Source organism: Microbulbifer sp. HZ11, assembly GCF_000708675.1.
Classification (GTDB): domain Bacteria; phylum Pseudomonadota; class Gammaproteobacteria; order Pseudomonadales; family Cellvibrionaceae; genus Microbulbifer.
Genome location: NZ_JELR01000002.1, coordinates 344874 through 402544, shown reverse-complemented (window position 1 = coordinate 402544; position 57671 = coordinate 344874). Strand labels below are relative to the sequence as shown.

Here is a 57671-nt window from a genome sequence, read left to right as displayed (position 1 = left end):
GACCCTGCGCGATCAGGTGCCCGCCAATACCACCTACGTTGCCGGTTCGACCACGCTGAACGGTGTTGCTCTGGACGATATCGATGGCAGCACGCCACTGGCGCAGACCCTGATCATCCAGTCTCCGGGTGCGGAAGTCGGTCAGCTGATGGCCGATCCGGCGGCGTCTGGCGCCCAGGCGGCGTTGATTACCTTTGATGTCACCATCAATGACGTCAACGATGGCACGGTGATTTCCAACCAGGGCTTTGCCAATGGTGCCGGTGCGGGCGTCGATGCGGGTGGCGAAAATACGCCGTTAGACGAGAAGCCGTCCGACGACCCCACCACCGAAGTGGCCGACGATCCGACCATCGATATCGTCGGTAATGTGCCGCTGATCCGCGCACAGAAAACCGTGGAGCTGGTGGTGGATAACATGACCGCCGGTATCGTCGACCCGGAAGACGTGCTGCGCTACACCATTACCGTCAGCAACATGGGCGGTAAGGATGCCACCGAGGCGCGCTTTGTGGATCTGGTGCCGGAACACACGACCTACGTTGCCGGCAGTACCATGCTGAATGGTGTTTCCGTCGCGGATGATGGGGAAGATTCACCGCTGAGTTCCGGTATCGCGATCAGTACGGACGACCTGACTCCACCGCTGCCAGCGGAAGGTGAAGGTGTTCTGACCACCGCACAGACTGCAACCATCGTGTTTGATGTCATGGTCAATGCCGATACCGAACGCGGCACCGTCATCAGCAACCAGGGCAACGTTTACAGTCTCGAACTGCCGCTGACCCTGACCGATGCGGACGGCAATAGCAGTAACGGTGCCCAGCCCACTGAAGTGGTTGTTGGCGACGCCCAGCAGCTTTCCATTACCAAGGAAGTGGCGGTCGTTGGCGGTGGCGCAGCCGAGTCCGGCAAGGTGCTCGAGTACATCGTGCGGGTTACCAATATCAGTGCCGTGCCTGCGAGCCTCGTCACCATCTATGACGATCTGTTGGTGGCCGGTGAGGGTGTGCTCACATACGTGGAAGACTCCGCACGCCTGAACGGCCAGCCCGATGGCGTAATGGTAGATGGTCCGCTGATCACCGTGGACTACAGCACCAATTACGGAGACCTGCAGCCTCAGGAAACCATCACCCTGCGCTTTGAAGCCAAGCTGGGTGAAAACCTGGCCATGGGGTACCCGGTCGTGAACACCGCGCAGGTGAAGTGGAACGATCCCGCAATGTATAACGAAGCCACCGTGTCGATCGATATCGGTGGTACCCCGGGGATTGCGAACCTTTCCGGTTATCTCTGGCACGATGTCAACTTTAGTGAAACGGCGGATGCGGAAGAGCAGCTGCTGGTGAACTGGAGTGTGGAGCTGTACTTCAACAACGCTCTGCTGGAAACCGTGCAGAGTGATGACAAGGGGTACTTTGTCTTCGATGGCCTGGTGCCGAATATGGACGGCGCGGACATGGCCGGTGCCAGCTATGAGTTGCGCTATCTTGCCCCCAATGCAGGGGATAACACGGCGTCACTGGGTACCGCCAGCTCCGATTACACCAACGGCCCGCAGCAGATTCAGAATATCTATGTGGAGTCCGGGGCCAACCCGCAGAACCTGAATCTACCGATTACGCCGAACGGTGTTGTATACGACTCGGTACTGCGTGCACCGGTAAATGGCGCCCGCGTCCGACTGCTCGGTGCATCCAGTGGACAACCGTTGCCGGATAGCTGTTTTGAGGATCCCAAGCAGCAGAATCAGGTCACCCTCACCGGTGGTTTCTACAAGTTCGATGTGAACTTCAGCAGTGCTGCCTGTGCGGTGAATGCGGACTACCTGATCGAAGTGGATGTGCCCAACGAGGACTACGTGTCTGGCCCGTCCCAGATCATTCCGCCGCAGACCGGCTTGGGTACCGGTAGTTTCGATGTAGGGGCCTGTATCGGCAGCGCGGCCGACGTGATTCCGGGTACGCCGGACCACTGTGAAGTGCAATTGTCAGTGACGCCGCCATCGATCGATGCCGACGCGCGCAGCAGTGAAACGGACTACTACCTGCGGCTGAATCTGGATGACGCCAATCAGCCCGGTAGCAGCCAGCTGTTCAACAACCACATCGCACTGGATCCGCAGCTGGAAGGTGCCCTGGCACTGACTAAAACCGCGGCCATGTTGAATGTAACGCGCAGCCAGCTGGTGCCCTACACCATTACCTTCAACAACTCGCTGCCGGTACCGCTGACCGACCTGCAACTGGTGGATTACTTCCCCGCAGGCTTCAAGTACGTTGCCGGCTCTGCAAATCTGGATGGTTTGCCGGTGGAGCCGCAGGTACACGGACTGCAGTTGCAGTGGCCGCATCTGCGCGCCGAGCCGGAGCAGACACACACCATGAAACTGTTGCTGGTGGTGGGCTCCGGTGTGGGCGAAGGGGAGTACGTCAACCGTGCACGGATGTTTAACGAGCTGTCCGGTCAGCAGGCGTCGGGTGAAGCGTCGGCTACTGTGCGTGTGGTTCCGGACCCGACCTTTGACTGTACCGATGTCATCGGCAAGGTCTTTGATGACAAGAACCTGAACGGTTATCAGGATCAGGGTGAGGGCGGTGTGCCCGGTGCCCGGGTGGTGACCGCCAATGGTCTCAAGGCGACTGCCGACGCCCACGGGCGTTTCCACATTACCTGTGCGGCTGTACCGAACCCGGATCGCGGCTCCAACTTTGTGCTGAAGCTGGACGATCGCAGCCTGCCAAGCGGTTACCGCTTGACCACGGAAAACCCACGGGTTCAGCGTGCCACTCGAGGCAAGATGCTGGAGTTCAACTTCGGTACCAGCCTGCACCGTGTGGTGCGCCTGGATCTGGCGGAAGCGGTGTTCGAGCCCGGTTCTACCGAGCTGCGTCCGCAGTGGCAGTCCCGCACCGAGCTGTTGCTGGAGCGGCTGGAAGAAGCACCGTCGCTGTTGCGCCTGTCGTATCTTGCGGAAAATGAAGATCCGGCACTGGTGGAAGCGCGACTGGAAACCATCAAGGCGCGTATTGCCGAAGATTGGGCAGCACTGGACTGCTGCTATCCGTTGAATATCGAAACCGAAATTTTCTGGCGCCGTGGTGCGCCGCCCGAGCGCGGCAATGTGCTGGACGGGTTCAAACGCAGTATTAACCGCATGATCGGAAGTGAAGATCAGGGAGGTGCCCGGTGATGTTCCGTCCTTCGCAGAAAAAAATGGCGGTCATCGTTGCCGCACTGGTAAGCACCGTCGCCTACGCGCAAGAAGAAACCCAGGCGGACAGCGCCTGGTGGCACTTGATTCCGGGGCTCTCGCCGGAAGTGGAAAGCGCCGGTGAATACACGGAGAAACCGCTCGGTAGCAATACGGAAACTACCCTGATCCCGGCCGTAGGGCAGTTGTGGGTACAGGATGCGGAAACTTTTATTGCGCCGGAAGAAGCGGTTGTGGAAAACAACATTCTGCCCCCGCTCCTGTTCCGTGCAGTGGAAGATGAGGTTGATCCCGAGCTCGTGGAACAGCTGCGCGAGAAACTCGCAGAGCTGGAATCGGCCCATGAAATGCAGCTGATCGTCGTCGGGCACACCGATAGCGGCCCGCTGAATGACGATGAGCTGGCCGAATACGCGGATAAAACGGCATTTACCCAGGCCCGTGCACAGTTGATTGCGGATTATCTGCAAACCGCGCTGGAGTTGCCCGATGAGGCCATCGTGGTGGAGGGGCGTGGAGACAGCGAGCCCCTGTCGGAGAACATCACCGAAAAAGGTCGTGAGCTGAATCGGCGGGTGGAGCTGGCGGTGCGCTATTTTGAACTGGATGAGGAAGCGCGAGATGCGCAGCGTCGCGCCGAGGCCCTGCAACTCAATCGCGTCCAGGTCTGTCGCCAGGAAACCGTGTGTAAGCTGCGCTATACCGCGGGCTCCGACCAGCGGGCGCGCCTGAAAAACCTGGTTTCCCCATTGCGGTTGCAGCCGGGGCAGGCGGATTTACCGATGGCGTTTGTGCGGCGTATTCAGGAAGTGCGTAATACCCTGCAGGACAAGCCAAATCTCACCATTCATTTTGTCGGTCACACCGACGGCGGTGCACTGCCGGAAGGGCCGGCGGAACTGTACGACGACCAGATGGCACTGTCCCGCGCGGAAGCACGTCGGGTGGCGCTGGCCGTGGCGGATCAGTTGAATCTGCCAGGCTATATGGTGACCAGCAGTGGCAAGGGTTCGTCGCAGCCGATTGCAGCCAACGACACCGCTAAGGGGCGCTCACTGAATCACCGTGTGGAAGTGGAGTTCTGGTACGACGACCTGCTGGAGACTGCCGCCGACGGTGTGCAGGCCTGTCCGGAAGCAGCGGATGCGGAAACCATCACCATCGAACATGAATCCCCCACCGGTGAAGTGCCGCCGATTTTTCTGAATAGTGGTGAGCCGCAGATTACCAGCGCACAACTGGCGCAGATGCAGCGCCTGATGGACGAAGTGGCGGGCAAGCAAAATGTGCGCCTGAGTTTTGTCGGCTACAGCGACAACGAGCGTATGGAGCGCCGTGAGGCCATGGTCTATGGCGACGACGTAGGGCTGTCATCTGCGCGTGCGAAAAAAACCATGCAGCTGGTACAGGAAAAGCTCGGCCTCGAAGACGATCAGGTAGAGTTTGAGGGCCGCGGTTACGTGGAATCCAAAGACGTGGTACAGACCGGCTTTATCCACATGGACGGCGCCCGCGTGGAAGTGCAGGTGCTGTATGACGAGCTGGCGATTCTGGCGGAGCAGGACCGGCTGGAAATCGAGCGCCTGCAGCAGGAAGCGGTTGCCCACAACCCCTACGCGTTGAACCTGATGCGGATTACTGTGGACGGCGCGCCAGAGTACGACCCGCACAAAAATTCCGCCGACCTGCAGCGTTGTACCGATGTGGCACTGGACAATGCCAATATCCAGTTCCGCTTCGATAACCAGACCATGCAGCCCCGGCTGAATGTCACTGCCTTCCCGAATACCATCCGTTTCGCGGATGACCCGGAAACCGAGCTGGTGGAAAGCCGGGTCGCGTTCAAGCGCTACACCAATTACCCGTCGTTTATTACCCGCGCAGAAGTGCGGATTTTCGAGGAGGCGCAATCCCTGCGCGACGAGCCGCTGGCTGTTGTCACCCTTGACCAGAATGGCGAGGGCGACTGGCAGGCAGACTTTGACAGCTTCCAGGCGCCACTGAAAAAACTGAAATATGTATTGCGAGTGTACGACTGGAAACAGCGCTTCGACGAAACCCGCCCACAATCCCTGTGGCTTGTGGATAACTTCGAGCCGCAATTACAGGAAACCACTACGGAGCAGGAGCTGCTGGTGGGCTACGGCGAAAACCGCCTGTCCGAGCAGAATATCCCGGTAAATGGCAACGCAGTGCTGGTGAACGGCGCGGATATTCCGACCAATCACAGCGTGTGGCTGGCGGGGCGCGAGATTCCGGTTAGTAGTAATGGCGAGTTTGTTGCCGAGGAAATTTTCGCCAAGGGTCTGCATACGGTAGAAGTGGCGGTGCTGGATGAGCAGGGCAACGGGGAGCTCTTCCTGCGGGACCTGGAATTCAACCGCGACGACTGGTTCACCGTGGGCATTGCGGATCTCACCATCGCCCATGACGACACCAATGGTCCGGCCGCACTGGTGACCGGCGATCAGACCCACTACGACAACTCCGCAAGTTACGACGGTCGCCTGGCGTTTTATACCAGCGGCAGCTTCGGTGACGGCTGGCGCCTTTCCGCCAGTGCGGATACCGATGAAGGGCCGATCGACGAGCTGTTTACCAACTTTATGGAAAAGACGCCGGATGCCCTGTTCCGCCGTCTCGACAGTGATCTGTACTACCCGACTTTTGGCGATGACTCCACGGTGGTGGAAGATGCGCCCACTTCCGGCAAGTTCTATATCAAGCTGGAAAACTACGACGACTACGGCCTATGGGGTAACTTCAAGGCATCTTATACCGATAATGAGCTGGCGCAGATCGACCGCGCCCTCTACGGGGCCAATTTCCACTTCGAAACCGATGACGTTACTGACTTTGGCGACAAGCGTTTTGAAGTTGATGCATTCAGTGCGGAACCCGGCACTATCGCTGGCCGCGACGAGTTCCGCGGCACCGGTGGCTCCCTCTATTACCTGCGCCACCAGGATATTCTCACCGGCTCTGAGCGCCTGCGTGTGGAAGTGCGGGACAAAAACTCCGGCCTGGTGCTGGGGGTGAAAAACCTGACTCCGGTGATTGATTACGATGTGGACTACATACAGGGCCGCGTGCTGCTGAACCGTCCGCTGTCGGCGATCGCCAACGACAACCTGATCGTTCAGGATGGCTCTTATAACGGTAACCCTCAGTATCTGGTGGCCCGCTATGAATACACTCCGGGCTTTGACGATCTGGATACCCTCGCGGTGGGCGGCCGCGCCCAGTACTGGGCCGGTGATCATGTGCGCATCGGCGTTAGCGCCAGTCAGCAGGACGAGGAAGACAATGAGTCGTCCCTGCATGGTGTCGATCTGACACTGCGTAAAACCGCCGGTACCTGGGTGAAGGTGGAAGTGGCGGAGAGTCAGGGCAATACGCTGGAAAGCCTTTCTTCTCTCGATGGTGGTTACAGTTTCAACCAGGGCGGTTTTGAACAGATAGGCCCCATCGATCCACAGGCCAAGGCCGGTGCAAACAAGGTCGAGGCTGCCGTCCAGATGGGCGACTTCTTTGACGGTGTGCGCGGTTCCATGTCTGTTTACGCCCAGCAGCGGGATGCGGGCTTTTCTGGACCGGGCCAGCTGGCCACCCACGAAACCGAACAGTTTGGTGCAACCATCAACCTGCCCATTGGCGAGCGCTTTGATGTGGGCCTTAAGACCGACACCAAGGAACAGCAGCAGGGGCTGCAGACAGAAGCCACCGATGTGGAGCTGGGGTATCGCCTGAGTGATCGCTGGAGGATTGCGGCGGCGGCGCGGGCCGATTCTCGCGAAGACCTTTCACCGGTTGTACCTCTTACCCAGAAACAGGGTAAACGTACCGATGTGGCAATCCAGGCCGGTTACGACTCCGGCGCAAACTGGAACGCTTTTGGTTTCGTGCAGCGCACCGCGGAAGTGTCCGGCAACCGCGATGAAAACAACCGCATCGGTTTTGGCGGCGCTTACCGTGTCAGCGACCGCCTGACGGTGGACAGTGAACTGTCTGGTGGCGATACCGGCACCGCTGCGCGCCTGGGAACAGACTTCCTGGTTACCGACCGTACCAATCTCTATCTGAACTACACCCTGGATAACGAGCGCACCGATACCGGTGTGCGCGCGCGCAAGGGCAACCTGAACAGTGGTTTCCGCAGCCGCTTCTCCGATACCACCAGTATCTACGGTGAAGAGCGCTACACCCACGGTGATGTTTCCACCGGTCTTACCCACGCTCTTGGGGTGGATCTGGCGCCCAGTGACAAATGGCATTACGGCACCAGTCTGGAGGCGGGTACCCTTGAAGATCCGCGCACCGGTGCGGAAACCGAGCGCCGTGCCATGGGTGCAAGCATGGGCTTTAACGATGGTGAGCTGCGAGTGGCGAGCGCGGTGGAATACCGCGTGGATAACATGCAGACCCTGAACGGAGCGGGTACCGAGGATGATCCGCAAAGTGTGCTGGAAAACGAGCGCAAGACCTGGCTGCTGAAAAACACTCTCAGCTACCAGATGAGCCCGGACTGGCGTTTAGTAGGCAAGCTCAACTATTCCGACAGCAAGAGTTCCGCGGGCCAGTTTTACGACGGTAAATTTACCGAAGGTGTGATGGGTTATGCCTACCGCCCGGTGGATAACGACCGCTGGAACACCCTGTTGAAATACACCTATTTCTACAATGTCCCGACCAATGATCAGGTACTGGTAACGTCAAGCAGCAACAGCAGCGCCATCGAATTCGTGCAGAAGAGTCATATCTTCTCCGTGGATACCAACTACGACCTCACCCAGCGCTGGACTGTCGGTGCCAAGTACGCCTACCGCCTGGGGCAATTGAGTATGGAGCGGGAAGATCCCGAGTTCTTCGATAGTACTGCCCATCTCTATGTAGTGCGCGCGGACTGGCACTTCGTCAATCACTGGGACCTGCTGATCGAAGGCCGCCTGCTCGACCTGCCGGAAGCCGGCGACAGCCGCAGCGGCGCACTGCTCGCACTCTACCGGCAAATGGGGCGTAACTTCAAGGCGGGTATCGGCTACAACTTTACCGACTTCTCCGACGATCTGACCGATCTGGATTACGACAGCCAGGGTGTGTTTATCAATATGGTTGGTAAGTTCTAAAGTCTCGTTACCGGCGAGTAACCCCCATCCTGGGTGATGGGGGAACAGGAATGAATGTAAGGGGGTCACTTGGCTTCAGCCATGATTCCCTTGGCAGGTTCTGTGCTGGTGGTAGTGATAGTGGTAACGGTTGTTCGTTGCTTTCGCTGAGCCTGCGTTTTCAACCGCCGCTTCTGCCACCAAAGGTACAGGCCGGTGCCAAACAACAGTGCCGGCACCAGGCCTGCCAACAACACCAGCCAGCGCCCGACTATCCCCAGGGCATCCCCATTGTGCAGAGGGAACTGCCAACGCAGGATTTTATTACCGAGTGGGATCTCGGTAACCTTCTGAGTCAATAGCACTTCGCCGGTGTACTGGTCCAGCCGTGCAAAGCTGGCTCCGTAATTGGTCCAGGCTTCGCCTTCTGCACGGAAGGTCACGCCGTAGCTGTCTTCACTATTGCGCGGCAGATAAATCCGTTTCAGAACACCACCGGGGAAAACCTCTTCACCAATGGTTACCGCCATATCCGGCGAAATCGGTGTGCCAGATATTACCCGTGAACCGGGCAGGGCGGGGCGGGGCTCCACTTTGAACAGGCTGCCGACAACCGCTTCTACTTGCGTCGGAAATACCAGCGTCACACCGGAGAAGCTGATCATTAACAGCAGCGGTAAAAAATAAATGCCGAAGACCTTGTGGATGTCAAAGTAAAACCGGAATCGATTCCCTGTGCGCGAAATGGAAAAAGCCCGCTTCCAGTCTCGAGTTCCGCTGTGCCTCAGTTTTGGCCACCACAATACGACACCGGAAATACAGAACACCATCAGTAGCAGGCCCATAAAACCCACCACAGTTTTGCCATTTTTTCCCGCGAGCAGCGTGTAGTGCAGGCGGTACAGCCAGGTCATGGTGTATTCCGTGGTGCCCCAGCCGCGCACAGCCAGCACTTCGGCGTCGGTGGGTGACACGCTGACTTCGATAGGGCCGGGTGCGCCTTCCGGTGTGGGGAAGCGTACAACGTGGGGGCTGCCTGGCTGGCGCTGGGTCATCAGGCGGGTGGGCTCGGGATTTCCGGGAACCGCGGCTTGCGCGGCTGCCAGTATTTCTGAATAACTGGCGGGGCGATCACTCGGGTTGAAGGTTACCGTTTGCGGTGCAAGTGTTTCATCCAGCGCGTGGTCGAACACCAGCAGACTGCCGGTGAGGCCGATCAATGACAGCAGTAGGCCCAGGGTGAGACCGGCGTATTTGTGCAGGACGAAATATGTTTTGCGCATGGAATGACGTATTTATGGATTCGCCAGCCAGCGGGCTCCTACGGAGTATCTTCCAATCGGAGCCTGCTTGCAGGCGAGCACTCGTTATTTATTAGAATACCTTGGAGTAAGACAGGTTCACACTGCGCCCAATCCCCTTGAAGTTGCGGATGTCATTACCCGCGGTCTGGGAGTAGTAGGTGAAGTAGTCTTGATTGGTCAGGTTTTGGATACCCAATGCGAGTTCACCGCCCATCGCCTGCAGCTGTGCGCTGGCATCAATGATGGTATAGCCGTCAAATTCACGGGTGACGTCACCTGCTGAGTTTTCGAAATCACGGTCCAGCAGCCAATTTGCTTGGATTCGCGTACTCAACACCTCGCTCCAGTTACGTGCCCAGCTCAGGTTAAAGCGGTTGGGAGCGATATTGCGGCCATCCAGATCTGTATCCACCTTGCCATCGTCATTGGAGTCGTATCGGCCTTTGGTGTAGGCATAGCGGGCCTCCAGGGTGTCGGTGTCAGTGGCGTACCACTGGCCGCGCAGTTCAAAACCGTCGATATCGGTCTTTTCCCGTTGCACGCTGTAGATGCCATCGTCGCCAAGCGCCAGGCGCTGGCCAATATCGGAATCGGATGAGTAGTAGGCGAGCTGGGCTGCGAATGCCTCACTGGTAAACTCCAGCCCCAGTTCCTGGTTCTCAGTGAGAATTGGCTGCATGTCCAGGAAGCTTTCGACCGCAAGGCCCGGTTCATTGATGCCGCGTAGAACCCGCCCCACATCCGGCATGGAAAATCCCTCTGAATAGTTTGCGTAAACTCGCAGGCCGTCGGTGAATGCATAGGTCGCGCCGATATTTCCGAGTGTTTCGCTGAATTCGGGTTTGCCACCTTTGACGAACTGGCTGCCGTAAGACGCGAGGGTTGTGAAATCATCAACCTGTAATTCGGAGATCTCATGGCGTACGCCGGCGGTAACCGTCAGCTGGTCGATACCGCTGAATTCCGCCTGAGCATAGGGCGCGATATTTTTATACTGGGTGGGCGGAACCCAGGCTCGACTGGTCAGAATCAGTTGCTGCCAGGTTTCGTCTTCCAGTAGGTCCACACCGTAGGCGAGGCTTACCGGGGCGCCGGCGATCTGGTCCTTGATCAGTGTCAGCTTGAGACCGCGTTTTTCTGAGTTGTTCTGGGATTGGTCGTACAGATCAGGACCGTAGGTGTCTTCATCCTGAAACGTGCCGCTGTTGGTCGCGCCATAGGTTCCGGCAAAATCCTGCGAAAATACCTGGGCGCGCAGCTTCTGCCCGAAGAAATCTTCGTTACTGTATTGCAGGTTTATCGTGGTGACCTCGTTGGAGGGGGACTTTCCTGGTACTTCACCTTTTACCGCCGTGGTGGGAATACCGGCGTCAATATCGCCGTCCACGCTTAGCCAGTTGTTGTTCCCCTCCACCAGAAAGTGGTTGATGGTCAGCTGCACGCGTTGGCTATCCCAGCTGTAACCAGCCTTGATAAACGCATTGCTGGTTTCACTGTCCATAGTGTCGCCCTGGGTATTGTCGAAGCCGACAATCTCCCCATTGGCATCGTAGCTGATACCGGAATTGCGGTAGGTCATGCTGGCCAACACGTCTACATCGCTTAACTTGCCGGAAAGGCTGTAGCTGCCGTTGTAGCCCAGAGTGTCGTTCAACTCATCGGTCTGAAAAGCAGACTCCACCCGCACACTCTGTTGAAACTCGTCGCTCGGGGTGCGGGTAATCAGGTTGATGATACCGCCGGAGGCGCCCATGCCGTGGATGGCGTTGGCACCGTGAATCACTTCCACCCGCTCCAGAACCAGTGGATCAATGGTGTGACCATCGCGACCGCCGTCACGCAGAGGGTTGGACTGCGGTACACCGTCGATCAGGTAGAGTGGTTTGCGGCCGCGCAGGCTCTCGCCTGAACTGGTCATCTTCTGGCGGCTGGGGGAAAAGCTCGGAATCAGGTTGCCGAGAATGGTCGACAGGTCGCTGGTGGCGGCCATCTGATTGGTCAGTTCCTGCTGGTCGATCAGGGTGACGGTATTGGGAATGGCGCTTAAGGGTTTTTCCGTACGACTTGCGGTAACCACTACTTCTTCTTTGATCTGGGAGTTGCTTTCCGCGGCAATGGAAAGCGTACTGGTGGCGGCAATGGCCAGAGCAAGGGTGGTACGAGTCCCGCGCATGCTGAGCTCCTTGAGAAAACTGGATGTGTTATTGGGCGAATTTATTGGACGATTTTGCCGGATGATGCGGCGAATTGTTGCGGGCAGGGGCCGAAGGTTTAACCGCCATGCGGTGAGGGTTAGCCCTCACGCGGATGTCTTGCGTATCTGTGCCTGCCTATTTATTGAATGGCGGCGATCATAAGTAAAATGAGAATGTTTATCAATGTTGTTTCCTGACTGCGGCACGGGGAGCGATACGTAATGTTGAAGCACTGGGAGTGATAAAACTGCCTATATATAAGAGGCGAGGTGACGTTATTCCCGTCCCGAGATCTAGGGGTGTGATTAAATGCCAAAAGTGACTTGACTCCCCGGGGGGCGATCAATAGAATGCGCAGCCTCTTGAGCGGTTGGGGCAACCCATCGCGAGGGGCCGGTCTCTACCAGGATCCGGTCTCTGGGAAGTGTCGGTGCGGGGTGGAGCAGCCTGGTAGCTCGTCGGGCTCATAACCCGAAGGTCGTAGGTTCAAATCCTGCCCCCGCTACCAATTTCCATCTTATACTTCTGATGTGTAGATGGTTGTTAACTCCCAAGATGTTGTTGCGGGGTGGAGCAGCCTGGTAGCTCGTCGGGCTCATAACCCGAAGGTCGTAGGTTCAAATCCTGCCCCCGCTACCAATTTCCGGTACCATTGGTTCTTAGCTAGATGCCCGACTCGGGCTCGCTTTTCACCTCTGGCGGCATGGCCGGCGAAGGTCTAGGGTTCAAATCCTGCCCCCGCTACCAAATTTTGCGAAAACATTTCAGGTTGTTTTCGTGCAGTAAAAGCCCCTGTTAGGGGCTTTTTCGTATCTGCGGCAAACGTGGTTTGCCATCCGAATGGGCCGGGAGTCGGCGCCGCGGTTTCTCATTCGGACCGTGGGGTTGGCTTCGCTGCCCATTTTTTGTTCTCTGCGATCGGCGCAACCGGTTGCGCATCCGCCCCGAAGAGGGGCCACAGGTGATATGGCAAGCAAACGCGAACTGTTGGAAGAGCTCCTGGCTCCGGTGGTCGAGTCACTGGATTGTGAACTGTGGGGCATTGATTATCAGACCCATGGTCGCAATGCCCTGCTGCGGATCTACATCGACTCGGAAAGGGGCATCTCTGTGGACGACTGTGAGAAAGTCAGTCGCCAGGTGAGCGCAGTCATGGATGTGGAAGATCCTATAAGCAGCAAATACACCCTGGAGGTTTCGTCTCCGGGTATGGATCGTCCGCTGTACAAACTGGAACAGTATCAGCGCTATATCGGTGCCCAGGTAGAGCTGCGTTTGCGCATGCCACTGGATGGCCAGCGCAAGTGGCGCGGCCTGCTGGCAGGTGTGGAAGGCGATGAAATCGTTTTGCGTATCGACAGCGAAAATGAGTACCTGCTGCCCATCGACAGTATCGAGAAGGCCAATATTATCCCGCAGTTTGATAACGAAAAGTAAGCACGGCTGCAAAAGTACAGTTTCAGATTTTCCGGCCCGAAATGGGTCGATCATATTAGGGCAATGCGAAAGTAGCCGGTGGGAGTGGTGTTACAGACCCCACCAGAGCATTGATTAGTCAGCACGTAGCGTTTTTAAAGAGGCAGCTGCATGAACAAAGAAATCTTGCTGGTAGCCGAGGCGGTTTCCAACGAGAAAGGCGTTGACCGGGATATTATTTTCCAGGCAATTGAGGTGGCCCTTGCGACTGCCACCAAGAAGCGCTACGACGAAGACTCCACCATTGAGGTGATCATCGATCGCCGTACTGGTGACTATGAAACTTTCCGCAGCTGGGAAGTGGTCGACGATGACACCCTCGCCGAGTTGGGCACCCAGTTCACCCTGGAGGAAGCCCACGAGAAAGATCCCGAGCTGAAAGCCGGTGATGTTTATCGCGAACAGGTAGAAAACGTCGAGTTCGGCCGTATCGCCGCGCAGACTGCCAAACAGGTCATCGTACAGAAGGTACGTGAAGCCGAGCGCGCCAAAATCGTTGACGAATACCGCGATCGCGTGGGTGAGCTGGTGAGCGGGACCGTGAAAAAGGTCACCCGCGACTTTATTGCCGTGGATCTGGGCAACAACGCCGAAGCACGCCTGCCGCGGGACCAGCTGGTTGGCCGTGAAATTTTCCGACTCAACGACCGCGTCCGCGCCATCCTGTTGGAAATCCAACCGGAAGCACGCGGTCCGCAGTTGATGCTGAGCCGTTCCTGCCCGGAAATGCTGATCGAGCTGTTCCGCATCGAGGTGCCGGAGATCTCCGAGCAGGTGATTGAAATCAAGGGCGCAGCGCGGGATCCCGGGCTGCGCGCCAAGATTGCCGTCAACACCAACGATGGACGTATCGATCCGGTCGGTGCCTGCGTGGGTATGCGCGGTGCGCGTGTTCAGGCAGTATCCAACGAGCTGTCTGGTGAGCGTGTGGATATCGTGCTGTGGGACGACAACCCGGCCCAGTTCGTCATCAATGCGATGGCGCCAGCAGAAATTGAATCCATTGTGGTGGACGAAGACGCCGGCTCCATGGATGTCGCGGTTGCCGAAGAAAATCTGGCCATGGCCATTGGTCGAAGCGGTCAGAACGTACGTCTCGCGTCCGAGTTGACCCAGTGGCAAATCAACGTGATGAGCGTTGACGAGTGGCAGGCGAAGCAGGAAGCGGAGTCCGGCAGTATCATGGAAACCTTCATGGCACGCCTGGATATCGATGAAGACGTTGCGGGCGTTCTGGTCGAAGAAGGATTCACCACCCTTGAAGAAGTGGCCTATGTGCCGATCGAGGAGATGCTGGGTATCGAAGGCTTCGATGAGGAAATCGCCGAAGAATTACGCGCTCGCGCCAAGGATGCACTGCTGACCCAGGCGCTGGCTTCCGAGGAAGAACTGGAAGCGTCCGAGCCCCAGGAAGACCTGCTGAGCATGGAAGGTATGGATCGTCAGCTGGCGTTCCTGCTCGCCAGTCGCGGTGTCTCCTCCATGGAGGACCTGGCGGAACAGGCGGTCGACGACCTGCTTGATATCGAAGGCATGGACCAGGAACGTGCCGCTGCACTCATCATGAAAGCGCGCGAGCCCTGGTTCGCCGACGACAGTGATCAAGAGGCTTAATGCCAAGGTGCCGGGCTGTTGCCCGGCACTGCGCGTGGTGTACAGCACCCGCGCCCACCAATTGCCTGCCGTGCAGGCCAAGGGTGGAGCGGTAAAATGAACTAATACCGCTCCGCTGCAAAGTGACTTTTTAGGAGAGAGAATGGCCGAAGTAACAGTTAGCGAACTCGCCAAATCGGTTGGTGCCACCGAAGAGCGTCTGCTCAAGCAGATGCAGGAGGCGGGTTTGCCCCACACTTCAGCGGATGCAAAGGTATCTGCGGAAGAAAAGCAGGTCCTGCTCAATTTTCTGAAAAGCAGCCACGGCAGCAGTAAAGGGGAAGAGGGCGCCGCTCCTCGCAAAATCACCCTCAAGCGCAAAACCACCACGACCTTGAAAACCGGCTCTGGCACAGGCCGCAAGACCGTGAACGTGGAAGTGCGAAAGAAGCGCACTTACGTTAAGCGCGCCGAAGCGGAAGGCGAGCAGGCCGAAGCCGAAGTCGATACATCCGCACTGAAAAAGGCGGAAGAAGAGCTGGCAGCTGCAGAAAAGGCGGCCGCCGATCGCGCCCGCGCCGAGCAGGAAGCTGCCGAAGCGGAAGCTAAGGCGCGCGCCGAAGCGGAAGCCAAAGCTCAGCAGGAAGCGGAAGCGGCTGCCAAAGCAGAAGCTGAAGCCAAGGCTGCCGAAGCTGAAAAAGTGAATGCGAAAAAGACTGCTGAAGCCAAGCCTGCAGAAAAAGTCGAATCGAAGCCTGAACCCAAAGCCGAACCGAAGCCCGCCCCTGCACCTATTCGTTCCAGCTATGTCGACGATATTGAGGCGATGCGTATCGCTGCCATGGAGCGCCGCAAGAAAGAGGCGGAGCGCGAAGCCGCTGAGCTGGAAGAGAAGAAAGCCCGCGTAGAAGCCGAGCGCAAGCGTGTCGAAGATGACAAGAAAGAGCGCGCGGAAAAGGCCAAGCAGAAAGCGGCGACAGAGGATTCCGCTGTCAAACCGTCCCTGCGTCGCAAACAAGAGGCGGTTGTCGACGATCGCGATGACGATGAACCGCGCAAGAAGCGTAGCCGTCGCGGTAAGTCCGGCCCGAAAAAAACCAGCAAAACATCCCTGTACGATGCCGCGCTGGAAGCTTTCGAAACGGAAGAAGAGAAACGCAGTACCCGATCTCTGTCTCGTCCTACGCTGAAAGTGAAGAACACACACGGCTTCAAGAAGCCGACAGGAAAGCAAGTGTACGAAGTGCAACTGGGTGAGACGATCACCGTCGGCGATCTTGCCAGGCAGTTGAATATCAAAGCCGGCGAGCTGATCAAGCGCCTGATGAAAATGGGCGAGATGGTCACCATTAACCAGAGCCTGGATCGCGATACCGCCACCCTGATCGTTGAAGAGATGGGGCACAAGGTGGTTCTGCGCTCCGAGAATGAGCTGGAAGAAAAACTCGTTGCCCTGACCGCCGATATCGAAGGTGAAGAAGTTTCCCGTTCGCCAGTGGTTACCGTTATGGGCCACGTAGACCACGGTAAAACGTCTTTGCTGGACTACATTCGCGAAACCAAGGTTGCCTCCGGTGAAGCCGGTGGTATTACCCAGCACATTGGTGCCTACCGGGTAAAAACCAGCCAGGGCGAAATCGCCTTCCTCGATACCCCGGGACATGCCGCGTTTACCGCCATGCGCGCCCGCGGTGCCCAGGCGACCGATGTGGTTATCCTGGTGGTGGCAGCGGACGACGGTGTCATGCCGCAGACCGAAGAAGCCATTGCGCACTCCAAAGCCGCAGGCGTTCCCATGGTTGTTGCCATCAACAAGTGCGACAAGGAAGCCGCGGATCCCGATCGCGTCAAGAACGAGCTGGCCGCCAAAGACGTTATCCCGGAAGACTGGGGTGGTGACACGCAATTTATCGAGGTCTCTGCCCACACTGGTCAGGGTATTGACGAGCTGTTGGAAGCCGTCTCCCTGCAGTCCGAAATGCTGGAGCTGAAAGCCAAAATCGGTGTGCCGGCCAGTGGTGTTGTGATCGAAGCGCGCCTGGAAAAAGGTCGCGGTGTTGTCGCCACTCTGCTGGTACAGAGCGGTGAGTTGAAGCGCGGTGATATCGTGCTGGCCGGGCAGAGCTACGGCCGCGTACGTGCCATGACCAACGAACTGGGCAAGTCCGTGAAGGAAGCCGGCCCATCCACTCCGGTGGAATTGCTGGGTCTGGACTCGACGCCGAATGCTGGTGATGAGTTCCTCGTGGTTGCGGATGAGCGTAAGGCTCGTGAAGTGGCCGAGCAGCGCGCCGACAAAGAGCGCATCGAACGTATGCAGCGCCAGCAGGCGGCCAAGCTGGAGAACATGTTTGCGAACATGGAAGCTGGCGAGAAGAAAGTTTTGCCGGTTATCGTAAAAGCCGACGTGCGCGGTTCCCTGGAGGCTATCCAGGCCGCTCTTGCGGAGATCGGCAACGAAGAAGTTTCCGTCAACGTGGTTTCCAGTGGTGTGGGCGGTATCGCCGAAAACGATATCAACCTGGCTCTGACCTCTGGCGCCATCGTGATTGGTTTCAACACTCGCGCCGATGTGGCCGCGCGCAAGCTGGCGGAAACCGAAAGCGTAGAAATCCGTTACTACAGCGTGATCTACAACCTGTTGGACGAAGTGAAGCAGGCCCTGTCTGGCATGCTGGATCCGGAAGAGCGCGAAGAAATCGTCGGTATCGCCGAAGTGCGTGACGTATTCCGCTCTCCGAAGCTGGGTGCTATTGCTGGCTGTATGGTCACCGAGGGTACCGTCTACCGCAACAAGCCGATCCGTGTACTGCGTGACAACGTCGTGATCTACGAAGGAGAACTGGAATCCCTGCGTCGCTTCAAAGATGACGTGCAGGAAGTCCGCAACGGTATGGAGTGTGGTATCGGCGTTAAAGACTACAATGACGTCAAGCCGGGCGACCAGATCGAAGTGTTCGACATCGTTAAGGTAGCTCGCGAGCTGTAATTGACCGTCACACTGACGAAGATAGATCGTCACCCCGGCGAATATATTTCGTCATCCCGGCGAAGGCTGGGATCCAGGGGGAAATGAACCGTCGCCCCGGTACAGCCCGGGGTTCAGTTAACCACCGTGGTTTTCTGGGTTCCGGCTTGCGCCGGAACGACGTTGTTTCAGCCATTTTCATAGGTAATCAATGGCCAAAGAATTCCACCGTGCTGACCGGGTAGCCGACGCCATGCGTCGCGAACTGGCCCGTCTGATCCAGCACGAAGTGCGCGACCCGCGGGTTGGCATGGTCAATGTCAACGACGTGGAGGTAAGCCGAGACCTCACCACTGCCAAGGTGTTCGTCACCCTGGTGGGCGAGGATGATCGCAGCAAGATCGATATTTCCATGGAGGCGCTGAACAAGGCGGCAGGGTTCCTGCGCACTCAGCTCGCCAAGGAAATCCAGATCCGTACCATTCCCCGTCTACAATTCCGTTACGACGAAACCTCCGTGCGTGGTCAGCACTTGTCCGCGTTGATTGACAAGGCAGTGAAGTCGGACCAGAAAAAATCTGACGACGACTCAGATAGCAACTCGGAAGAACAGAACGACTGATGGGCCGCCGACCAAAATGGGGCCGGCAGATTGACGGTGTGCTGTTGTTGAACAAGCCCGCCGGGATTTCTGCTAACGACGCCCTGCAAAGAGCCAAACGCCTGTTCTTCGCCAACCGCGCCGGCCACACCGGTGCGCTGGACCCATTGGCGACCGGCGTGCTGCCGATCTGTTTCGGTGAAGCGACCAAATTCTCCCAGTACCTGCTGGATGCGGACAAGCGTTACCGCAGCACCTTCTGTTTTGGCATGACCACCGAGACCGGCGACGCGGATGGTGACGTGGTTGCCACCAGTGACGCCTCAGGCCTTACGGAGCAACAGGTTTCTGATGCCATGGCCGCATTCCGCGGAACCATCAGTCAGGTTCCGTCCATGTATTCTGCCCTCAAGCACAATGGCCAGCCTTTATACAAGCTGGCGCGCCAGGGCATCGAAGTGGAGCGCGAGGCGCGCCAGGTCGAGATCTTTTCCTACGAGCTGGTGAGTTTTACCCCGGGCTCCGCATCACCGGACAAGCTGCCGCGGGTGGTGGTCGAGGTGCACTGCTCCAAGGGCACTTATGTACGCAGCCTGGCGGAAGACCTCGGCAAGGCACTGGGTGTAGGCGCCTTCGTCGAGAAGTTGCACCGCATCGCCGCCGGCCCCTACCACGAAGACGACTCGGTCACCCTGGATGCGCTGACCGAAGAGCGCGGAGAAGGCCGCGCCGAAGAGCTGGATCACCACCTGCTTCCGGCGGATTCTCCCGCCTCCGGCTTACCCAAAATGATCCTTTCTGACGACACGGGTTACTATCTGCGTCAGGGTCAGCCGGTAATGGATCTGCAGGTCTATCGTTTGGGCGACGAAGGTGATATGGTGCGCCTCTTCCTGGAAAGTGGTGAATTTCTAGGCGTTGGAGAGATTACTGATGACGGACGGGTCGCCCCGCGCCGCCTGGTAAAGTAGCACTCCTTACCGTCGTCATACCGGCGCAGGCCGGTATCCAGTGGATTCCGCACCGGATCTAGTCCGGTATGACAAAAATGTCCGGAATGACGGTGGGAAGGTACTGTGAGCGGGTAACCCGCAATCGCAACTAGCTGGTCTGTAAACATGCACGGGCCAGCCGAATTTTCAAAGCATGTTACGAACGAGGTAATTCGTTATGGCACTGTCTGCAAATGAAAAAGCAGCCATCCTGAAAGAGCACGGCCAGGCTGAAGGCGACACCGGTTCCCCGGAAGTCCAGGTAGCCCTGCTGACTGCCAACATCAACAAGCTTCAGGGTCACTTTGCTTCTCACAAGCAAGACCACCACTCCCGTCGTGGTCTGATCCGTATGGTAAACCAGCGTCGTAAGCTGCTGGACTACCTGAAGCGCAAGGATCTGAACCGTTACGCTCAGCTGATCGCCAAGCTCGGCCTGCGTCGCTAAGACCCTGAGAATGCCCGCCTTCTGGCGGGCATTCTTCTATTTGGTGTACCGCAAGGTTCGCCACCGGCGGATGCGCTACGCTTATCCGCCCTACGGCACAGTGTTATTTTGTGGCTGTAGGGGGGATAAGCGCAGCGCATCCACCACTTTGTAGGGGCTGTTGGAATGGGCCAGCAGCCGTAAGGAAACAGGAAAGATACTAGTGAATCCAGTAACCAAAACATTCCAGTACGGAAAAGATCAGGTCACCATCGAGACCGGCCGTATCGCCCGCCAGGCCACTGGCGCAGCGCTGGTCACCATGGGTGAAACCGTTGTGTTGTGTACCGTAGTCGGTGCCAAGGAAGCCAAGCCGGATCAGAGCTTCTTCCCGCTGTCCGTACACTATCAAGAGAAGGCCTACGCGGCTGGCAAGATTCCCGGTGGCTTCTTCAAGCGTGAAGGCCGCCCGTCTGAGAAAGAAACTCTGACTTCCCGTCTGATCGACCGTCCGATCCGCCCGCTGTTCCCGAACGGCTTTATGAACGAAGTACAGGTAATGATCACCGTACTGTCCGCGGAAAAAGACGTAGATCCGGATATCGCCGGCATGATCGGTACCTCTGCCGCACTGTCCGTATCCGGTATTCCTTTCGCTGGCCCGATCGGTGCCGCGCGTGTGGGTTACACCGAAAAAGACGGCTACCTGCTGAACCCGGGCTACGCGGCTCTGAAAGAGTCCGAACTGGACATGGTGGTAGCCGGTACCAAAGACGCCGTTCTGATGGTGGAATCCGAAGCCGCTGAGCTGCCGGAAGACATTATGCTGGGTGCGGTACTGTTCGCCCACCAGGAAATGCAGGCGGTTGTTAAGGTCTGTGAAGAGCTGAAAGCCGAAGCGGGCAAGCCCACCTGGGACTGGCAGCCGGAGCCGGAAAACGAAGAGCTGAAATCCGCACTGGAAGCCCAGTTCGGTGAGAAAGTAGCCGAAGCCTACAAGATCACCGATAAGCAGCAGCGCACTGCACGCCTCGCGGAGCTGCGCAACGAAGCTGCTGAAGCTCTGTCGTCTGACGAGCTGGATGAAGGCACCGTCAAGAGCTACTTCGGCAAGCTGGAGAAGAAAACCGTACGCGGCGCCGTGGTGCGCGGTGAGCCCCGTATCGACGGTCGCGACACCAAAACCGTACGTCCTATCTCCGTGGAAGTGGGCGTATTGCCGAAGAGCCACGGCTCTGCGCTATTCACCCGCGGTGAAACCCAGGCACTGGTGGTTTCCACTCTGGGTGCCACCCGCGATGCACAGATCATCGATGCCCTGGAAGGCGAGCGTAAAGACTACTTTATGCTGCACTACAACTTCCCTCCCTACTCTGTAGGTGAAGCGGGTCGTGTCGGCGCGACCGGCCGTCGCGAAATCGGCCACGGCCGTCTGGCACGCCGCGGTATCGCTGCCGTTCTGCCGAATCCGGAAGAATTCCCCTACACCCTGCGTGTGGTTTCCGAAATCACCGAATCCAACGGTTCCAGCTCCATGGCTTCCGTGTGTGGTTCCAGTCTGGCACTGATGGACGCGGGTGTACCGCTGAAAGCGCCGGTTGCCGGTATCGCCATGGGCCTGGTGAAGGAAGACGAAGGCTTTGCGGTTCTGACCGACATCCTGGGTGATGAAGACCATCTGGGCGACATGGACTTCAAGGTAGCCGGTACAGCTTCTGGTGTTACTGCACTGCAGATGGACATCAAGATCGAAGGCATCACCGAAGAGATCATGGAAACGGCCCTGGAACAGGCACTGCATGCGCGTCTGCACATCCTGGCGGAAATGAACAAGGTGATCGGCGAGTCCCGCTCGGTTGTGAACGAAAACGCCCCGCGTTACGCCACCCTGAAGATCCATCCGGACAAGATCCGCGACGTGATCGGTAAAGGCGGTGCGACCATCCGCTCCATCACCGAAGAAACTGGTGCTTCCATCGACATCGAAGACGATGGGTCCGTGAAGGTATTCGGTGAAGACGGCCAGAGCCTGGAAGCGGCAGTTACCCGCATCGAGGAAATCACCGCGGAAGCCGAGATCGGCGCTATCTACGAAGGTAAGGTTGTACGTATCGTCGACTTCGGCGCGTTCGTTAACTTCCTGCCGGGTAAAGACGGTCTGGTACACATTTCCCAGATCGCCGAAGAGCGCGTCAACGCGGTGACCGACTATCTGAGCGAAGGCCAGATGGTCAAAGTAAAGGTACTGGACGTAGACCAGCGCGGCCGCATCAAGCTGTCCATCAAGGAAGCCAAAGCCGAAGAAGCCGAGCAGGCGGATGAGGCCACTGGCGAGGAGTAATTCCTCCCGGTTTGGCACGCTTGCTTGCAAGCGACGGAAAACGGTGGCTATATGCCACCGTTTTTTCATTCGGGCCATCCTTGGCCCTCACCCTTCGGGCAGCCTTCGGCTGTGCAAAACGGCTTTCCTGCCGTTTTGTTTGAATGAACTTTATAAGCAGGGATTCCGGGGGAAGTTCAGTGGAAGTGTTATTGATTTACCTGTTGGTGGGGATGGGTGCAGGTACCATAGCCGGTCTGTTCGGAGTGGGCGGCGGTCTGATCATCGTGCCTGCTTTGGTCTTGGTATTTACCGCCCAGGGCATCGCGCCGGAAATCCTCACCCATATGGCCGTGGGGACTTCGCTTGCCACCATCATCATTACCTCAATCAGCTCGGTGCGTACCCATCATGGCAAACGTGCGGTGGACTGGAAGATCTTTATTGCCATGGCACCGGGAATTCTGCTGGGCTCCTGGGTGGGCGGTGTTACCGCCGACTGGTTGAGCGGTGCCTGGTTACAGCTGCTGATCGGACTTTTTGCTGTCGGCATCGCGCTCAAGATGTGGCTCGATGGCCTGCGTAAGGGATCGCTGCCGAGCAACGGCGAAAAGGTGCCTGGCAAAGTGGGCTTGTCGATTGCCGGCGGCTTTATCGGCTGGGTTTCCGCAATTTTCGGGATTGGTGGGGGCTCACTGACGGTGCCCTTCCTGTCCCGCTGCCATGTGGTGATGCAGCGCGCGGTGGCGACCTCGGCGGCTTGTGGTCTGCCGATCGCCATTGCCGGTGCACTCAGTTTTGCGGTACAGGGCTGGAATAATTCACAATTGCCGGAATGGAGCAGTGGTTATATCTACTGGCCTGCGTTTCTGGGGATTGTATTGGCGAGTACCTGGTTTGCCCGCTTCGGCGCCCTGCTGGCTCACAAGCTCTCGCCGCAGTTACTGAAGAACTGTTTCGCAGGGCTGCTGTTCATCATCGGTGCGCGGTTTATCTGGCTGAACTATGCGGTAGTCGCCAGCTGATTGGTTCGACTGGCAAATCAATAAAAAAGGCCGCTGCGGGAAACCGCAGCGGCCTTTTTACTTCGGGCTAAGCCGAGAATTAAACAGTCTTCGCTGGCGCCTCGGCCGGCTCAACCGCTTCGATATGATCCTCACCCTGGCCTTCCCAGGATTTGGACTTCAGGCTGATCAGCGCGATCACGGCACCGATACCAATGCTGAAGATGGCGATCTGCAGGTACAGATTTGGCAGCTCGGATACATTGTTCGGATCGAAGTTACCCGCCAGCAGGCCGGCAATGATGTTGCCGATGGAGTAGGTGAGTACGAACACACCCATCATCTGGCCGGCAAAGCGACGCGGTGACAGTTTGCTCACTGCACTCAGGGCTACAGGGCTCAGGCACAGTTCGCCTACGGTGTGCAGGAAGTAAGTGGTTACCAGCCACATCGGCGCGACTTTTAGGCCTGCCGCGGCTTGCTGGGCGGCGAAGAACATCACGATAAAGCCGGTGGCCATGATGATCAGGCCGATGGCGCACTTCATGCCATAGGATGGCGAGATCATGCGCTTGCCCAGGTTGATCCACAGGGCGGCGAAGAAAGGAGACAGAATGATGATGAACATCGGGTTCACATTCTGGAACCAGGATGCCGGAATCTCGAAGGAGCCGATCATGCGGTCGGTAAAGTCACGACCAAACAGGTTCAGGGAGGAGCCCGCCTGTTCGAACCCGGACCAGAAGCAGGCGGACGCCACACACACCAGGAACAGGGCCCACATGCGCTTCTTCTCGGCCTGGGACAGTTTGCCGCCAAAATAGATGTAGGCGTAGTAGGCGAAGAAGATGACGGTAAAGGCAATGGCCACGTACTTGGCTACGGCAACCGGGTCAAAAGCGATCACGCCGCTCATGGTCAGGGCGGTAATCACCACCACGGTACCAACGATCGCCCAGATGGTGCTCCAGGCTTTCTTTTCGCCCGCTGGTGTCATCGGGTGCTCCGGCTTCAGACTGGCATCGCCCAGGTTACCGATGGTCTTGCGGTACTGAACCAGGCCAATTGCCATACCTACAGCAGCGGCACCGAAGCCCCAGTGCCAGCCGACTTTCTCACCGAAGTAGCCACAGATCATGTAGCCCAGCACGGAGCCAATATTGATACCCATGTAATACAGGGCATAGCCACTGTCGCGACGCACATCGTCGTCGGCGTAGAGGTGGCCAACCAGTGCGCTGATATTGGGCTTGAGCAGGCCAGTACCGGTGGCAACCAGAATCAGGCCAATAAAGAAGGTGTGTTCGCTGGGAATGGCGAGCACGATATGGCCGCACATGATGATAATGCCGCCGTACCAGACGGTGCGCTGCCCGCCGAGCAGGCGGTCCGCAATCCAGCCACCGGGGAGACCCAGAAAGTACACCGCACCGGTGTAGAGACCGTAGATCGCGGTAGCGGCGACAACGGTGAAGGCAAGGCCTTCCTGCTGCAGGCTGGCGGTCATGAACAGGACCAGTAGAGCCCGCATGCCGTAGTAACTCATCCGCTCCCACATTTCGGTAAAGAACAGGGTGGAGAGCCCCTTGGGATGGCCAAAGAAGCCATCGCTGTTTTGTTGTGGCTGTGACGACATATCAGTTGTTCCGATTGTTATAGCTTTAACTTGTTATAGCTTTAGAGAGACCTTCCCGAGTGTAACAGCGGTCCCGGAAACTGGCGAATGGTTACAGGTGAAACAGGAAATGAACCTGCGAAAGGTATTCCTACGCGACAAGAATTGTGGAAAATCAGGGATTCAGAACACGTTATGGGGAGAATAACCATGAAAACCCCGGAAAATTCTGGACTGCCAGAAATCAAACGGTCACATTTCGCGAACCGCCCGCGTTTCCAGCCCAGGCGGATCGCTGCCTGTACGGCGATTGCCGCGGTTCTACTGGCCGGCTGCGCCAGCAACCCGGTCGATCCCCCAGCCCCGACAGATGTGGGCTGGCTGCTCTCGGGGCAAGCGCTGTTTGAGCAGCCGGTACCGCGGATGGCGTTGCCGGAAGACGATATTCTCGGTCTCTCTCCGGAAATGCGCAGGTACCTCGCTCATGTCGCCCCGCAGGCCAGTCCCCAGCAGCGACTGGCTGCGCTGCTGCAAGGCTTCGAGAATCGCGACTTCACCGTCCAGTATCAGGCGGATCAGACATTGACCGCCAGTGGCACTTACCGCGAGCAGGTGGGCAACTGTATGGCCTTTACCGTGATGATGGTGGCCATGGCGCGGGAACTGGGGGCGGATGCCTACTTCAATCAGGTGGAAGTGCCACCCGTATGGGGGCATGAGGAGTCGCAGACCTTCGTGGTGTACCGCCATATCAATATGGTGAGCGAGAGCCCCCGGGGCCGCCGCGTGGTGGATTTCAATCTCGAGGCCTACGACCCCATCTATGACCAGCGCAAGCTGTCGGATAACGAAGCTTTTGCACAGTACTACAGCAATCGCGGCCTGGAGCTGATGCAGCAGGGGCAAATGGTCGATGCGTTTCGCTATTTGCGTAAGGCGCTGGACCTGAGGCCAGGAGACGCGGACCTGTGGGCAAACCTCGGAGCGCTATATAGTCGCAATCGAGAGTTTACTGCCGCAGAACAGAGCTACCTGCAAGCATTGCAGCTGAAAAGCAGCCATACCATTGCCATGAGTAATCTGGAGCGCTTGTATCGCAAGCAGAGTAAGTTCGACCTGGCCGATCACTATGCCGAAAAGGCCCGCTTCCACCGCGAACGCAACCCCTACTACCTGTATTATCAGGCGCGCAACGCGTATGAGCATGGTGATTATAAAAGCGCAAAGAAGCAGTTAAAGCGTGCTATGTGGCAATACGAGGATGATCACCGGTTTCATTTTTTGATGGGGTTGACCAACTACAGGCTTGGTGAATTCGTAGACTCGAAAGAGCATTTTTTCCAGGCATTTCACTTGGCAGATAACGCCTCGGCACAAAGGGTATATATGAAAAAGCTAGAACTCATGGAAATGGGCGGAGTTGGTGAGAGTTCACCTTCACGGCGTACTCCTGGAGACATCCCAGGCAGGTATTCTGTGGGACCGGCGAGCCTTCTCGGACGGTGGTAACTTAGAAGTATTTTATGATTATTTGTACGAAAAAGGGGGATGCCATTGGCATCCCCCTTTTTCGTTGACTGAACGTCTACAACGTCAAGTCCACAACTTAGAACTGGTAAGAAGCACCAGCCCAGAAGTAGCGACCTTGGAAGTCGTAGAAGCTGTTCCAGTCGCTGCCGGAGGTAGTGTGTGGGTCTTTGTTCGCCACGTTATCAATACCAGCGGACAGACGAGTACCTTCGTTGATGTCCCAGCCTGCGCGCAGGTTCAGATAAGTAATGGACTGAACCGGCAGGTAGGGGCTTTCACCGTCGTCGAAGTACTGCATTTCAGCACCCAGATCCCAGTCGTTGCCGTACCAGGTCGCGCTGGCCAGGCCGCGCCACTTCACGTACAGACCACCGGTGGTACCAACGTATTCCAGGTAGTCAGACTCGGTGCCGGACTGCTCGTTGAACTCGTTGTATTCCAGCAGACGGGAAGCCTGTGCACGCAGGCCCAGACGGCCAGCGTCGAAGTGCAGGTTTTGAACGATATCGACGTCAACACCACGGGTGTCGATCTGACCGATGTTCATCTTCGCACCTTCCAGGGATACGATCTGGTCGCCCGCGCCGCGGGTTACGAAGGAACAAGCGCTCGCAACACCGTCACGGAAGCAGTCATCCAGGATGCGTTGCAGATCTGGAGAGGTGATCGCGTCTTCGATGCTGATGTCGTAGTAGTCCAGAGTGATAGACAGGTCGTCTACGAAGCTCGGGGTCCAAACGATGCCGGCAGTGAAGGTTTCTGCTTCTTCTGGAGTCAGCTCTTCGTTACCGCCAATGTTGGTCGGTACCTGGTTGCCGGACTGAGTGAAGCCAGCGCCAACCATGCCGCAGTTTGCACCCTGGCCGTCTTTGTTCGCTTCACTGGTATCACACGGGTCGATCAGGTACTCGTAGCTCTGCGCGGAACCGCTGAACAACTCGTAGATGCCCGGAGCGCGGAAAGAAGTGGAGTAGCTGGTACGGAAACGCACGTCTTCAACCGGTGCGTAAACCAGGCCAACTTTACCAGTGCTCTGGCCACCGAAGGTGCTGAAGTCGGAGTAGCGAACCGCTACGTCAGCAGTCAGCTCTTCTGCGAAACGGGCACCCTGCAGGATTGGCAGATTGAATTCCGCGAACACCTCGGTTACGTCGTACTCGCCACCAGTGGCATCCTGCTGGTTACCGAAAGTGTCACCACTTTGGGTTTCCACAGACGGGTTGAACTCACCGGACTCTTCACGGTATTCAACACCTGCTGCAAAGCCCAGAGCACCGCCCTGGAATTCGATGGCGTTGATGTCACCGGACAGAGACGCGCCAACGTTCAACAGCTCGTAGGAGTTGTCTTCGTAGTCGTCGTAGCGGAAGTAGTCCATGATTTCCGGGCTCATGCCGCCGGCGAAATCGTAGTCCAGGCCAGCTTCACCGCTGAAGATTTCTTGCAACTTGGTTTTGTTGTAAGAGTTCAGGATGACGTTTTCGCCTTCGTTTTTGCCGTAGCTCACGAAGGTGTCCCAGCTCCAACCGTTAGAGAAGTCACCGTTCAGGCCGGTAGCCAGACGGTAAGTATCGGTGGTCTGCTCGTAAGAGCGGGTGCCGCCAGATACCGGACGAATACGGAAGTCGGAGAAACCATCAACCCAGTCGGTGCCGTGAGAGGCTTCCGGTGCTTTCGGCTCCAGTCCTTCCGGGCTGCCCTGGGCTTCCCATTCGGCTTTCGCAGCTTCATAGGCAGCCAGCTCGATCTGATAAGCGTCATCGGCTGCTTGCCATGCTTCGTCCAGCTGAGACTTGATGGCTTCTGGCAGGTGAACTTCTGGGTCCAGGTCAAAACCGTTACCCGCATACAGAGGCTGTGCAGCCAGTTGCTGGTTGCTGGTTTTGGTGGTGAAGCTCGCCTCACCCCACAGCTCTACGCTGTCGGTGATGGAGAATTTACCGGAAGCAGTAGCAGAAGTACGCTCCATTGCACCAGACAGCCACATGTGCTGGCCGATGTCGTAACCGGCGTAGTCGCCCAGAGTCACGCCATCTTCACCGATGCTGAAGCTGCCGTAGTTGGTGAAGATATTGCCGTTCGGACCCATAGAGCTGGTCAGACCGGCCCAGTCGCGATCGTTGTAAGTAATCTCGTCGCGCTGTGCGTGAGTGATGTTTGCAATGAAGCTACCGCGCTCGCCTTCGCTGCCGAAGGTGATGGACAGGTCGCCATTCTCACCGCCGCCGTCTTTGGTAGCGCCGGCGCGTGCATTGATGCGAACACCGTCGAAGGAGTCTTTCATCACCACGTTGATGACACCGGCAACGGCGTCAGCGCCGTATACGGCGGAAGCGCCGTCAGTCAGTACTTCGATGCGGTCGATCATATCGACCGGGATGTTGTTCATGTCTACCGCGGAGCTGACGCCGGAAGCGGAAGATACGAAACGACGGCCGTTTACCAGTACCAGAGTACGGGCAGAGCCGAGGTTGCGCAGGTCAACGAATGCCAGACCCTGGCCGCCGTTGTTGTCGTTTGCATTGATACCAGTGGTACCCATGGACGGCAGCTGGTTCAGCAGCTCGTCAATGGTGCCCACACCGGAGCGGCTGATCGCTTCGGAATCAACAATAGTGATTGGGCCGGTGGTGGACAGCGGATCCCGTGCAATACGAGAACCGGTAACGATTACTTCTTCTACAGCCGGGCCCGGCACGTTTTCCTGAGCGGAAACACCAGTGGCGGCGATAGTGCCGAGCGCTGCAATAGCGATACTCAACTTGGTCTTGATCATAAATGCATCCTTTATGTACTTAGAGGCACTTTTATTGGTTTGTTGTAATTCGAGTGCGCGCTGACTTTAAAGGATCAAATAGATTTGTGGAACTAACGTGACATAACGGGATCAAGTACAAATTATGGATTCTGATTCTTTATTGATCATGCTGTGTAATTTACAATCGTTAAGAAGTGTTTGCATCCGGTTAAATTAACTTTAGTTATTAATATTTATTAAATTTTGGTTAAATTTAGGATATCTGTAACTATCGAGTGGAGTGGCAAAGCTGGTTGTTTTTTGCTCGTCCGGAGCGGGCTGTACAAAAGTTGATCGAGTTTGGGGGTTTTCATCTTTCGGTAGAGGTAAATTTTTCCAAATTAATCTGGCGCGGTAATTAATTCTGAAAAAACGTGATTATCCAGCGGGTAACGATTAGGTTGTGCTAGAGAGTGGGTGAGCAGGTCTTGTGAAGTGATCGTCGCGAGACGCAGCTTCGCTAGAGCCTCGCGACTGACCGATTAAGCAAGGCTTTGTTTTATGCCGTCCAGGAAGAGCTGTACAGCCAGCATTACCAGTACCATGCCCATCAGGCGCTCTACCGCGATCAACCCCCGGTTACCCAGCAAACGGGCGAGTGGGGACGAGGCCAGCAGTATTACTGCGGATACCGCCCAGGCGCCAAGTAGTGCCAGCGTCCAGTCCCACAGTTGTTCCCCTTCGCTGTTTGTCATCAGCATCAGAATGGCCATGGTGGAAGGCCCGGCCACCAATGGTACAGCGAGAGGTACGAAGAAGGGTTCCCCTTCCAGTCGTTCTCCCATAATGCCGCCTTCCATCGGGAATACCATGCGAATCGCGATCAGGAAAAGAATAATCGCCCCAGCAATCCGGATGGCCTCTTGGGAAAGTCCCAACCACGCCAAAACGAACCGGCCGCCGTAGAGAAATACCAGTAACACGATCAGAGCGAAAATCAGTTCCCGCATGATCACGTAAAGCTGTCGCTTGGGTGGGACATTCTTCAGTGCGGCGAGGAATACCGGGATGTTACCCAGTGGGTCCATTACGAAGAGGAGGGTTAGGAAGGCGGTTAATGTGTCCATAAAAGTAACTCAGCTAGAACTCGGCGGCGGAAAACTACGCTGCAAACCACTATTTCGTCAATGAAATATAGACGCCGACGAGATCTCCATCTTGAGAGAAATCCACAGCTTTAACTTTGTCGAACCCAATATCTCGTGCGAACTGGGATATGTAGGTGACATCTTTCTTGCTAAGCGCGGCGCTCAGCATGTCTTTCTGTCTCCCTTGGGCAGCCCGGAAGCTTTTTCTAATAGTTTCCAAAGATTCCCTTACCAGCTCTGCCGATGTGCTGTTTAATCGCTTTAACTGTTGACTTGTCTCATTCACTATTATCTGACATAGATCATGTCCCTTGTGTTTGGCTTGCAGACAGTTGACTGCGTTGTTCAAGGTGGTGGTGCAAGCTAACTTTGTTTCACCTATTGATTGGAAATTTTTAGTGAAATTTATTGCATGCTCGAAAATTTTCATTTCCTCAAGTGCGCTTTCGTAAACTTCCAAATCAGATTGTGTAGAGATAATGAGTGCGGAGCGATCACAATGGCAGAAAAAGTGGCACTCTCCACCAGGCTTCAAGACTCTGTGTGCTTCGGGGAGCGATTGTTTCCACTCACTGTATTCAATGCCAAATTGGGATGTTATCAAGTCAAATTTATTGTCAGGAAAGATTAGTTCCTCGCAGGAGGAATCTCCGAAAAAGTGAATGTGCTCTCGGGCCTCATTAATTTCAGGTGAGGCGGGGATGCTAGCTGGAATTTTTGCGCGGTCTATAGCGCATATATTCGCGAATTTATTAGCTTTTTTGAGAGTGCTGTAAGCGATGCAAGGTATTGCACCGTTCCCTGTCGCCAGGTCAAGTAATTCGGTACCAGAATCTAAATTCGAGAAAATCTCTTCCCAAAGCTCTCTTAACTTTCCCGTATAGTTATTCACAAGCGGGAGACCAAAGGTGGTTATATAGCCTTGCTGCCAGAATTCGTCCCAATGTTGTTGGATCATTCGAAACCCCATAAAAAAGGGCCAACAAATGTTGGCCCTCAATACATTTAAGAATGCAATTGCATCTTAGAAGCTCATGGTGTACTCCGCGTATACCATGCGACCAGTGGCATCATACAGGTCGTAGTGGTCACGAGCGTATTTGCCATCTTTGTCCATTACTGGATCTTCATTGGTCAGGTTGCGAGCACCAACCTTGATCGCGCCGAACGACTCAGTGGCAAGGCTGTAAGCCAGGTTCAGAGTAGTCCAAGAGTCCAGGTCTGTGCCACTCATCTCCAGGGTACCGGAATCAGTCACACTGGTGAACTCATCATGGGATGCGATGTAGTCAACTGTCAGGTCAACTGCATGCATGTCCATGCTCCAGCCCAAGGTGAACTGACCACGCAGGTTCGGGTACAGATTAAAGGAGGAAATATCCTGTACTGGTCCCTGATAGTAGGCATCAGTCTCATAAGACAGCTGATGGCTGACGAAAGCTCCCAATGAAACCAAACCAAATGTGGTATCGAAGCTGCCGTCGACTTTCACGTCAAGGCCAGATACATCCAGTACACCGGCGTTAGTAGTCTGGGAGAAGAACTCACGTTGAGCGCCAGTGCCTGTAGTGTAGATGCCGCTCGCCGGATCCAGAGTAACGCCAGAAGCCAGAGCATAGAAAATACTCTGAGCGGACGGCTGAATGATTACGTCTTCAACTTCTACGTTCCACAGGGTTGCGTCAAGGCTCCAGCTGTCAGCGAAACGCCAGTTACCACCAAAGGACATAGAGGTGGAGGTTTCCGCTTCCAGATCTTCGCTGGTGGAGTAGTAAGTATCCCACTGACGTGAAAGACCGGTCATCGGATCAGTCGCGTCTTCAGCAGAGAATGCAGATGGACCGTATAGTTCATCCAGAGCCGGAGCGCGGAAACCCACGCCTGCGCGGGCGCGCAGAGTCAATGAATCGGTCAGGCTATAGCTGGCCGAGAGAGAAGGTGCAACGTTGGAGCCGAAGTCGCTGTAATTATCGTAACGGACAGCCGCATTAACTTCCATTTTTTCCATAACCGGAATGATGGCTTCGGCAAAGACGGCTGCTACATCGCGTTCACCAGCAGCAGAGTTGCCGGAGCTGCCGCCCACTAAGCCCGCTTCTGAGGCGTTATCGTATTGGTTGGCGTAGGAAACGGTATAAGCTTCTGCACCGGTCAGGACAATCGTCTCGCCCGCCCCAAACCAATCACCACCGTCAAACTGTAGGTGGCCATAGACTTTGGTTTGATCGGTGTAGTTGTTCTGGGATGTCAACGCACGCATAGCGGCCGCACCTTCATCAGAGAACGGATCAATACCATTGTTTAGTACGTAGTCTAGGCCAGGGTAGGACAGGTAATAGGAACCGAACTCCTTAACTTCGTAACGCCCTTTTTGAGCGTAAGTCTCGTAGCTCATGCCGTTAGGCAGATCACCACGGAAGCCTAAAGTGAAGTCGTACTGGGTATCAGTGACGTTATTGTCACGCGGGCCAATGTTGGTCCAGCGATAGTAGCCTGTGATCTCATAGTCATCAGTGATAGTGCCATCGGCAAGAAGGGCATCTACATCAAACGGAACATCCGCGTAATCCGCCGGCATGTCAGACCAAGCCGCTGCAGGTGGTGCATACCGACCAAAAGAGTCCACTTTTGAGAAGAGCGCATTGGCATAGAACTCGACATTATCCGAGATTTCGTAGTTGGCGCTGAGGAATGTGTTGATGCGACTCAACTCGGCCTTATTGGCAGAGATGTTAGCGTACGGGTAGGTACATAGAGTGCCGTCTGGTTCACCAAAGGCAGCAGCTCCTGTTTCCATGAAGTTGGAGTCACCTGCGCAGCTGGTGGCTGCTTGAATGCTGTAATACTCTGTATTCGGATCGTAGATTTCGATGGTCTTACCATAGTAAGAGTAGCCATCGGTATCCAGGTATGCATCAAGGCGGCCGTCGCCATTGTCGCGGATCCAAGCAGAAGTGTACTCACGGTCTCCGTCAAAAATCGGGTCGCGATGATTGTACTCTGCGGAGAAGGTGATGTTGCCCCGGTCGCTTGAAAGACCGGTTACAAAACTAAATGATTCTTCGATGCCGTCGTCGTTAGCGCGGTCACCTCGGCGAGTAGTGAACTCAATACCTTCGAAGTTTTCACGCATCATCAGGTTGACAACACCTGCAACCGCGTCTGAACCATACACGGCAGAAGCACCGTCAGCTAGGATGTCAATACGTTCAACAGCAGCCATCGGAATCATATTCAAGTTGATGGATGCGGCACCCAGGTTTGGGGAGCCCGGCATACGGCGACCATTGATCATTACCAGGCTGCGCTGAGAACCGAGGCCACGTAGGTCAACGGTGGCATTTGATTGAGCGGAACTACCAGAGCGCTCGTTGAAAGAGCCCAAAGAGTTCAGCGGAGTATTGCGCAGGGTGTCAGCGATCATCAGGTTGCCGAGAGCATCGATATCTGCACGATCCATGCTCACTACTTGCGCGGCTTCATCAAAGTTAGTGCGCTTAATGCGAGAACCGGTAACTACTACCTCTTCTACCATCGTTGCGTCTTCTTGTGCGAACGTGGGCAGGGCAGGAACCATGATCGTAGCGGCTACCGCTACGGACAGGAGGTTCTTTTTCATTCTAAATCCTCTCTTGATCGTTGGATTTTTAGTGTGTTGCCAGGTTTGGCGTGTGCGGAAATGACTACCCCCAAGCGGTCATTTCCTTCCCAACGTGTATTTAACGGACTGGGATTAAGTTCCCTCAAAAAAAAATAAAAAAACCGCACGTTTAGATAAAAGTCACGTTAGTCATAAGCTGATGTTTTTTGCAGGACGATCGTCTATTAATTGGTGCGCGGGCAATTCGAATTGTGGAAATACGCGCAAAAAAAGCCCCGCCAGAGGGCGGGGCTTAGAGGAGAGGTGATATTGATTTAGAACTGCAACGTCACACTTCCGTAGAAGAAGCGGCCGACGGTGTCATAGCTTCTCATCAGGGTGTTCATGTCATCGTAGTTGGTGACATACGGGGGCTGCTGATTCCACATGTTGCGGATACCACCGGTCAGGGTGACATTTTCCCAGCGGAAGTAGTTGAAGTTCACATCTTGATACCAGGTGGTATCAATATGGGTAGCCAGGGCCGCCGGTGATGGATCGAAGTCATCGACTTCACCCAGCATGCGCACGGTGGTGAATGCGCTCCAGCAATCGTATTCATAGCCCAGGGTTCCGTAGAATTTCCACTCCGGGAAGGCGACGATGGCGGTGGTTACCGGGTCGGCTCCGAAGTAGCCCGCCAGGTCGATAGTCGGGTCTTCTGGGCTGCCGCGATATTTCCACTCATGCAGGTAAGTGGCAGAGAGGTTGACACTCACTACACCGGGGCCCACATCCATGCTGTAGTCAAAGCCCAGGTCGACACCGGAGGTCTCGAAAGTGGATACGTTCTGGCTGTTGAGCAGCTGGCCGGCAATGGTGTTGTCGTTCGCACGGTATGGACTGGTGGGTGAGGGGCTGCTGCCCACTGCAGCCGCACCGGTAATCAGGTCACACAGCGGGGAACTGAACCCGGGGCTCTCATAACAACCCTGTACAATGGTGTTGGTGGTCAGAGTGCCAATCGCGTCGTCGATGTTGATGTTGAAGTAATCAACGGTAAACCCCATGTTGTCGGTCCAGGATGGTGTCCACACCATACCCAGTGTCCAGCTCTCAGACTTCTCGGCCTCCAGATCCGGGTTGCCGCCAAACAGGCCGGTGGCCTGCGGGGAAACGATTGCGGTTCCCGGGGCGATACCGTCCGCGGCACAGTTGGCCTGGACATTGGAGTTGAAGCTGCTGTCCCAGCCATTACAGGGGTCTGAATAGGTCTCGGCGGACACCGTCGGAGTCAGGTAGAGATCATCCAGACCTGGAGCGCGGAAGCCTTCGGAATAGGTGCCGCGGAAACGAAGCTCATCCAGTGGTGCGTATTCAATAACAGCGCCGAAGGTGGTATCGCTACCTATGGTGCTGTAGTCGGAGTAGCGGAAAGATGCCTCGAATGCGAGGATCTCTGCCCAGGGACGACCTTCCAGTACAGGTACGCGCACCTCGCCGTAGAACTCATCCACGCTGTAGTTACCACCCCAGGCATCGCCGTTCACGAAGTAGATCTGACCGATTTCGGCGGCGCCGTCCGGCACGATCTCTGTGCGTTCGGCGCGGTTCTCATAACCGACGGCCCATGCGGGCGCTTCACCGGTCAGGGCCCATTCGCCGAAGTCACCAACCAGGTTGGCCTGGAAGCTACGCAACGAAGAACGTTCAACCGGAGAGTTGGTCACCAGCGCATAGTTCTGCATTTCTTCGGTCAGAGTACCTGCCGCAAAGGGGTTCCAGGCGGTTACGCCGGTGGCGCCCACGGCAGCGGCACATTCCGGATCAGCCGCACAGGCAACAGGATCCAGCAGATTCTCGAAACGCACGGTATTACCGCGACCCCGGTCAATCTGGGTGTCGACCCAGCGGGAATAATTGTAGGACAGGTCCCAGGTCCACTCATTGCAGAATTCACCCTCGAGCCCGACGACGCCACGCCAGGTGTTCAGGTCCTGGGAGAAAGAGCGCCCACCGGTTTCTTCCAGACGGCGGCCAATGTTTACTGGTTCACCGATCGGATTATAGGGGTTGGTCACGGGTACTTCGGGCCCCCAGAAGGTACCCTCTGCAGCCATTAGCTGGTCGGAGCGGCGATTGACAAAAGACAGCTCGGTAAAGGCATTTACGTCGGTTACGTCTTTCCAGTCGTATAGCTCGTAAGTACCGTATCCATATATGGAGGCAACTTCCTGTGGGGTTGTCAGGTAACTGGCTTCAGCGAAGTTGTACCCGTCGGTGGTGGAGTTGAAGTTGCGCACAACGCCGGTAACCGGATCTACGATCAGCTGACGATCATCTGCAGTCGGTGAGAAACGTGCTGGTGTGGTAGTGGGACTGCCGCCACAGACTACGTTACCACCGGTTTCTCCCAGCGGGCACTCGGAGAATCGACGATCACCCTGCCAGATATCTTCGCGCTTGGTGTATTGCGCGTTCAACATGACATGACCTTTGTCGTTGCCGGTACCGATGGTCATTGCAGCCAGGTACTCGTCACCGTCGCCATGGGTGGAGGCGCCGTAGTCGAAGGTCAGCTCAGCACCTTCGAACCCTTTTTTGGTGATGATGTTGATTACACCGGCGATGGCGTCAGAGCCGTAAATGGTAGAGGCGCCGTCACGCAGGATTTCCACACGCTCGATCACTGAGGTGGGGATGGTGTTGAGGTCAACCACACCGGTGGCACCACCGGAGGAGCTGAGGCGGCGTCCGTTCATCAAAATCAGGGTGCGCGAAGATCCGAGGCCGCGCAGGGAAACGGTGGCGAGACCGCCACTGCCGTTGTTGACCGATGAACCCAATTGGCCGCCAGTCATTGATGGAATGTTTTGCAGGAAGTCTTCCAGTGTTGTCTGGCCTGACTGCTCCAGTTGAGCGGCATCAAACACACTGATTGGCGTGGCGCTATTGGCGTCCGTCGCACGCTGGATGCGTGAACCGGTGACAACAATTTCTTCTACTTCCTGCTGCACATCCTGCGCAAGAGAAACGGTAGAAAAGCTGGATGTAACGGCGGCAGCCGCGATCGCGCCCTTGATTGCCCGAGAAAGACGGGTTTTGTCCATGGTATACCTCTCCTGATACCGGTGATGTTCGCCGAATTGGCCATGCCCTTCCTGACAACTACATACATCTATCAACAAGAGGCTTGCTAACAACCCTAGAACAATTTTTTCAAGTTCAAGGATTTTCGTGAATGAAATTGCGCCTTTGGTACGTTTGCGCCAAATGTGACGTCAAAAACGGGGCAAAAAACGAACAGTGTGTGCGCTGGTTTTTAAAAGGTGCGTATGAAGTGCGCCTTAAAAACAATGGGCAAACAAAAAAGAGGTGTGCGCTGTGGTGATGGGCGGAAGATGTTCAGGGATCAGGATAGAGGGAAATTTCGCGGGGGGTGAAATGAATTGGCACCTGCTGCTTCACATGTTGAAACTGAACGTGGTGTACCAGTAGCGGCCGGTGAGTTCGTAGGTGCGTGCGTCGAAGTTGTCGTTGAAAGCCGACGCTGCAAATGGCGGAGCTTTATCCATCAGATTGTCGATACCGATTGCGAAACGAAACCCGGTGGGAACTGCGTACGCGAGCTGTACATCGTGCGTGGACCAGCTGGGAATATTGCGTGTTACGGTTGCGTCGTTCAGCGTAAAGCTTTCTTCCAGTTCACTGACAAAGTGGATGGTATATCCACTTTCCCAGCGTCCGCGCTGCCAGTACAAGCCGGCATTTGCCTTCCATTGCGGTAGCGAACCGGCACCACCGCTGGCAGAATCGGCAAAGGTGCCCGCAAGATCTTCTACCGGGCTGCCCGGGGCCAGCTGGTTCAGGTAGCGCGCCATATGGCTGCTGTTCATGGACCAGCGGATCAGTCCAAGCTCCTTCGACTGGTGTTGATAGCGCAGTGAGGCATCAATGCCACGCACTTCCCGGGCGCCGATGTTCAGGCGCGTCGCGACGACGCGGGTGATATCGCCACGTTCGTCTCTTTGCACCCGGTCCGCGAACACGCCGTTTATCGCGTTTTCATTGATCAGGTATTGTGGGCTGGTATCGATGACATCGTTCTGTCGAATATCGTACAAGTCCAGGCTGGCATGAAATCCGGTAAAGTCCCCGGGCGTCCAGACGATACCGAGGGAGCGGTTATCTGAGGTTTCCGGTTGCAGATCCGGGTTGCCACCGAATTCGGTGAGATACTGAATACGCGCCTGGTCGGCGCGCCCGCTGCAGCCGGGGAGGCTTGTCGCATTGCTATTGGTACAGGGATCGAACAGAAATTCCTGGCTTTGATAACCAGTCTGATTCATATCGACCAGCGTTGGTGCCTTGAAGCCGGTGGCGTAACTGGCGCGAACCAGAACCGTGGGTAGTGGGCGCCAGCGCAGCGCGAGTTTCGGATTGGCGGTATTACCGAAATCGCTGTAATCGGAATAGCGAATGGCGCCATCCAGCCAAAGATGTTCCGCTTTCAGAGGCAGGGATATTTCCGCAAAGGCTTCACCGATCAGGCGGTTTCCCTGTGCGGAGCCTGAGGCAACACCGCCAATCAATGAAAATCCATTGGCGTCGGTCGAGGTAAAGTCGATGGCTTCTCTTCGCACTTCGACACCGGCCGCGGCGAGAATATCACCGGCGGCGTTTTGCCCCAGTGGACCATCGGCGATATAGGTGAGCGAGGTCATGCGGCTGGCCCCATCAACACGATTGGCACTGCGAATATAGTCGAGCTGAGCCTGATCGATACTGCCGCTTTGCCCGAGCAAATCAATGGGGGTGCAGCCCGCGCTTTCCGTGCAGACATCCGGACCCTTGAGGCCAAGGGAGAGGTGGTTCGGGTCAATCAGGTTGGAGAGTGTCTCCCGCGCACGAGTGTAATGGGTGGCCGCTGTCAGCTCCCATTGCCAGTCGTCCATCAAGCCTTTGAAGCCCGTATTCAGCCGGTATGTGTCGGTGCCGTTGTATTGAACCCGTGGGCCTAATTCCAGCACCCGCTTGCGCACATCAGTGATATCTTCGCCAAACGGGTTGTAGATATTGTCACTGGTAATGGTCAGATCGCCGTTATCAAAACGGGTAAACACCGGGGTTGGTGCAAGGGTGGACTCGGAGCGGGTGCGCACGGTCATCAACTCGGCAAACCCTTGGGTGTCCGCACTCAATCGCTGGTTGAGTGCCAGGTAAAGAGATTGTCGCTCCGACGGTACCCGGGCGGATGTATGTTCACGGAAGTTATACAGGTCTTCCGGGGTCCAAGGGCCATAGCCGTCTTCGGTGTTGGTTACCACTTCGTCAGCGAGGGCAATAAAGCCCTGCGGGGAAGCGGACGAGCGCAGGTCGGTACCGCCAAGAGGGCGGTTATCTGCAGACGCGGACAGGTCGCGATCGCGGCTCAGGATTCCCCCCTGGCGATAGTCCGCCAGGCTGAGCATCAAATGCGTGTCCTCACTGCCGCCACCCCAGGTGACGCTGTAAGAGCTGGTGTCCTGGTCGCCACGCTCTGCCTGGCCGTAATAGGTGTTTACCGACAAACCGTCGAAGTCCCTGCGCAAAATAATGTTCACTACACCGGCAATGGCATCGGAACCGTACACCGCTGAGGCGCCGTCTTTGAGGACTTCGATGCGGTCCACAGCAGACAGGGGGATGGTGTTCAGGTCCGCAGCTTCTCCACCGAAGCCGTTGCTGACGATGCGTCGGCCATTGATCAGTACCAGGGTATTGCTTGCAGGGAGACCGCGCAGGGTGACGGTAGCCGTGCCATTACCCCCATTGGTGACCGAGGTGCTGGTCGAGTTACCAGAGACTGCAGGCAGGAACTTGAGCAGCTCCGATATGGTCTGGGCGCCGGTAATCTCCAGCTCCGGCTGCGCAAGTACATCAATGGGGGCGTAGCTGTCGAGCTTCAGGTGGCGCAGGTGGCTACCGGTCAGGCTGCGCCCGGTCACAATGACCTCATCTTCCAGTAGTTGTGTTTTGTCTATGGTGTCCTGCTCGACGCTCGGTTCCTTCGCCACAATGGCCACCGCATTGGTTCCGGTGTGGGTGAAGGTGAGGTCTGATCTCTCCAGCAGTTGGTTTAACGCAGGAGTGATACTGCCATCTGGGGTTTCCAGGTGCAGTTGGGGAATCTGAGTGGACGAGGCGCTATCGGCCTGAACCACGAGGGAAATTCGGCATTGGCGCCCGAGGGTAATCAACGCGCGGGCAAGGCTGCCTGCGGGAACTTGTACTCCGGTTTTCGGGCAGGCGGCAAGACTACTCTGAGCGAGTAGCATCAGCCCTGTCAGAGACAGTGTTGCCCAATGCCGATTGTTCAATGCTCTCATCCCGCCCTTTTCCGGCACGATCAGCAACCGGAAAGCACAGCCTTTATTTCATTTGTGTTGTGGTCTGGGCAACCGGTCAGCTTTTGGCTAAAAAAAGTACGGTTTCCCCCGGGCGAGAGTTATATCTTAGTTACGCTTGGGTGACAAGAGAGTCAGGTTGGGGTCGCTTTGGTCCTGGCTCAGGTCGAGGGCCGCAGCGATGGCAGCAAGGGTACTCTCCGGGTCTGTCAGCTCAAACGTACCGGACAGTGTCTGATCCCCAACGTTGGGCGCGGCAGCGGCGGGAACCTTGAGATAGCGGTTGAGCTCTTCAAGCACCTCGTCCAGCGGAGTATGGTCGAAGACCAATTGGCCGCGAGTCCAGTCCAGTGCTTCATCTGCCGAAGTGCGCGCCACTTCGGAGAGCCCACTGTTGGATACGCTGACTTTCTGGTTGCGGGTAAGCTTCACGCTTTCTGGCTGTAGCCCACTGGCAGTGCGGGCTTCGCTTACCGCCACGGTGCCGCCGGTGACAGAAACCCGGGTATTGTCAGGGTTGCGCTCGACATTGAACTGAGTGCCCAGCACCCGAATGTTGGCCTCGCCCGCGGCTACGGTAAACGGGCGGGAAGTCTGACGGGCCACATCAAAGTAAGCCTCACCACGCAGCAGTTGGGTGCGGCGTTCGTCGCGACTGAAGTTGACGATGAGTTCGGAATTCGTGTTCAGCTGTACCTGAGAGCCATCTGCGAGGGACACAGTGCGGGTTTCGCCCACTGCGGTGGCGTAAATCTGCTGCTGTACCGGTGCTTTCTGCAGCCACTCATTGCCCACCCAAAGGGCAACGGCCAGGCAGGCGGCAACGGCACTGCCACCCATCAACCATTGGGGCAGGTTCCATCCAGTGCTGGCAGCCGCGGTGTCTGCTGGACCTGCGGCGGTGTTAGATGCTGGCTGAGAGGTTGCACGGTGGCTGCTGCTGGGGACGCTTTCCGGGTATAGGTCGTCCAGTGGCATGTGCGAGAGGGCGCCAAGATCGCCCCACAGCTCGGTCATCTCGTCAAACGCCTCACGGTTGGCGGCTGACCCGGACATCCAGGCGGCGAAAGCGCGGCGTTCAGCATCGCTGATCGCGTCGGAACGCAGGCGCGCGATCCAGGCGCACGCCTGATCGAGCCTGTCATCCATTGGTACTTCTTGTACTTCCTGAGGATTCACCGCACTAACACCTTGTTATCCGATAATCTATCGAGCTGCCTGTCAGAGTTGTCTATTGAGTAAATGGTGAATCTCTAGAACCATTTACGCCCGCTCGCACCAATATGGTGCTCCCTTGGGGCGTTCAAATCAACGCTTCTGTTCGTCCTGCGCAATTTATGCAATAAAAGTTCGCAAAATTTAGCACATTATCTATGTGGTTTCCGTTGTTTTTTGTACGGATGCTGCCACTCACAATTAAGACGATCGACTGGCCTCCCCCCTCAATTCTTTTTCAGGTTTTTTGCTGCACTGCGGTGCATCTCGATCCTGCAGTGCGCCAAGCTTGTTCAAAGGGGGTTCTCGAGGCAACAGAAGTGCGCCTAGCCGTGAGGTTTCTGCGGCGAGCGGCGCTGTGTGAGGGGAGCGCTCCGGCTCCGCAAAGGAAGGTGGCGCGTTACGCGGGGGTTCCGACTTTCTGGCGGCACACTTTGAGTGCCTGCAGGATGTATTTTTCAACGCTGCTCACGGAGATGTTCATCTCGTGGGCGATTTCAGCGTAGGAAAGGCCGCGGCTGCGGTGTAGCAGGAACGCCTGGCGACATTTCAGCGGCAGGCTGTCCATGGCCTGGTGAATGGCCTGCAACTGCTGGCGGGCAGCGAGGACACGCTCCGGGGATTGGTGGTAGCCGTGATCGTCATCGCCAGGGGTGGCTCCTTCCGGAGGCAGTTGCTGGCTTACGTACTCAATGTGCAGTTTGCCGCGGCGCAGCTGGTCTACCGCCAGGTTGTTGGCGATCTGGAACAGGTAAGCCCTAGGGTTCTCGAGATCTTTCTCGTCGCTGAGTTTTTGCAGGCGCAGATAGGCATGCTGGGCAATATCCTCCGCATCTTCGGTGCTGCGCACGATGCGTGTAATAAATCGCACCAGTGCCTGGCCATGATCGGCAAACAGCTTCTCCAGAAGTGACTTCCGGGCTCTACTCATTGGTTGGTGGGATCCCCGTACTGCGCTCGTTGTGTTTGTTATAAGGCGGGCATCGCCAGTTATAACACAGCTGCACAGCAATCGACGAGTGGTCGTTTTGACACGATAAGATGACTGAACCTGTCAAGTTGCTTTCAAACATCGTGCCTGATTACGCTGAGAGGCCAATTTTCATGACCGCTGGCGGATCTCTACTCCTCAGCGGTGATGCCGGTATAATGGCCGACTTTGCAAGTTTTGCGGCGGGCCAGAGGCGTCTGGCCCGTAACCAACTATCACATCGTGGCACCTTCATGGCAGTTGCCACTGCGGAGAACGAATGAGTTATCAAGTACTGGCGCGAAAGTGGCGGCCGCGGCTGTTTCGGGAAATGGTCGGGCAGGAGCACGTGCTCCAGGCACTGATCAACGCCCTGGACAACAACCGTTTGCACCACGCCTACCTGTTTGCCGGTACTCGTGGGGTGGGTAAAACCACCATAGCGCGAATTCTCGCCAAGTGCCTGAATTGTGAGACCGGGGTTAGCTCGGAACCCTGTGGGCAGTGTTCGGTGTGTACGGAAATCGCCGATGGCCGCTTTGTGGACCTGATCGAGGTGGATGCCGCCTCGCGCACCAAGGTGGAAGACACGCGAGAACTGTTGGAGAACGTGCAGTACGCGCCTACCCGTGGCCGCTACAAGGTCTACCTGATCGATGAAGTGCACATGCTTTCCAACAGCTCGTTCAATGCACTGCTGAAGACCCTGGAAGAGCCACCTCCCCACGTCAAATTCCTGCTCGCCACCACTGATCCGCAGAAGCTGCCCGTTACCGTGCTGTCTCGCTGCCTGCAGTTCAACCTCAAAAACATGAGCCCGGAGCGGGTGGTAGAGCATCTGCGCTTTGTGCTTGAAAAAGAGCTGGTGCCATTTGAGGAGCAGGCCCTGTGGCACCTTGGCCGCGCCGCCGATGGCAGTATGCGGGATGCCATGAGCCTCACCGATCAGGCCATTGCCTTTGGCGGCGGCAAGATCAGCGAGGCGGAAGTGCGTGCCATGCTGGGGACTCTGGACAGCACCCTGGTGTGGAAGCTGGTACAGGCGCTGGCGGATGAAAATCCATCAGCATTGTTCGACGCCGTGGGAGAGCTATCCGAGCAGGCGCCGGATTACGGCGCAGCACTGGCGGAGTTGGCGTCCATTCTGCACCGCATTGCCATCGCCCAGGTATTGCCCGAGTCTATCGACAATGCTCTTGGTGATGCCGAGTTGCTTCGGCATCACGCGGCGTCCATGGCCGGAGAAAACGTCCAGCTGTTCTACCAGATGGCCCTGCTTGCACGTCGGGACCTGCCGCTGGCGCCGGATCCCCGCGGTGGTTTTGAAATGGCGCTGCTGCGCATGCTCGCATTCAAACCCCAGGGAGTTGCGCATATTCCCACGGCACCACTGGCCGGTGCGTCTGCGCAATCTGCCGAGGCCGAGGCGAGTGAGGTGGCGCAGTCGCCCGTGGAGGCGCCGCAAGCCCCGGTTTCTCCCCAGTTTCAGGATACGCGCTCGCAGCCGCAGCATTCACAGCCGCAAACGGTAGAGTCGCCACAGCAAGATTCCGCGCCGCCCTCCGAGCCCCGGCCCGAGCCACAAGTGCAGCCTGCACCTCCGGCGGACGAGGCGCCGCCTTGGGACGAAGAGCCTTCATCAATTCCGCAATCCCGGGAGGTGGCAGCGGAAGAGGAAAAAAAGCCCGCCGCTGAAAATGCCCCCGAGCCACATTCAGCTGGCCCGGCGGCAGAGGCCGTTGCCCAGGCGCAGTCGGAATCAATGCCGCGACGGGGGCCGGTAAGCGAGTTGGAATCTTGGCCTGGGTCGCAGTCTCAGCCAGAGCCTCCGTCTCAAATGCAGCCCCAGCCACAGGCCGCGATGCAGGCAGAGGCCGTCTCGGAGCCTGCGCCAGCCAGCGCCGGGGATGATCGTGCGGCGATGCGCGAGCAGCTGCGCCAGCAGGTCGCCGAGGTGCAATCGGCACCGCCGCCGCCTTCTGCCGATGCCGTGCCGCAACCGGCCCCGGCTTCGCAGGCGCAAGCTCCGGTCGCGCGGCTGGAGGCCCTGACTCCGGGTAGTTGGCCTGCCATGTACCCACAAATGGGGGTGACCGGTATCCTGCATTCCATTGCCTCCAACCTGGAGCTACTGGGGCGGCAGGACAATATACTGTCTTTTACCCTGGATCAGACCCGCAGCAGTCTGTACGACGACGGCCATCAGCGCCGCCTTGCAGATGTACTGGGGGACTTCTTTGGTCAGCCGGTCACGGTTCAGATCCAGGTAGGGGAAGTGTACGGCGGAACGCCCGCGCAGCTGGTGGCGGCTACCCGCGAAGCGCAGCTGTTGTCGGCCCGGGACTCTCTTAACAAGGACCCGGTCGTGCAGGAATTACAGCGAGAGCTGGGCGCCCAGCTGATGCCAGACTCCGTTGAATATCTGGGTTGAGCCGGATTGGGATTGATCCAGGTTCGGGTTGACCCGGTTCGGGATGCCTTACCCTCGGGGTTTATCGGATTGATGAATCGAAATACAGAAGTAATGAGATAGCTAGGTAATTGCCATGATGAAAGGTTTCGGCGATTTAATGCAGCAGGCCCAGAAGATGCAGGCCGACATGCAGGAGCGCATGGAAAAAGTGCAGCAGGAATTGACCGACCTGCGGGTTACCGGTGAATCTGGAGCAGGTATGATCAAGGTCACCATGAATGGCCGCCACGACGTGGTGGATGTGAATATCGATGCAGGCCTGCTCAGTGAAGACAAGGAAATGCTGGAGGACCTTCTTGCTGCGGCAGTGAACGATACCGTGCGCCGGGTGGAAGAGGCTGCGCAAAAGGTACAGAAAGAGCAGATGGGTAACCTCGGTGCAGGCATGAATCTGCCGGAAGGTTTTAAATTTCCCTTCGGCTGATTAATGTCGTTCGATAGGCCGGATGTACTCGTCCCTGACAATTTTTCGGGGCCCTGCGTGGGCCCTTTTTATATTTGAACGCAAACTATGTTCAGTCCCCTGATTGAAGACCTGATCCGCGCGCTGCGCTGTCTGCCCGGTGTGGGCCCCAAGTCGGCCCAGCGCATGGCCATGTACCTGCTGGAAAAAGACCGCGACGCCGCCGGCCTGCTCGCCAGTTCATTGCAGCAGGCGGTGGAAAAGGTGGGTCGATGCACACGCTGTCGAACACTGACTGAGCAGGATGTCTGTGCCCTGTGCAATAACAGCCGGCGTGACCACACCATGCTGTGTGTGGTGGAGACTCCCGCAGATGTGCTTGCCATCGAGCAGGCGGGCAACTACCACGGTCTGTATTTTGTATTGCACGGTCACCTGTCTCCCATTGATGGCGTGGGACCGGCGGATATCGGGCTGGACCTGTTAGGTGAGCGCCTATCTGAGAACGGTGAGGAGCATGGTGGTGCGGCTATTCGCGAGCTGATCATCGCTACCAACCCCACCGTGGAAGGGGAGGCCACTGCACAGTTTATTGCCGAGCGCGCCCGCGCCAAGGGTGTGGCAGTAAGCCGCATTGCCCATGGTGTCCCCATCGGTGGGGAACTGGAATACATTGATGGCGGCACCCTGGCGCACGCGTTTAACAGTCGTACGGTGCTGTAAAAGGTGGGATCTATTAATACTTCTGAAAAACAACTTGTGGATACCACGCCCATCTGGGTGGATGGTGACGCGCAACTCGCCGAGCTGTGCAGCCGCTGGCGTACGCAGAGTGCAGTGGCACTGGATACGGAGTTTATGCGCAGCCGCACTTTCTATCCTCAGCCGGCCCTGGTGCAGATTGGAGATGGCAAGCACTGTTACCTGATCGATAACCTCGCGATTGATAATCTGGAGCCGCTCAAGGAGTTGCTACAGGACACCCGCGTGGTGAAAATCATGCACTCCTGTAGTGAGGATCTGGAAACCCTGGATCGATTGCTCGGCGCTATTCCGGACCCCATCTTCGATACCCAGATCGCCGCCGCTATTTCTGGTATGGGAGCCGGGTTGGGTTATGCCGCTACGGTCAGCCAGTTGCTGCAGATCGACCTGCCTAAAAGTGAAACACGCTCCGATTGGCTACAGCGCCCATTAAGTGATTCGCAGAAAAATTACGCGGCTCTGGATGTGGCCTGGTTGCCATTCGTTTATGGCATTCTGCTCAAGCAGCTGCGCCAGCAGGGTCGCCTCGACTGGCTGTGGGAAGACTGTACGGCGATGGTGGAAGCGGCACGTCAGCCTGAGCCGCCGGAACAGTATTATCTCAAGATCAAAGGTGCCTGGCGCCTGCGCCAGAACCAGCTCGCAGTTTTGCAGGACCTGTGCGCCTGGCGGGAACAGGAGGCACGAGCTCGGAATATGCCTCGCAACCACCTGCTGAAGGAAAATGTGTGCTTGGCGCTTGCGCAGAATATGCCCAAGTATCTGGCCACTCTCGCGCAGCCCGGTCTCGAAGGCAAAACCCTGCGCCGTTACGGCGAAACCCTGTTGGAGATTATCGCCCGCGCAGCCGAGCGCGATACCCCTCCGGCGCGCCTGCCGCAGCCGTTGAACCGCGAGCAGGGCGAGGTGCTCAAGCTGCTGCGTAAAAAGGTCAGCGAACTTGCGGAAGCGGCGGGGCTGCCAGCGGAAATTCTGGTACGCAAAAAAGAGCTGGAAGTTCTGGTGCAGGCTCCGCAGCCACAATTGGAAGGGCGCCTGACCGGATGGCGTCGCGCTGTCGTAGGCGAGCCGCTTTTGCAGGAATTAGAAGAACTGAAACGATGAGCAAACTGATCTGTGACATTTACCGCAGCCCGCGGCAAGATGAAATGTACCTGTATGTCGCCAAGCAGGATGGTCTGGCGCGGGTGCCAGAGAAACTGCAGGAAATGTTCGGCAAGCCGGTGCATGTCACCACGTTGCTGGTAACCCCGGAGCGCAAGCTGGCGCGCGCGGATGTGGATAAGGTCATCAACGCGCTGCAGGATCAAGGCTATTATCTGCAGATGCCACCGGTGGTGGATGATGAGATGCGGGCAATCGCTACGCAAAACAGCAAGCTGTCTCGTGGTTAATCGGTATTCCTGTGGTTAGATCCTATGGTTAGCCAGCGGCCTTTCTGGCAGAGAAAATCCTTGCAGGAGATGACCACGCAAGAATGGGAGTCCCTGTGCGACGGTTGCGGACGCTGTTGTCTGCATCGGCTGGAAGATGAAGACTCCGGAGAAATCGCGACCACCTGTGTATCCTGCAAACTGCTGGATACCCACAGCTGCCAGTGCCGGGACTATTCCAATCGCAAACAGCATGTGCCGGACTGTATCCAGCTGACACCGCAGGGCGCGGCAGATTTCACCTGGCTTCCGGCAACCTGCGCATACCGGATTCTCGCCAGCGGCGGTCAGTTACCCGAGTGGCATCCACTGATAAGCGGTGATCCTGAGTCGGTACACAGGGCAGGTATATCGGTACGCGATAGTGTCATCAGCGAAACGGAAGTGCGCGCCGAAGACTATGAAGAATATATTGTTATCTGGTCTGGCGATGAGCCGGGCTGAAATAGAAAGAGATTAAAGAGCATTCAAATGGCAGAAGAGTTCAAGCTCGCCTGGGCGATATACGTTGCGGGTGTTGTAGTGTTGCTGGCGGCCGGCTGGTGGTTTATGCGCAACTGGGGTTGGTCCTGGGTGCGCAACCTTTTGCTGCTGGTCGGTGCCACGGTACTGTTGGTTCCCGCGCGCGGCACCGAAGCTGATGGCCCGCTGGTGCCCGTTTTACCTCTGTTTGTCTATCAGACCCTGTTCGAGGAAGACGGGGCCACCCCGGAGGTGTCCGCCAGCCTGGTGTTCGCTGCGGCTGGCGCTCTTGCCGTGATGCTGATTGTCGGTATCGTCATGCTCATGATGCGCCGGCGCAAGGATCGCCCTATGACTGAGAGTGACCAGTACTGACCGTTCATATCTCGTCCTCCCGTGCCAGATAGCCGCTCAGGCGGTTACTGGCGCCATTCACTACTTTCCTCCCGTCTCGCTTCAGCCGTCCGCGCCGCAAACTGCTATATCTAATTAAGCCCGTCGCAATACAGCTGTTCGCACCAGCTGTGCGCAAATGATCAACAAACACAATAAGTGCCTGTCGTGGCGTTTGCTGTGCATGGAATGAAGGGACAGGGATGCTCGATCACCTGCTGATTTTGACTGCGGTCATGCTGGTCTCCGGTATTCTCGGGGGCCTGGTCAACTACTACCAGATGCTGTTTACCGAAGAAGATCCGGCGGGTCTGGCACGCTGCCTGATTATGGGGTTGTGTGGCGCCCTGATGGTACCCATCTTTCTCAAGTTCACCCAGAGTGATCTGCTGATCGAGATTCAGGGGGATCCCTCGCGACTGCTCATCTTCACCGGCTATTGTCTGCTCGCGGCGATTGCATCGCGTATGTTCGTGTTTAACGCTGCTCGCCGCCAGTTGCGTGATGCCAGCATTGCCCGCGCCCGGGTAGAGAATCTGGAGCAGGAAATCCGTGCGATGCAGCTGGAGATGATGCCGTTGCTGGAGCATGAGATTGAGGGAGATCCAGACCAGGGGCCGACACTCGACTTCAACCAGATCCGCAAGCTGGATGACAATGCTCTGCACGTGCTGAGTCTGCTGAACAATGGGGACTGTGTGTTCCGCTCACTGGCGGGGATGGTGCAGGAAGGCAGTATGGAGACCAACTCTGTGGCCCGCGCACTGAACAGCCTGTTGGTGCTGGAAATGGTGGGTAAAATCCACAGCCATCTGGGTATCCGCTGGTATATCACTGACAAAGGTCGCCAGGTAGTGCGCCGCCGCCGGTCGCAGCCCGCACAGTCGATCCCTGACTGATTTCCCATTTCAGGTCGCGCCGGTGGCTGTTTGACGGAGGTCGGGCACCACGCGGCCGCAGCCGTCATCCAATCTGACCGATTCCGCCTTTGGCCACCACCCGGCCATCCTTTACCATGTTCGTCTGCGATATTACGGCATTCGGAGCATTCATGAAGTTCACCGGTACTGACAGTTACGTAGCCACAGACGACCTGCAAATGGCAGTGGATGCCGCTGTTACCCTGCAGCGCCCGCTGCTGATCAAAGGTGAGCCGGGCACCGGCAAGACCCTGCTGGCGGAAGAGGTGGCGAGCAGTCTGGGGCTGAAACTGATCCAGTGGCATATCAAGTCCACTACCAAGGCCCAGCAGGGGCTGTATGAATACGATGCGGTATCGCGCCTGCGAGACTCTCAGCTGGGGGTGGACCGGGTGCACGATATCGGCAATTACATCAAGAAAGGCAAGTTGTGGGAGGCCTTTGCGGCCGATGAGCGGGTGGTGCTGCTGATTGATGAAATAGATAAGGCGGATATCGAATTCCCCAATGACCTGCTGGTGGAAATCGATCGTATGCAGTTTTACGTGTACGAGACCGGTGAGACGATCACCGCCAAACACCGTCCCATTGTGATTATCACTTCGAACAACGAGAAAGAATTGCCGGATGCGTTTTTGCGCCGCTGTTTTTTCCACTACATCAGTTTCCCGGACCGCGCGACCATGCAGAAGATCGTGGATGTGCATTACCCGGATATCAAGCAGCAGCTGGTGGCCGAGGCGATGGATGTGTTCTTCCAGATCCGCGAGGTCCCGGGGCTGAAGAAAAAGCCTTCCACATCGGAGCTGATCGATTGGCTGAAGCTGTTGATGGCGGACGATATCTCCGAGGACGTACTGAAAAACCGCGATGGGTCTTCGGCGATTCCGCCCCTCTACGGTGCGCTGCTGAAGAACGAGCAGGATGTGCATATGCTTGAGCGCCTTGCCTTTATGGCTCGTCGAGAAGGGCGCTGATTAGAACTGATTGAGGTGGCGGCGGTGCTGGCGGGTGGAGGTTTGCGAAACACGCCGTGAACCCATCCATGGGGGCTCTTCCACGAGGTCCCTCTCGCGGAAGGTTTCGCAAACCTCCACCCGCCAGCACCACCTTCGCCCGAAACAATTCACTTCGTCGTGCGATTATTATGCTGATCGGATTTTTCCTAAACCTTCGCCGCTACCAGCTCCCGGTATCCATTACCGAACTCCTCTCGTTGCTGGAAGCCCTGCAACAACGCCTGGTTTACGCCAATCTGGACGAGTTCTATTTCCTCGCCCGCACCTGTCTGGTGAAAGACGAAAAGCACTTCGACAAATTCGACCGCGCCTTCGCCGCCTACTTCAAAGACCTGGAAACCCTCGACGATATTCTGGAGCAGATGATTCCGGAAGATTGGCTGCGTGCGGAGTTTATGAAGCAGCTGAGCGAGGAAGAGAAGGCAAAGATCGAGTCCATGGGTGGACTGGAAAAGATGCTGGAGGAGTTTAAAAAGCGTCTCGAGGAACAGAAGAAAAAGCACAGTGGCGGCAATAAATGGATCGGTACCGGTGGCACCAGTCCGTTTGGCAACAGCGGCTATCACCCGGGTGGTATTCGTGTCGGCGGCCAGAGCCGCAATAAGTCTGCCTCCAAAGTCTGGGAGAAACGCCAGTACCGCAATCTCGATGACAGCATCAGTCTCGGCACCCGCAATATCCAGGTCGCTCTGCGCAAACTGCGCAAGTTCGCCCGCACCGGTGCCGCCGAAGAGCTGGACCTGAACGACACCATCCGCTCCACCGCCCGCAATGCCGGATTGCTAGATATCAAGATGGTGCCTGAGCGGCACAACGCGGTAAAAGTACTGATCTTTTTTGACGTGGGTGGCTCCATGGATCCATACGTCAAACAGTGTGAAGAACTTTTTTCCGCGTGCCGCAGCGAGTTCAAGCATCTGGAATATTTCTATTTCCACAACTTCATCTACGAACACGTGTGGAAAGACAACCACCGCCGCTACTCCGAAGCAACACCCCTCGTTGAAGTGCTGCGCACCTACGGCAAAGACTACAAGGTAATCTTCGTCGGCGACGCCGCCATGGCTCCCTACGAAATCACCAGCCGCTTTGGCAGTGTCGAACACATGAACGAAGAACCCGGCGCGGCCTGGATGCAGCGGGTCACCAATACCTACGAAAAACTTGTCTGGCTAAACCCTTCCTCCGAAGAGTACTGGCAATATACCGCCAGCACCGGAATGACCCAGAAACTGGTCAATGGGCATATGTACCCCATGACCATCGAAGGGCTGGATAGGGCGATTGCCTACTTGGTGAAGGGGCGTTGAATTCCGGAACCCGGTATTAAATTGACTCCCGTCATGCCGGACTTGATCCGGCATCCAGTACTACGTAGCGCTGGATTCCGATACCGGATCAAGTCCGGCACAGGCTCTTCGCGCCGGAATGACGGTAGGGCTTAAAAATTATTCCCCAAATTTTTTCTGAGGCGCCACATCGTGATCCGCGGTGATGCCAATCTCTTCTTTGGTAGTGTCTTTCACCACTGTGTGTTCTTCCTCCGCACCATGCATCCAGTCCACCAGCTTGTCGCGAATAAAGAACAGAATCAGCCCGGCAATAATCGCCGCCGCTGCCACACCACCAAAGGTCGCCAGTGGCCCTGATTCGCCTACCAACTTACCGATCTCTGCCGCACCCTTGTTGGCGATACCAATAAACGCAAACCACAAGCCCATCATCACGCTCAAATAACGTAAGGGCGCAAGCTTGGTCACCATCGACAGCCCGATGGGCGACAGGCACAGCTCACCAATGGTGTGGAAAATATACGCCACCACAAGCCACCAGGGGCTCGCCTTGGCCGTCTCCGAGTCGCCAATCTGTATCGCCGCGCCCACCATAGACAGGAAACCCAGGCCCAGGAAAATTAGACCCAGACTGAATTTTGCCGGCGACGTCGGCTCCCGCGAACCGAGCCCAACCCAGATACTCGCCACAATAGGCGCAAGTATGATGATGAACAGCGGGTTCACCATCTGCAGCCAACTGGCAGGAATCTCAAAGCCAAAAATGTGCAGATCCGTGTTGTACTTGGCAAACAGGTTCATCGACCCCGCCGCCTGTTCAAAACCGGCCCAGAAGATCACCGTAAACAGGCCGAGGATCAGGATCACCTTGATACGGTCGCGCTCCTCCGGCGTCAGTGGGCGCTTTTTCTCCTCACCACTGAGATTCGGCTTCAGGCCCAGCTTCGCCGATGGCTGGTTACCGATCTCCCCCAGCAGTTTGTCAGATTGGGTCGCCTGCAGAATCAGACCCAGCAACATACCCAGGCCCGCCACCACAAACGCCAGCTGGTAATCCACCTTCTCGCCGATCCAGCCGATCACCAGGTAGCCGAGGATCGAACCCAGGTTGATCCCCATATAGAAAATGGTGAAGGCGGTGTCCCGGCGCTTGTCGCCCTCATCGTAGAGGTCCCCCACCATGGTGGAGATATTCGGTTTGAAGAAGCCGTTACCGATAATCATCAATGCCAGGCCAATCCACAGGCCGTAGATCTGCGTACCATCGGGCAGCCATTTGTGGGGGAAGCCCAGGGCAAACTGACCCAGCATCATCAGCGCACCACCGAACATGATACAGCGCCGCTGGCCCCACACGTTGTCCGCCATCCAGCCACCGAGGATCGGTGTCAGGTACACCAGCATGGCGTAGGTGCCGAGATAGCTCAGTGCCTTGGATTGCAACTCGGTGTCAGACAGTGTTTCCCAGCCAAAGGCTGCAGCGGCTGCGGCGGAGGTCAGATAGAACACAAAGATGCCACGCATGCCGTAGTAGCTGAGGCGCTCCCACATTTCGGTGCCGAACAGCAGGAACAAACCTTTCGGGTGTCCCATCATCTCCCCCGCAGAGGCGGGAGGTCTTGGCTTGAGGTCTTGCATGGAGACTCCTGGAAAAGCACAGGGCGCGAGGTTGCAATAGGCGCCAATGCCCTGAGTATAGACGGGGCGCACCGGAGGCAAGTTTAGGGACAGGTCTTGCCGGTCCACAGCGGGTATAATTCCCGGCCTCGAACAGCGAGCCCGAACCTCCAGTCACTCAAATAAAGCGGTTTCATGAGTCCCGAATCTCCTAGCAGCGCCGATCCCAAAGCCACTCTCCAGCAGTGTGAGCAGTTACTCCCCCAATGTATGGGGCGGGATCGCCAATCTCTGAGGCGCAGCCTCAGTAACGCGCGTCGGCGGTTGAAAGAGGGCAAGCCGGCGGATCGAATACTTGGGCAGGTTCAGGAGCGGGTCGCGAAATCCGTGGCCCTGGCAGAGGCTCGCCGCCAGAAACTGCCGAAGGTTGAGTGGCCGGAAGGGCTGCCGGTGGTGGCGCGACGGGAGGAGATCGCCGAACTGATCGCGGCAAATCAGGTTGTGGTGGTGGCCGGTGAGACCGGCTCCGGCAAAACCACCCAGCTGCCGAAAATCTGCCTGGAGCTGGGGCGCGGTGTCTTCGGCCAGATCGGTCATACCCAGCCGCGACGGATTGCCGCACGCACCGTGGCCAACCGCATTGCCGAGGAACTGGGCCAGTCCCTGGGTGACTCGGTGGGATACCAGGTGCGTTTTACCGACCAGAGCACCGAGCACACCCATATCAAGCTGATGACCGACGGTATTCTGCTGGCGGAAATCCAGCGGGACCCGCTGCTCAATAGCTACGACACGCTGATTATCGACGAGGCCCACGAGCGCAGCCTCAATATCGATTTCCTGCTGGGCTACCTGAAAACCCTACTGCCCAAGCGCCCGGATCTGAAACTGATCATCACCTCAGCCACCATCGACCTGGAGAAATTTTCCAAACATTTCGACAGCGCGCCGATCATCGAAGTCTCCGGCCGCACCTATCCTGTGGATATCCATTACCGCCCGCCGGCAGACAGCGATGCCGATCTCAATGAACAGATCATCGCCGCGGTGGAAGAACTGCTGCACGAGGAAAAATCCTCGCCCCGTCGCGGCGGTGACATTCTGGTATTTATGAGTGGCGAACGGGAAATCCGTGAGTGCGCGAAAGCGCTGCGGGATGCCCAGTTACCGCACATCGACGTACTTCCCCTGTACGCGCGCCTGAGTCTCGCGGAACAGAGTAAAGTGTTCGCGCCGCACAAGGGGCGGCGTATTGTGCTGGCAACCAACGTGGCGGAAACCTCGATAACCGTGCCGGGTATCCGTTATGTGATCGACCCCGGCACCGCGCGGATCAGCCGCTATAGCTACCGCAGCAAAATCCAGCGGCTGCCGGTGGAGGCCATTTCCCAGGCCAGTGCCAACCAGCGCGCGGGCCGCTGTGGCCGGGTCAGCGCGGGGGTGTGTATCCGCCTCTACGAAGAATCGGATTTTATTCAGCGCCCGGAATTTACCGATGCGGAAATCCTGCGTACCAATCTTGCCGCGGTGATTCTGCAGATGCTGCAGCTGCGCATCGGCGATATCCGTGACTTCCCCTTTGTCGACCCACCGGACCAGCGTCTGATCAACGACGGCTACAGTCTGCTGCAGGAACTGAAAGCCGTAGATAGCAAGGGGCATGTCACCAAGACCGGCCACGCTCTGTCGCGCCTTCCGCTGGACCCACGTCTCGGCCGCATGTTGTTGGAATCCGGACAAACCAAAAGCCTGCGCGAGCTGCTGATTATCGTCAGCGCGTTGGCAGTGCAGGACCCGCGCGAACGGCCGGCGGAAAAACGTCAGGCGTCGGATGAGAAGCACAAGCAGTGGCAGCACGAGCAGTCGGATTTCCTCACTCTGGTGAACCTGTGGGATGGCTTTGAAGCCCAGCGCCAGGAGCTGAGCCAGAACCAGCTGCGCAAGTGGTGCCAGAAAAACTTTCTGTCCTGGCTCCGCCTGAGAGAGTGGCGAGACATTCACCACCAGCTGCGCGTCGCGATTCGCGATCTGGATCTGAAAATGAACCCGGAACCTGCGGATTACGCCAGTGTGCACAAGGCGATATTACCTGGGCTTCTTGGCAATATCGGTGTGCGCGATGAAAACAAGGAGTTCCTTGGCTGTCGCAACCGCCGCTTCCATGTATTTCCCGGTTCCGGCCAGTTCAAGAAGCCACCGCGCTGGTTGGTGGCCGCACAGTTGCTGGAAACCAGCCGCCTGTTTGCCCACACCGTAGGCAAGATTGAGCCGGACTGGGTGCTGGGGTGTTCCGAGCACCTGGTGAAGCGCAATTACTTTGAACCCCACTACAATCCGCGCTCCGGCGCAGTGATGGCGTTTGAAAAGGTCACCCTGTATGGCCTGGTTCTGGTGGACAAGCAGCGCATCCACTTCGGAAAGCTGGACCCGACCACTGCACGGGAAGTGTTTATCCGCGAGGCATTGGTAGAGCAGCGCTACCGCGGTAAGGGGAAGTTTTTCCAGCACTACAAAAACCTGCTGGAGGAACTGGAAGACCTGGAAGCGAAATCCCGTCGCCGGGATATTGTAGTGGACGATGAGGTGGTGTACCGCTTCTTCGATGAGCGGATTCCCGAGGATATTGTCAACCTGGCGGGCTTTGAAAAGTGGCGCAAGCAGGCGGAGCAGAAAGACCCCAGGCTGCTGTTTATACCCCGTGACTGGATGATGCAGCAGGACGCAGGCCACGTGGGCGAAGCCCAGTTCCCGGATTCCCTCACCAGTGGCGGCATCGAATATCCGCTCAGCTATCACTTTGAGCCGGGCAGTGCGGAAGACGGTGTCAGTATCCAGGTGCCGGTCGGCGCCCTGCACCAGGTGCCCGCCGCGCGCCTGCAGTGGGTAGTGCCGGGTATCTTGCGGGACAAGTGCATCGCACTGGTGAAGAACCTGCCCAAGCAGTATCGCAAATACTTTGTGCCGGTACCTGCAGCTGTGGATAAAGCGCTACCGCGTATGCAACCGGACAATACCCCCCTGTGGCAGGCGCTGGCTCACGAGTTGAAACGCCAGACCGCCCAGGAACTACCAGAAGATGCGTGGCTGTCGGCAGAGCAGGGGGTGGAAGATTTCTACCGCTTCAATATCCAGGTGCTGGATGAAAATGGCCGCTTGCTGGATCAGGGGCGGGAGCTGGATGTGCTGCAGGCCCGCTATCGCGACCGCGTTCAGCAGGAACTGGCCAGTGCCGGCGATGACTTCGAGCGAGAAGGGATTATCCAGTGGGATTTCGGCCACCTGCCGCAAACCCACCAGCTGGAGCAGGGCGGCCTCAAGGTGCGCGCCTATCCGGCGCTGATCGCCAACAAAGACAGCGTCGACCTCAAACTGCTGGATAACCCGGACGAAGCGGCCAGCTATACCCGCGCTGGAATCTGCCGCCTGGCACTATTGCACTTGTCTGAGCCCGTAAAATATCTGCGCAAGGAGCTACTGAAAGGCAAGGAGCTGGGGTTAAGTGCTGTGGATCTCGGCCGTCGCGAAGAGGTCGCAGACGATATTCTGATGGCCGCGGTGCGCGAGTGTTTCTGGCGTGACGAAAACTGGCCGTGCAGCGAGCACGATTTTCTTGCGGCGCTGGAAAACCGTGAGCAATTGATCGCCGTCGCCCAGGAAATGGGCGAGCTGCTGGTCAAGGCATTGGCGCAACTGGTACCACTGCGTAAAAAAATCAAACAGCAGAAAAACCTCGCTGTGGCCATGGCGGTGGGCGATATCAATCAGCAGATCAACGGTCTTTTTTATCGCGGTTTTTTATTTCACACCCCGCTGGATTGGCTGCGTCAGTACGGGCGCTATTTGAAAGGTATTGAACTCCGCTTGGAGAAGGCTGCGCTGGACCCCAACCGCGACCGCAAACTCAGCGCAGAATTTCTGGAGGCGTTTGAGCCCTATCAGGACTACGCCAGCGCGCGGGATCCCCTGTTGCTGTCCGGAAACGCAGACCTGCGGCACTACCGCTGGCTGCTGGAGGAATTTCGCGTCTCACTATTTGCGCAGACCCTCAAGACATTGATGCCGGTATCCATCAAGCGACTGCGTAAAATCTGGTCTGAGATTTCGAAGTAGCGGCGGTACGCGACGTACCGCACACTTCTGACAGCGCTGTTCCAAAAAATGCCGGTTTGTGTGTAAGAACTCCAGGGCTGTGGCGACTAGTCATCAGCCGCACAAATTCGGGCGGTGGGCCTGGTTCACACTTTGGGCGTTTGTCCGCAAACGATATTGAACCCACAATCTGAACCGTTGGTCTGACAGGCGCGGCATTGCGTTCTCGAGTCACTATAATCCGGGAGCGACGGTGTACTCGCCGTAAGCGTGAAGTTAACTTTTTGATATCCCACTGGAGATCCATCATGAACAAGAAGAATCTGCCGATCGCAGCTGCCGTTGGTGCTGCCTTTATCGCTTCCGCCACCCTCAGTACTTCCACTGCGGCCAATCCGTTCACCGCCACTGAGCTGTCTGCC

General features: G+C 56.8%; 35 protein-coding genes and 2 tRNA genes (2 of these 37 cut by a window edge). 25 read left to right on the top strand and 12 right to left on the bottom strand.

All coding sequences use genetic code 11. From position 1 onward, the window contains the following. Both AU11_RS09510 and AU11_RS09505 read left to right on the top strand, forming a co-directional pair. A protein-coding gene (locus AU11_RS09510; protein WP_043318980.1) for an isopeptide-forming domain-containing fimbrial protein crosses the window boundary here: on the top strand, window positions 1-3196 show its final stretch. 10787 nt of this gene lie to the left of the window's left edge; the window shows 3196 of its 13983 coding nt (coding positions 10788-13983); the start codon falls outside the window, past its left edge; its stop codon occupies window positions 3194-3196. Beyond that, window positions 3196-8343: an OmpA family protein gene (locus AU11_RS09505; RefSeq protein WP_043318978.1), complete on the top strand. Its 5148-nt coding sequence runs from the start codon at window positions 3196-3198 to the stop codon at window positions 8341-8343. Before AU11_RS09510 ends, AU11_RS09505 begins: the two co-directional genes overlap by 1 nt. 65 nt (window positions 8344-8408) lie before the next feature. On the opposite strand, the gene AU11_RS09500 is transcribed toward AU11_RS09505, so the two are convergent. After that, window positions 8409-9605, bottom strand: coding sequence for a PepSY domain-containing protein (locus tag AU11_RS09500; protein WP_051687136.1), 1197 nt, complete (start codon window positions 9603-9605; stop codon window positions 8409-8411). Between the two features lie 91 nt (window positions 9606-9696). Then, window positions 9697-11799 carry a TonB-dependent receptor gene (locus AU11_RS09495; RefSeq protein ID WP_043318977.1) on the bottom strand — a complete coding sequence of 701 codons (2103 nt, stop codon included), beginning with the start codon at window positions 11797-11799 and terminating at the stop codon, window positions 9697-9699. Between the two features lie 453 nt (window positions 11800-12252). On the opposite strand from AU11_RS09495, the gene AU11_RS09490 reads away from it, so the two are divergent. From AU11_RS09490 to AU11_RS09445, 10 genes are all read left to right on the top strand, one after another. Further along, window positions 12253-12329 (top strand) — tRNA-Met (locus AU11_RS09490). Between the two features lie 54 nt (window positions 12330-12383). Continuing rightward, a tRNA-Met gene (locus AU11_RS09485) sits at window positions 12384-12460 on the top strand. A gap of 327 nt (window positions 12461-12787) precedes the next feature. After that, complete coding sequence (gene rimP, locus AU11_RS09480; protein WP_043318976.1) at window positions 12788-13258, top strand: ribosome maturation factor RimP; 471 nt, start codon at window positions 12788-12790, stop codon at window positions 13256-13258. Between the two features lie 150 nt (window positions 13259-13408). Next, window positions 13409-14911: a transcription termination factor NusA gene (gene nusA / locus AU11_RS09475; protein WP_043318974.1), complete on the top strand. Its 1503-nt coding sequence runs from the start codon at window positions 13409-13411 to the stop codon at window positions 14909-14911. Window positions 14912-15053: 142 nt separating this feature from the next. Continuing rightward, entirely contained in the window at window positions 15054-17879 is a 2826-nt protein-coding gene (infB, locus tag AU11_RS09470; RefSeq protein WP_043318972.1) for a translation initiation factor IF-2, read from the top strand. A gap of 190 nt (window positions 17880-18069) precedes the next feature. Further along, on the top strand, window positions 18070-18480 hold the full coding sequence (gene rbfA / locus AU11_RS09465) for a 30S ribosome-binding factor RbfA (protein ID WP_043318970.1): 411 nt from the start codon (window positions 18070-18072) through the stop codon (window positions 18478-18480). Continuing rightward, window positions 18480-19430 (top strand): tRNA pseudouridine(55) synthase TruB, encoded by a 951-nt coding sequence (gene truB / locus AU11_RS09460; RefSeq protein WP_043318968.1) that lies wholly within the window; start codon window positions 18480-18482, stop codon window positions 19428-19430. Before rbfA ends, truB begins: the two co-directional genes overlap by 1 nt. Before the next feature lie 199 nt (window positions 19431-19629). Further along, window positions 19630-19899, top strand: a complete 270-nt coding sequence (gene rpsO / locus AU11_RS09455; protein ID WP_043318965.1) for a 30S ribosomal protein S15 — start codon at window positions 19630-19632, stop codon at window positions 19897-19899. Window positions 19900-20101: 202 nt separating this feature from the next. Further along, a complete protein-coding gene (gene pnp / locus AU11_RS09450; RefSeq protein ID WP_043318963.1) occupies window positions 20102-22219 on the top strand; it encodes a polyribonucleotide nucleotidyltransferase in 2118 nt (705 codons plus the stop codon). Window positions 22220-22398: 179 nt separating this feature from the next. Continuing rightward, a complete protein-coding gene (locus AU11_RS09445) occupies window positions 22399-23223 on the top strand; it encodes a sulfite exporter TauE/SafE family protein (protein ID WP_156035248.1) in 825 nt (274 codons plus the stop codon). 79 nt (window positions 23224-23302) lie between these two features. On the opposite strand, the gene AU11_RS09440 is transcribed toward AU11_RS09445, so the two are convergent. Then, the gene (locus AU11_RS09440) at window positions 23303-24838 is read right to left on the bottom strand and encodes a peptide MFS transporter (RefSeq protein WP_043318961.1); all 1536 of its coding nucleotides are present in this window, start codon (window positions 24836-24838) and stop codon (window positions 23303-23305) included. A 189-nt stretch (window positions 24839-25027) separates the two neighbouring features. Between AU11_RS09440 and AU11_RS09435 the strand changes: the two genes are divergently transcribed. Beyond that, a complete protein-coding gene (locus AU11_RS09435; RefSeq protein WP_081848046.1) occupies window positions 25028-26326 on the top strand; it encodes a tetratricopeptide repeat protein in 1299 nt (432 codons plus the stop codon). A gap of 97 nt (window positions 26327-26423) precedes the next feature. Here AU11_RS09435 and AU11_RS09430 read toward each other — a convergent pair whose 3' ends face one another. The 8 genes from AU11_RS09430 to AU11_RS09395 all read right to left on the bottom strand — a co-directional run bounded on the left by AU11_RS09430 (window position 26424) and on the right by AU11_RS09395 (window position 42344). Further along, window positions 26424-29123, bottom strand: a complete 2700-nt coding sequence (locus tag AU11_RS09430; RefSeq protein WP_043318959.1) for a TonB-dependent siderophore receptor — start codon at window positions 29121-29123, stop codon at window positions 26424-26426. A 503-nt stretch (window positions 29124-29626) separates the two neighbouring features. Further along, window positions 29627-30211 (bottom strand): MarC family protein, encoded by a 585-nt coding sequence (locus AU11_RS09425; protein WP_043318958.1) that lies wholly within the window; start codon window positions 30209-30211, stop codon window positions 29627-29629. Window positions 30212-30260: 49 nt separating this feature from the next. Next, window positions 30261-31190, bottom strand: coding sequence for a class I SAM-dependent methyltransferase (locus AU11_RS09420; RefSeq protein ID WP_043318956.1), 930 nt, complete (start codon window positions 31188-31190; stop codon window positions 30261-30263). Window positions 31191-31256: 66 nt separating this feature from the next. Then, the gene (locus tag AU11_RS09415) at window positions 31257-33851 is read right to left on the bottom strand and encodes a TonB-dependent siderophore receptor (protein ID WP_043318954.1); all 2595 of its coding nucleotides are present in this window, start codon (window positions 33849-33851) and stop codon (window positions 31257-31259) included. A gap of 296 nt (window positions 33852-34147) precedes the next feature. Next, a complete protein-coding gene (locus AU11_RS09410; protein ID WP_043318952.1) occupies window positions 34148-36922 on the bottom strand; it encodes a TonB-dependent siderophore receptor in 2775 nt (924 codons plus the stop codon). A 354-nt stretch (window positions 36923-37276) separates the two neighbouring features. Then, the gene (locus tag AU11_RS09405) at window positions 37277-40180 is read right to left on the bottom strand and encodes a TonB-dependent receptor (RefSeq protein ID WP_231491803.1); all 2904 of its coding nucleotides are present in this window, start codon (window positions 40178-40180) and stop codon (window positions 37277-37279) included. 126 nt (window positions 40181-40306) lie between these two features. Continuing rightward, complete coding sequence (locus AU11_RS09400) at window positions 40307-41347, bottom strand: FecR family protein (RefSeq protein WP_231491797.1); 1041 nt, start codon at window positions 41345-41347, stop codon at window positions 40307-40309. A 466-nt stretch (window positions 41348-41813) separates the two neighbouring features. Next, on the bottom strand, window positions 41814-42344 hold the full coding sequence (locus AU11_RS09395; RefSeq protein ID WP_043318946.1) for an RNA polymerase sigma factor: 531 nt from the start codon (window positions 42342-42344) through the stop codon (window positions 41814-41816). A gap of 319 nt (window positions 42345-42663) precedes the next feature. Between AU11_RS09395 and dnaX the strand changes: the two genes are divergently transcribed. The 10 genes from dnaX (at window position 42664) to AU11_RS09340 (ending at window position 51561) form a co-directional block, all read left to right on the top strand. Beyond that, the gene (dnaX, locus tag AU11_RS09385; RefSeq protein ID WP_043318942.1) at window positions 42664-44814 is read left to right on the top strand and encodes a DNA polymerase III subunit gamma/tau; all 2151 of its coding nucleotides are present in this window, start codon (window positions 42664-42666) and stop codon (window positions 44812-44814) included. Window positions 44815-44932: 118 nt separating this feature from the next. Next, window positions 44933-45280 (top strand): YbaB/EbfC family nucleoid-associated protein, encoded by a 348-nt coding sequence (locus AU11_RS09380; protein ID WP_043320333.1) that lies wholly within the window; start codon window positions 44933-44935, stop codon window positions 45278-45280. An 87-nt stretch (window positions 45281-45367) separates the two neighbouring features. Beyond that, on the top strand, window positions 45368-45982 hold the full coding sequence (gene recR, locus AU11_RS09375) for a recombination mediator RecR (protein ID WP_043318940.1): 615 nt from the start codon (window positions 45368-45370) through the stop codon (window positions 45980-45982). Window positions 45983-45985: 3 nt separating this feature from the next. After that, window positions 45986-47128 (top strand): ribonuclease D, encoded by a 1143-nt coding sequence (gene rnd, locus AU11_RS09370; RefSeq protein ID WP_081848043.1) that lies wholly within the window; start codon window positions 45986-45988, stop codon window positions 47126-47128. Further along, complete coding sequence (locus tag AU11_RS09365) at window positions 47125-47418, top strand: YcgL domain-containing protein (RefSeq protein ID WP_043318936.1); 294 nt, start codon at window positions 47125-47127, stop codon at window positions 47416-47418. The genes rnd and AU11_RS09365 overlap by 4 nt, the downstream gene beginning before the upstream one ends. Window positions 47419-47442: 24 nt before the next feature. Further along, entirely contained in the window at window positions 47443-47901 is a 459-nt protein-coding gene (locus AU11_RS09360; protein WP_043318934.1) for a YcgN family cysteine cluster protein, read from the top strand. A gap of 27 nt (window positions 47902-47928) precedes the next feature. Then, on the top strand, window positions 47929-48294 hold the full coding sequence (locus AU11_RS09355) for a hypothetical protein (protein ID WP_051687134.1): 366 nt from the start codon (window positions 47929-47931) through the stop codon (window positions 48292-48294). 221 nt (window positions 48295-48515) lie between these two features. Beyond that, complete coding sequence (locus AU11_RS09350; protein ID WP_043318930.1) at window positions 48516-49211, top strand: YEATS-associated helix-containing protein; 696 nt, start codon at window positions 48516-48518, stop codon at window positions 49209-49211. A gap of 152 nt (window positions 49212-49363) precedes the next feature. After that, window positions 49364-50209, top strand: coding sequence for a MoxR family ATPase (locus tag AU11_RS09345; protein ID WP_043320331.1), 846 nt, complete (start codon window positions 49364-49366; stop codon window positions 50207-50209). A gap of 170 nt (window positions 50210-50379) precedes the next feature. After that, window positions 50380-51561, top strand: coding sequence for a VWA domain-containing protein (locus AU11_RS09340; RefSeq protein ID WP_043318927.1), 1182 nt, complete (start codon window positions 50380-50382; stop codon window positions 51559-51561). Between the two features lie 138 nt (window positions 51562-51699). Here the strand turns inward: AU11_RS09340 and AU11_RS09335 are convergent, their stop codons facing one another. Further along, window positions 51700-53181: a peptide MFS transporter gene (locus tag AU11_RS09335; RefSeq protein WP_043318925.1), complete on the bottom strand. Its 1482-nt coding sequence runs from the start codon at window positions 53179-53181 to the stop codon at window positions 51700-51702. Window positions 53182-53355: 174 nt separating this feature from the next. Here AU11_RS09335 and hrpA point away from each other — a divergent pair, with 174 nt between their 5' ends. Continuing rightward, complete coding sequence (hrpA, locus tag AU11_RS09330) at window positions 53356-57270, top strand: ATP-dependent RNA helicase HrpA (protein WP_043318924.1); 3915 nt, start codon at window positions 53356-53358, stop codon at window positions 57268-57270. A 287-nt stretch (window positions 57271-57557) separates the two neighbouring features. Next, window positions 57558-57671: the start of a hypothetical protein gene (locus AU11_RS09325; RefSeq protein WP_043318922.1), read on the top strand. Its footprint extends 207 nt past the window's final position; the window shows 114 of its 321 coding nt (coding positions 1-114); its start codon is at window positions 57558-57560; the stop codon falls past the right edge of the window.

Coding starts and splice junctions, on each gene's coding strand:
- AU11_RS09355 (WP_051687134.1), top strand. CDS start 47,929: ATGGCAGAAGAGTTCAAGCTCGCCTGGGCGATATACGTTGCGGGTGTT.
- infB (WP_043318972.1), top strand. CDS start 15,054: ATGGCCGAAGTAACAGTTAGCGAACTCGCCAAATCGGTTGGTGCCACC.
- nusA (WP_043318974.1), top strand. CDS start 13,409: ATGAACAAAGAAATCTTGCTGGTAGCCGAGGCGGTTTCCAACGAGAAA.
- dnaX (WP_043318942.1), top strand. CDS start 42,664: ATGAGTTATCAAGTACTGGCGCGAAAGTGGCGGCCGCGGCTGTTTCGG.
- AU11_RS09435 (WP_081848046.1), top strand. CDS start 25,028: ATGAAAACCCCGGAAAATTCTGGACTGCCAGAAATCAAACGGTCACAT.
- rimP (WP_043318976.1), top strand. CDS start 12,788: ATGGCAAGCAAACGCGAACTGTTGGAAGAGCTCCTGGCTCCGGTGGTC.
- AU11_RS09365 (WP_043318936.1), top strand. CDS start 47,125: ATGAGCAAACTGATCTGTGACATTTACCGCAGCCCGCGGCAAGATGAA.
- AU11_RS09410 (WP_043318952.1), bottom strand. CDS start 36,922: ATGGACAAAACCCGTCTTTCTCGGGCAATCAAGGGCGCGATCGCGGCT.
- AU11_RS09415 (WP_043318954.1), bottom strand. CDS start 33,851: ATGAAAAAGAACCTCCTGTCCGTAGCGGTAGCCGCTACGATCATGGTT.
- AU11_RS09405 (WP_231491803.1), bottom strand. CDS start 40,180: ATGAGAGCATTGAACAATCGGCATTGGGCAACACTGTCTCTGACAGGG.
- AU11_RS09495 (WP_043318977.1), bottom strand. CDS start 11,799: ATGCGCGGGACTCGTACCACCCTTGCTCTGGCCATTGCCGCCACCAGT.
- hrpA (WP_043318924.1), top strand. CDS start 53,356: ATGAGTCCCGAATCTCCTAGCAGCGCCGATCCCAAAGCCACTCTCCAG.
- AU11_RS09360 (WP_043318934.1), top strand. CDS start 47,443: ATGGTTAGCCAGCGGCCTTTCTGGCAGAGAAAATCCTTGCAGGAGATG.
- AU11_RS09425 (WP_043318958.1), bottom strand. CDS start 30,211: ATGGACACATTAACCGCCTTCCTAACCCTCCTCTTCGTAATGGACCCA.
- AU11_RS09400 (WP_231491797.1), bottom strand. CDS start 41,347: ATGGATGACAGGCTCGATCAGGCGTGCGCCTGGATCGCGCGCCTGCGT.
- AU11_RS09380 (WP_043320333.1), top strand. CDS start 44,933: ATGAAAGGTTTCGGCGATTTAATGCAGCAGGCCCAGAAGATGCAGGCC.
- AU11_RS09500 (WP_051687136.1), bottom strand. CDS start 9,605: ATGCGCAAAACATATTTCGTCCTGCACAAATACGCCGGTCTCACCCTG.
- AU11_RS09395 (WP_043318946.1), bottom strand. CDS start 42,344: ATGAGTAGAGCCCGGAAGTCACTTCTGGAGAAGCTGTTTGCCGATCAT.
- AU11_RS09440 (WP_043318961.1), bottom strand. CDS start 24,838: ATGTCGTCACAGCCACAACAAAACAGCGATGGCTTCTTTGGCCATCCC.
- recR (WP_043318940.1), top strand. CDS start 45,368: ATGTTCAGTCCCCTGATTGAAGACCTGATCCGCGCGCTGCGCTGTCTG.
- truB (WP_043318968.1), top strand. CDS start 18,480: ATGGGCCGCCGACCAAAATGGGGCCGGCAGATTGACGGTGTGCTGTTG.
- rpsO (WP_043318965.1), top strand. CDS start 19,630: ATGGCACTGTCTGCAAATGAAAAAGCAGCCATCCTGAAAGAGCACGGC.
- AU11_RS09430 (WP_043318959.1), bottom strand. CDS start 29,123: ATGATCAAGACCAAGTTGAGTATCGCTATTGCAGCGCTCGGCACTATC.
- rbfA (WP_043318970.1), top strand. CDS start 18,070: ATGGCCAAAGAATTCCACCGTGCTGACCGGGTAGCCGACGCCATGCGT.
- AU11_RS09335 (WP_043318925.1), bottom strand. CDS start 53,181: ATGCAAGACCTCAAGCCAAGACCTCCCGCCTCTGCGGGGGAGATGATG.
- AU11_RS09420 (WP_043318956.1), bottom strand. CDS start 31,190: ATGATCCAACAACATTGGGACGAATTCTGGCAGCAAGGCTATATAACC.
- AU11_RS09350 (WP_043318930.1), top strand. CDS start 48,516: ATGCTCGATCACCTGCTGATTTTGACTGCGGTCATGCTGGTCTCCGGT.
- AU11_RS09340 (WP_043318927.1), top strand. CDS start 50,380: ATGCTGATCGGATTTTTCCTAAACCTTCGCCGCTACCAGCTCCCGGTA.
- AU11_RS09505 (WP_043318978.1), top strand. CDS start 3,196: ATGTTCCGTCCTTCGCAGAAAAAAATGGCGGTCATCGTTGCCGCACTG.
- AU11_RS09345 (WP_043320331.1), top strand. CDS start 49,364: ATGAAGTTCACCGGTACTGACAGTTACGTAGCCACAGACGACCTGCAA.